The sequence below is a fragment of the Silicimonas lutimaris genome (genome assembly GCF_047314965.1).
Lineage (GTDB): Bacteria > Pseudomonadota > Alphaproteobacteria > Rhodobacterales > Rhodobacteraceae > JAVJUV01.
In genome coordinates this window covers 1-55,019 of the sequence record NZ_JBLBVK010000049.1, presented here as the reverse complement: position 1 = coordinate 55,019, position 55,019 = coordinate 1, and the positions used below count along the sequence as shown (strand labels likewise).

General features: G+C 59.6%; 59 protein-coding genes, 1 other RNA gene and 1 pseudogene (1 of these 61 running past the window's edge). 32 read left to right on the top strand and 29 right to left on the bottom strand.

Annotation, left to right across the window (positions count from 1 at the left end):
* Positions 1 to 12 carry the start of a DUF2267 domain-containing protein gene (locus tag ACKLNI_RS11285; RefSeq protein WP_413719171.1) on the bottom strand. 411 nt of this gene lie to the left of the window's left edge, so 12 of the gene's 423 nt are visible here — the first part of the coding sequence; the start codon lies at positions 10 to 12; the stop codon falls past the left edge of the window.
* Positions 13 to 185: 173 nt separating this feature from the next.
* Entirely contained in the window at positions 186 to 1,385 is a 1,200-nt protein-coding gene (locus tag ACKLNI_RS11280) for a DegT/DnrJ/EryC1/StrS family aminotransferase (protein WP_413719170.1), read from the bottom strand.
* 33 nt (positions 1,386 to 1,418) lie between these two features.
* Here ACKLNI_RS11280 and ACKLNI_RS11275 point away from each other — a divergent pair.
* Positions 1,419 to 1,874, top strand: a pseudogene (locus ACKLNI_RS11275) (ABC transporter permease); the annotation flags it as partial.
* Positions 1,875 to 1,940: 66 nt separating this feature from the next.
* Here the strand turns inward: ACKLNI_RS11275 and ACKLNI_RS11270 are convergent.
* On the bottom strand, positions 1,941 to 2,261 hold the full coding sequence (locus ACKLNI_RS11270; RefSeq protein WP_413719169.1) for a hypothetical protein: 321 nt from the start codon (positions 2,259 to 2,261) through the stop codon (positions 1,941 to 1,943).
* Positions 2,262 to 2,389: 128 nt separating this feature from the next.
* Between ACKLNI_RS11270 and ACKLNI_RS11265 the strand changes: the two genes are divergently transcribed.
* On the top strand, positions 2,390 to 3,301 hold the full coding sequence (locus ACKLNI_RS11265; RefSeq protein ID WP_413719168.1) for a LysR family transcriptional regulator: 912 nt from the start codon (positions 2,390 to 2,392) through the stop codon (positions 3,299 to 3,301).
* A gap of 152 nt (positions 3,302 to 3,453) precedes the next feature.
* Here ACKLNI_RS11265 and ACKLNI_RS11260 read toward each other — a convergent pair whose 3' ends face one another.
* Positions 3,454 to 4,428 carry a quinone oxidoreductase family protein gene (locus ACKLNI_RS11260; RefSeq protein ID WP_413719167.1) on the bottom strand — a complete coding sequence of 325 codons (975 nt, stop codon included), beginning with the start codon at positions 4,426 to 4,428 and terminating at the stop codon, positions 3,454 to 3,456.
* Positions 4,429 to 4,480: 52 nt separating this feature from the next.
* Complete coding sequence (locus ACKLNI_RS11255; protein ID WP_413719166.1) at positions 4,481 to 5,296, bottom strand: class I SAM-dependent methyltransferase; 816 nt, start codon at positions 5,294 to 5,296, stop codon at positions 4,481 to 4,483.
* Positions 5,297 to 5,416: 120 nt separating this feature from the next.
* Here ACKLNI_RS11255 and lysA point away from each other — a divergent pair, with 120 nt between their 5' ends.
* A complete protein-coding gene (gene lysA / locus ACKLNI_RS11250) occupies positions 5,417 to 6,694 on the top strand; it encodes a diaminopimelate decarboxylase (RefSeq protein ID WP_413719165.1) in 1,278 nt (425 codons plus the stop codon).
* Between the two features lie 27 nt (positions 6,695 to 6,721).
* A complete protein-coding gene (locus tag ACKLNI_RS11245; RefSeq protein ID WP_413719164.1) occupies positions 6,722 to 9,307 on the top strand; it encodes a TIGR02302 family protein in 2,586 nt (861 codons plus the stop codon).
* An 8-nt stretch (positions 9,308 to 9,315) separates the two neighbouring features.
* Here the strand turns inward: ACKLNI_RS11245 and ACKLNI_RS11240 are convergent, their stop codons facing one another.
* Both ACKLNI_RS11240 and ACKLNI_RS11235 read right to left on the bottom strand, forming a co-directional pair.
* The gene (locus ACKLNI_RS11240) at positions 9,316 to 9,564 is read right to left on the bottom strand and encodes a Rossmann-fold NAD(P)-binding domain-containing protein (RefSeq protein ID WP_413719163.1); all 249 of its coding nucleotides are present in this window, start codon (positions 9,562 to 9,564) and stop codon (positions 9,316 to 9,318) included.
* Between the two features lie 97 nt (positions 9,565 to 9,661).
* Entirely contained in the window at positions 9,662 to 10,678 is a 1,017-nt protein-coding gene (locus ACKLNI_RS11235; protein ID WP_413719162.1) for a zinc-ribbon domain-containing protein, read from the bottom strand.
* A gap of 162 nt (positions 10,679 to 10,840) precedes the next feature.
* Between ACKLNI_RS11235 and ACKLNI_RS11230 the strand changes: the two genes are divergently transcribed.
* The 4 genes from ACKLNI_RS11230 to ACKLNI_RS11215 are packed head-to-tail and all read left to right on the top strand — an operon-like array spanning position 10,841 to position 13,722.
* A complete protein-coding gene (locus ACKLNI_RS11230) occupies positions 10,841 to 11,518 on the top strand; it encodes a cell division ATP-binding protein FtsE (protein WP_413719161.1) in 678 nt (225 codons plus the stop codon).
* Positions 11,518 to 12,402: a cell division protein FtsX gene (locus ACKLNI_RS11225; RefSeq protein ID WP_413719160.1), complete on the top strand. Its 885-nt coding sequence runs from the start codon at positions 11,518 to 11,520 to the stop codon at positions 12,400 to 12,402. The genes ACKLNI_RS11230 and ACKLNI_RS11225 overlap by 1 nt, the downstream gene beginning before the upstream one ends.
* Positions 12,402 to 13,130 (top strand): lysophospholipid acyltransferase family protein, encoded by a 729-nt coding sequence (locus tag ACKLNI_RS11220; RefSeq protein ID WP_413719159.1) that lies wholly within the window; start codon positions 12,402 to 12,404, stop codon positions 13,128 to 13,130. The genes ACKLNI_RS11225 and ACKLNI_RS11220 overlap by 1 nt, the downstream gene beginning before the upstream one ends.
* Complete coding sequence (locus tag ACKLNI_RS11215) at positions 13,117 to 13,722, top strand: MSMEG_1061 family FMN-dependent PPOX-type flavoprotein (protein ID WP_413719158.1); 606 nt, start codon at positions 13,117 to 13,119, stop codon at positions 13,720 to 13,722. The genes ACKLNI_RS11220 and ACKLNI_RS11215 overlap by 14 nt, the downstream gene beginning before the upstream one ends.
* A 1-nt stretch (position 13,723) precedes the next feature.
* Here the strand turns inward: ACKLNI_RS11215 and ACKLNI_RS11210 are convergent, their stop codons facing one another.
* Positions 13,724 to 14,323 carry a DedA family protein gene (locus ACKLNI_RS11210; RefSeq protein ID WP_413719157.1) on the bottom strand — a complete coding sequence of 200 codons (600 nt, stop codon included), beginning with the start codon at positions 14,321 to 14,323 and terminating at the stop codon, positions 13,724 to 13,726.
* A complete protein-coding gene (locus ACKLNI_RS11205; RefSeq protein WP_413719156.1) occupies positions 14,320 to 14,661 on the bottom strand; it encodes a hypothetical protein in 342 nt (113 codons plus the stop codon). Before ACKLNI_RS11205 ends, ACKLNI_RS11210 begins: the two co-directional genes overlap by 4 nt.
* A 68-nt stretch (positions 14,662 to 14,729) precedes the next feature.
* Between ACKLNI_RS11205 and ACKLNI_RS11200 the strand changes: the two genes are divergently transcribed.
* The 3 genes from ACKLNI_RS11200 to ACKLNI_RS11190 are packed head-to-tail and all read left to right on the top strand — an operon-like array spanning position 14,730 to position 18,507.
* The gene (locus tag ACKLNI_RS11200; RefSeq protein WP_413719155.1) at positions 14,730 to 16,616 is read left to right on the top strand and encodes an alpha-amylase family protein; all 1,887 of its coding nucleotides are present in this window, start codon (positions 14,730 to 14,732) and stop codon (positions 16,614 to 16,616) included.
* Positions 16,617 to 16,638: 22 nt separating this feature from the next.
* Positions 16,639 to 17,487 carry a class I SAM-dependent methyltransferase gene (locus ACKLNI_RS11195; protein WP_413719154.1) on the top strand — a complete coding sequence of 283 codons (849 nt, stop codon included), beginning with the start codon at positions 16,639 to 16,641 and terminating at the stop codon, positions 17,485 to 17,487.
* Between the two features lie 57 nt (positions 17,488 to 17,544).
* A complete protein-coding gene (locus ACKLNI_RS11190; RefSeq protein WP_413719153.1) occupies positions 17,545 to 18,507 on the top strand; it encodes an acetyl-CoA carboxylase carboxyltransferase subunit alpha in 963 nt (320 codons plus the stop codon).
* Here ACKLNI_RS11190 and ACKLNI_RS11185 read toward each other — a convergent pair whose 3' ends face one another.
* From ACKLNI_RS11185 to ACKLNI_RS11170, 4 genes are all read right to left on the bottom strand, one after another.
* Positions 18,508 to 20,400, bottom strand: a complete 1,893-nt coding sequence (locus ACKLNI_RS11185) for a cation:proton antiporter domain-containing protein (protein ID WP_413719152.1) — start codon at positions 20,398 to 20,400, stop codon at positions 18,508 to 18,510.
* A gap of 210 nt (positions 20,401 to 20,610) precedes the next feature.
* A complete protein-coding gene (locus ACKLNI_RS11180) occupies positions 20,611 to 20,940 on the bottom strand; it encodes a hypothetical protein (protein WP_413719151.1) in 330 nt (109 codons plus the stop codon).
* Positions 20,941 to 21,161: 221 nt separating this feature from the next.
* Complete coding sequence (locus ACKLNI_RS11175) at positions 21,162 to 22,070, bottom strand: L-malyl-CoA/beta-methylmalyl-CoA lyase (RefSeq protein ID WP_413719150.1); 909 nt, start codon at positions 22,068 to 22,070, stop codon at positions 21,162 to 21,164.
* Positions 21,991 to 22,359: a hypothetical protein gene (locus ACKLNI_RS11170; RefSeq protein WP_413719238.1), complete on the bottom strand. Its 369-nt coding sequence runs from the start codon at positions 22,357 to 22,359 to the stop codon at positions 21,991 to 21,993. Before ACKLNI_RS11170 ends, ACKLNI_RS11175 begins: the two co-directional genes overlap by 80 nt.
* Here ACKLNI_RS11170 and dgcN point away from each other — a divergent pair.
* From dgcN to ACKLNI_RS11150, 4 genes are all read left to right on the top strand, one after another.
* Positions 22,358 to 23,359 carry an N-acetyltransferase DgcN gene (dgcN, locus tag ACKLNI_RS11165; RefSeq protein WP_413719149.1) on the top strand — a complete coding sequence of 334 codons (1,002 nt, stop codon included), beginning with the start codon at positions 22,358 to 22,360 and terminating at the stop codon, positions 23,357 to 23,359. The genes ACKLNI_RS11170 and dgcN overlap by 2 nt on opposite strands.
* A gap of 92 nt (positions 23,360 to 23,451) precedes the next feature.
* The gene (dgcA, locus tag ACKLNI_RS11160) at positions 23,452 to 24,417 is read left to right on the top strand and encodes an N-acetyl-D-Glu racemase DgcA (protein WP_413719148.1); all 966 of its coding nucleotides are present in this window, start codon (positions 23,452 to 23,454) and stop codon (positions 24,415 to 24,417) included.
* Positions 24,418 to 24,420: 3 nt separating this feature from the next.
* Complete coding sequence (locus ACKLNI_RS11155; RefSeq protein WP_413719147.1) at positions 24,421 to 25,275, top strand: D-amino-acid transaminase; 855 nt, start codon at positions 24,421 to 24,423, stop codon at positions 25,273 to 25,275.
* Between the two features lie 82 nt (positions 25,276 to 25,357).
* Positions 25,358 to 27,505: an EAL domain-containing protein gene (locus ACKLNI_RS11150; RefSeq protein WP_413719146.1), complete on the top strand. Its 2,148-nt coding sequence runs from the start codon at positions 25,358 to 25,360 to the stop codon at positions 27,503 to 27,505.
* A gap of 21 nt (positions 27,506 to 27,526) precedes the next feature.
* Here ACKLNI_RS11150 and ACKLNI_RS11145 read toward each other — a convergent pair whose 3' ends face one another.
* The gene (locus ACKLNI_RS11145) at positions 27,527 to 27,826 is read right to left on the bottom strand and encodes a DUF1244 domain-containing protein (RefSeq protein ID WP_413719145.1); all 300 of its coding nucleotides are present in this window, start codon (positions 27,824 to 27,826) and stop codon (positions 27,527 to 27,529) included.
* A 4-nt stretch (positions 27,827 to 27,830) separates the two neighbouring features.
* Positions 27,831 to 28,598, bottom strand: a complete 768-nt coding sequence (locus ACKLNI_RS11140; RefSeq protein WP_413719144.1) for an N-formylglutamate amidohydrolase — start codon at positions 28,596 to 28,598, stop codon at positions 27,831 to 27,833.
* Between the two features lie 103 nt (positions 28,599 to 28,701).
* Here ACKLNI_RS11140 and pyk point away from each other — a divergent pair, with 103 nt between their 5' ends.
* The 10 genes from pyk to ACKLNI_RS11090 all read left to right on the top strand — a co-directional run bounded on the left by pyk (position 28,702) and on the right by ACKLNI_RS11090 (position 37,142).
* Complete coding sequence (gene pyk / locus ACKLNI_RS11135) at positions 28,702 to 30,147, top strand: pyruvate kinase (protein ID WP_413719143.1); 1,446 nt, start codon at positions 28,702 to 28,704, stop codon at positions 30,145 to 30,147.
* Positions 30,148 to 30,188: 41 nt separating this feature from the next.
* Positions 30,189 to 30,413 (top strand): hypothetical protein, encoded by a 225-nt coding sequence (locus ACKLNI_RS11130; protein ID WP_413719142.1) that lies wholly within the window; start codon positions 30,189 to 30,191, stop codon positions 30,411 to 30,413.
* A 118-nt stretch (positions 30,414 to 30,531) separates the two neighbouring features.
* A complete protein-coding gene (gene rpmI / locus ACKLNI_RS11125; RefSeq protein ID WP_413719141.1) occupies positions 30,532 to 30,732 on the top strand; it encodes a 50S ribosomal protein L35 in 201 nt (66 codons plus the stop codon).
* Positions 30,733 to 30,744: 12 nt separating this feature from the next.
* Positions 30,745 to 31,107 (top strand): 50S ribosomal protein L20, encoded by a 363-nt coding sequence (rplT, locus tag ACKLNI_RS11120; protein WP_413719140.1) that lies wholly within the window; start codon positions 30,745 to 30,747, stop codon positions 31,105 to 31,107.
* Between the two features lie 115 nt (positions 31,108 to 31,222).
* A complete protein-coding gene (gene pheS, locus ACKLNI_RS11115) occupies positions 31,223 to 32,293 on the top strand; it encodes a phenylalanine--tRNA ligase subunit alpha (protein ID WP_413719139.1) in 1,071 nt (356 codons plus the stop codon).
* Positions 32,290 to 34,686 (top strand): phenylalanine--tRNA ligase subunit beta, encoded by a 2,397-nt coding sequence (gene pheT / locus ACKLNI_RS11110; protein ID WP_413719138.1) that lies wholly within the window; start codon positions 32,290 to 32,292, stop codon positions 34,684 to 34,686. Before pheS ends, pheT begins: the two co-directional genes overlap by 4 nt.
* Before the next feature lie 50 nt (positions 34,687 to 34,736).
* Positions 34,737 to 35,393, top strand: coding sequence for a phosphoribosyltransferase (locus ACKLNI_RS11105; RefSeq protein ID WP_413719137.1), 657 nt, complete (start codon positions 34,737 to 34,739; stop codon positions 35,391 to 35,393).
* A 2-nt stretch (positions 35,394 to 35,395) separates the two neighbouring features.
* Positions 35,396 to 35,842, top strand: a complete 447-nt coding sequence (locus ACKLNI_RS11100; protein ID WP_413719136.1) for a YtoQ family protein — start codon at positions 35,396 to 35,398, stop codon at positions 35,840 to 35,842.
* Positions 35,843 to 36,108: 266 nt separating this feature from the next.
* On the top strand, positions 36,109 to 36,495 hold the full coding sequence (gene mscL, locus ACKLNI_RS11095) for a large-conductance mechanosensitive channel protein MscL (RefSeq protein WP_413719135.1): 387 nt from the start codon (positions 36,109 to 36,111) through the stop codon (positions 36,493 to 36,495).
* A 92-nt stretch (positions 36,496 to 36,587) separates the two neighbouring features.
* Positions 36,588 to 37,142, top strand: coding sequence for a thioredoxin family protein (locus tag ACKLNI_RS11090; RefSeq protein WP_413719134.1), 555 nt, complete (start codon positions 36,588 to 36,590; stop codon positions 37,140 to 37,142).
* Here the strand turns inward: ACKLNI_RS11090 and ald are convergent.
* Positions 37,139 to 38,260 carry an alanine dehydrogenase gene (gene ald / locus ACKLNI_RS11085; RefSeq protein ID WP_413719133.1) on the bottom strand — a complete coding sequence of 374 codons (1,122 nt, stop codon included), beginning with the start codon at positions 38,258 to 38,260 and terminating at the stop codon, positions 37,139 to 37,141. The genes ACKLNI_RS11090 and ald overlap by 4 nt on opposite strands.
* A gap of 132 nt (positions 38,261 to 38,392) precedes the next feature.
* Between ald and ACKLNI_RS11080 the strand changes: the two genes are divergently transcribed.
* The gene (locus tag ACKLNI_RS11080) at positions 38,393 to 38,854 is read left to right on the top strand and encodes an Lrp/AsnC family transcriptional regulator (protein WP_413719132.1); all 462 of its coding nucleotides are present in this window, start codon (positions 38,393 to 38,395) and stop codon (positions 38,852 to 38,854) included.
* Here ACKLNI_RS11080 and ACKLNI_RS11075 read toward each other — a convergent pair.
* From ACKLNI_RS11075 to rpsU, 3 genes are all read right to left on the bottom strand, one after another.
* Positions 38,851 to 39,267 carry an OsmC family protein gene (locus ACKLNI_RS11075; protein WP_413719131.1) on the bottom strand — a complete coding sequence of 139 codons (417 nt, stop codon included), beginning with the start codon at positions 39,265 to 39,267 and terminating at the stop codon, positions 38,851 to 38,853. The two genes, ACKLNI_RS11080 and ACKLNI_RS11075, sit on opposite strands and share 4 nt — an antisense overlap.
* A gap of 96 nt (positions 39,268 to 39,363) precedes the next feature.
* Positions 39,364 to 41,535, bottom strand: a complete 2,172-nt coding sequence (locus ACKLNI_RS11070) for a lectin-like protein (RefSeq protein ID WP_413719130.1) — start codon at positions 41,533 to 41,535, stop codon at positions 39,364 to 39,366.
* A 421-nt stretch (positions 41,536 to 41,956) separates the two neighbouring features.
* A complete protein-coding gene (rpsU, locus tag ACKLNI_RS11065; RefSeq protein WP_036556662.1) occupies positions 41,957 to 42,163 on the bottom strand; it encodes a 30S ribosomal protein S21 in 207 nt (68 codons plus the stop codon).
* Between the two features lie 29 nt (positions 42,164 to 42,192).
* Between rpsU and ACKLNI_RS11060 the strand changes: the two genes are divergently transcribed.
* A complete protein-coding gene (locus tag ACKLNI_RS11060; protein ID WP_413719129.1) occupies positions 42,193 to 42,969 on the top strand; it encodes a COQ9 family protein in 777 nt (258 codons plus the stop codon).
* 69 nt (positions 42,970 to 43,038) lie between these two features.
* Complete coding sequence (locus tag ACKLNI_RS11055) at positions 43,039 to 44,028, top strand: NAD(P)H-quinone oxidoreductase (RefSeq protein ID WP_413719128.1); 990 nt, start codon at positions 43,039 to 43,041, stop codon at positions 44,026 to 44,028.
* A gap of 46 nt (positions 44,029 to 44,074) precedes the next feature.
* Here ACKLNI_RS11055 and ACKLNI_RS11050 read toward each other — a convergent pair whose 3' ends face one another.
* Positions 44,075 to 44,704, bottom strand: coding sequence for a ribonuclease T2 family protein (locus tag ACKLNI_RS11050; protein WP_413719127.1), 630 nt, complete (start codon positions 44,702 to 44,704; stop codon positions 44,075 to 44,077).
* 121 nt (positions 44,705 to 44,825) lie between these two features.
* Between ACKLNI_RS11050 and ACKLNI_RS11045 the strand changes: the two genes are divergently transcribed.
* Entirely contained in the window at positions 44,826 to 45,572 is a 747-nt protein-coding gene (locus tag ACKLNI_RS11045) for a DUF1013 domain-containing protein (protein WP_413719126.1), read from the top strand.
* Positions 45,573 to 45,620: 48 nt separating this feature from the next.
* Here ACKLNI_RS11045 and recR read toward each other — a convergent pair whose 3' ends face one another.
* The 5 genes from recR to ACKLNI_RS11020 all read right to left on the bottom strand — a co-directional run bounded on the left by recR (position 45,621) and on the right by ACKLNI_RS11020 (position 49,846).
* Positions 45,621 to 46,214: a recombination mediator RecR gene (recR, locus tag ACKLNI_RS11040; protein ID WP_413719125.1), complete on the bottom strand. Its 594-nt coding sequence runs from the start codon at positions 46,212 to 46,214 to the stop codon at positions 45,621 to 45,623.
* Positions 46,211 to 47,263: a TraB/GumN family protein gene (locus ACKLNI_RS11035; protein ID WP_413719124.1), complete on the bottom strand. Its 1,053-nt coding sequence runs from the start codon at positions 47,261 to 47,263 to the stop codon at positions 46,211 to 46,213. Before ACKLNI_RS11035 ends, recR begins: the two co-directional genes overlap by 4 nt.
* A gap of 5 nt (positions 47,264 to 47,268) precedes the next feature.
* Positions 47,269 to 47,613: a YbaB/EbfC family nucleoid-associated protein gene (locus ACKLNI_RS11030; protein WP_413719123.1), complete on the bottom strand. Its 345-nt coding sequence runs from the start codon at positions 47,611 to 47,613 to the stop codon at positions 47,269 to 47,271.
* 157 nt (positions 47,614 to 47,770) lie between these two features.
* Positions 47,771 to 49,537: a DNA polymerase III subunit gamma/tau gene (locus ACKLNI_RS11025; RefSeq protein WP_413719122.1), complete on the bottom strand. Its 1,767-nt coding sequence runs from the start codon at positions 49,535 to 49,537 to the stop codon at positions 47,771 to 47,773.
* Positions 49,538 to 49,609: 72 nt separating this feature from the next.
* Positions 49,610 to 49,846: an HP1242/YdcH family protein gene (locus tag ACKLNI_RS11020; RefSeq protein ID WP_413719121.1), complete on the bottom strand. Its 237-nt coding sequence runs from the start codon at positions 49,844 to 49,846 to the stop codon at positions 49,610 to 49,612.
* Positions 49,847 to 50,022: 176 nt separating this feature from the next.
* On the opposite strand from ACKLNI_RS11020, the gene ACKLNI_RS11015 reads away from it, so the two are divergent.
* The gene (locus tag ACKLNI_RS11015; protein WP_413719120.1) at positions 50,023 to 50,526 is read left to right on the top strand and encodes a phosphatase domain-containing putative toxin; all 504 of its coding nucleotides are present in this window, start codon (positions 50,023 to 50,025) and stop codon (positions 50,524 to 50,526) included.
* Entirely contained in the window at positions 50,517 to 50,831 is a 315-nt protein-coding gene (locus ACKLNI_RS11010; protein WP_413719119.1) for a hypothetical protein, read from the top strand. Before ACKLNI_RS11015 ends, ACKLNI_RS11010 begins: the two co-directional genes overlap by 10 nt.
* Here ACKLNI_RS11010 and rsgA read toward each other — a convergent pair.
* A complete protein-coding gene (gene rsgA, locus ACKLNI_RS11005) occupies positions 50,828 to 51,850 on the bottom strand; it encodes a ribosome small subunit-dependent GTPase A (RefSeq protein WP_413719118.1) in 1,023 nt (340 codons plus the stop codon). The genes ACKLNI_RS11010 and rsgA overlap by 4 nt on opposite strands.
* A gap of 211 nt (positions 51,851 to 52,061) precedes the next feature.
* Positions 52,062 to 52,158: signal recognition particle sRNA small type (ffs, locus tag ACKLNI_RS11000), an RNA gene on the bottom strand.
* 202 nt (positions 52,159 to 52,360) lie between these two features.
* Here ffs and ACKLNI_RS10995 point away from each other — a divergent pair.
* Entirely contained in the window at positions 52,361 to 53,341 is a 981-nt protein-coding gene (locus tag ACKLNI_RS10995) for a helix-turn-helix domain-containing protein (RefSeq protein WP_413719117.1), read from the top strand.
* On the opposite strand, the gene ACKLNI_RS10990 is transcribed toward ACKLNI_RS10995, so the two are convergent.
* Together ACKLNI_RS10990 and ACKLNI_RS10985 are read right to left on the bottom strand one after the other, a co-directional pair.
* Positions 53,342 to 54,100, bottom strand: coding sequence for an ABC transporter permease (locus tag ACKLNI_RS10990; protein ID WP_413719116.1), 759 nt, complete (start codon positions 54,098 to 54,100; stop codon positions 53,342 to 53,344).
* Entirely contained in the window at positions 54,100 to 54,900 is an 801-nt protein-coding gene (locus ACKLNI_RS10985) for an ABC transporter ATP-binding protein (protein ID WP_413719115.1), read from the bottom strand. The genes ACKLNI_RS10990 and ACKLNI_RS10985 overlap by 1 nt, the downstream gene beginning before the upstream one ends.
* Positions 54,901 to 55,019: the final 119 nt, after the last annotated feature.

Below are 55,019 nucleotides of genomic sequence, written 5' to 3'. Positions count from 1 at the left end.
TAGCGCGCTCATGCTTCACCTCTGCTTTGCAGACATTCAGCGCCAGGATGGATGCCATTGCCTTGATCCATCTCATATTGGCTTGTCCGGTCGCCGTCCTGTTGTGGCCGGGCCCAAAACAAAGCGGCAAGGCACGCGCTGCGTCAGCGGCGTTCGTGGTTCGCGAATTCCTCCGCGTGGTCCTATCAGGGGAGAGGATCGCCCGCGACGTCCCGGATGATCCGTCCGATCAGGTGACAGTCCTCCAGCGAGAAGGTCAGAGGCAGCCGCATGTCGAACAGGGTTGCGAGGACCCGGTCGGTATTGGGCAGGCTCTGCCGCTCGGCATAGTGCCAATGCGCATGCGACGAGGTGAACCCGGTTGGCTCCGCCGCGCCGAACCATTTGAGTTCTACGCCGCGCGCGGCAGCACGTCCCACGAAGTCGCGGCACGAGGCGGCGTCCCGGTCCGGCAGGCGGAACTGTATGGAGGATCCGACCATGAATTCCCCGTCCAGACGGCGTGGCAGAACGATCTCGTTCGATCCCTCAAGCTCCTGCGCCACCGCGTCGTAACGCGCGTTCCAGCGCTTCGCATTCTCTTCCAGCGTGGCAAGTTGTGGCCGCAGAATCGCCGCCCGCAGCTCGTCCATGCGGGCCGACATGTTCGCCATTTCGTACCGCGGCACATCGTAGTGTGCAGGCGCGGGTCCTGCTCCGTGGCGCTCGTAAAGCATGTAGCTGCCCGACAGGATCGTCGCCCGCGCTATGAAGTCCGGATCATCCGAGGTAAGGAACCCGCCTTCGCCCGAGTTGATATGCTTGTAGGTCTGTGTCGAAAAACATCCCGCAAGGCCGAAGTTTCCCGACCTCTTGCCGTTCCAGCGCGCCGCCATCGTATGCGCGCAATCTTCGATGACGACCAGACCATGCGCGTCTGCGATGTCCATGAGCCGGTCCATGTCGCAGAGGTGACCGCGCATATGCGACAGCAGCAGAAACTTCGCGCCCGAGCGTTCGGCCTTCGTGGCAAGATCGGTCATGTCGATAAGCAGGTTCTCGTCGATCTCCACCAGTACCGGACGGGCCCCGACCGCATGAATGGCCCCCGGAACGGGCGCCAGGGTGAACGAGTTCGTCAGAACCGGATCATTCGGCGCGACGCCAGCGGCTCTGAGGGCGATCTGCATGGCCTGGCCGCCGGATGCCACAGCCAGGCAGTACGTCGCGCCCTGCCAGCGGGCATAGTCCCGCTCCAGCATGGCGGTTTCGCCCAATTTGCCCGGTTCAACATTGTAGCGATGCAGCCTGCCGCTGCGCAGCACCGCGACCGCGGCGGCGATCGCCTCGTCCGGGATCGGCTCCTGCTGGGTGAAGCTCCCTTTGAAAGTCTCGTTCGAAACCATGGGCGTGAGGTCCTTTCTGGTACGGGATCAGGCCCGGGGTCGCCGCTCGCCCTGATCCCGCTCGTCATCATCTGGTTTGGAATTGGCGAGACGGGCAAGATCATTCTTCTCTTCCTGGCCTCGCTCTGGATCATGGCCATCGCTGCGCGAGCGGGCGTGTCAGGCGTGAACATCTCCAAGGTCCATGCTGCGTACTCGCTGGGCGCCAGCAAGTTCCAGATCATGCGACACGTCATCGTTCCCAACTCGCTGCCCGAGATTTTCACGGGCGCGCGCGTCGCGATGGGGGTCTGTTGGGGCAAGGTCGTCGCCGCCGAACTCGTCGCCGCATCCGAAGGCGCCGGCATGATGATCATGGTCGCCTCCAAGTTCCAGCTGACTGACATCGTGCTGATGGGCATTATCCTGATCGGCGTGATCGGCTCTGGGATTGATATCCTGATGCGCCGTGCCGAGAACTATCTCGTGCCTTGGAAAGGTCGCTGCTGACACTGATCGCACGGTCCGTTTCCGCGCAATCGCCGTGCCGCTTTCCCTGTTTCCCATGTGGCATGCTTAAAGATGCCTGTTCATCTCGGAAATGAGCAGGGAGCGGATGTACCAGGGGACAAAGACCTGTTCTCCCGAGCTTTCCTCGAAATACCCCTTTTCGATGACGCTCCTGATGTGATCCGCAACCTCCGGTCCATAAGAGCTGTCGGTTCTGGCGTCGGTTTGATCCGCGGCTCTTGCTGGTCGACCGGTCCCGTCCCGCCCATCCTCTCCGATCGCCGTGACGAACCGCACTGCTCCTCTGCAAATGGACGACGCAATGGTTCTCGAGGCAGACCTGCCGTTTGCAGCGATCTGTTCGGTTTCATGGGTAATATGTGCCATCGGCTTTCTCCTGATCACCATGAAGGTCTGGGAGAACGATAGGCGTGAACATAGTATTGGTCGATTAGATGGAATAGATATATAAAATCGAAAAATTCGATGGTGTGATCGCGACAGGGCCAACATTCATGAACGCTCAACTCAGCAATATCGACTTTGCCGCTCTCCGCACCCTGCGGCTGGTCTTCAGACGCGGCTCCTTTACCGAGGCGGCAGCCGAGTTGAACGTGAACCAATCGACAGTCAGCTACACGATCGACCGTCTGCGCCGCGCCTTCGATGATCCGCTTTTTGTTCGCCAGGGTGCAACGATCGCGGCAACCGACCGATGCCGCGACATTGTCTCCTCGGTCGAAGTCGTGCTGGGCGAGATCGAGCGCGCGGCAAGCCCGGCAGAGTTCGACCCCGCGGTCGCATCGGCGGATATCTCCATATCGGCCACCTACCTGTCGCGCAGCGTGCTGATGCCGCCGGTTCTGCGTGCCCTGCGCCGGGCGTCTCCCGGCATTCATCTCGAGATGATCACCGGGTTCACCAATGCAAAGGATCACCTTCTCTCCGGACGGGCGGACATTGCCCTTACACCCGTTTCAATCGAGGAGAGTGGAATCTACGGCAAGCGCCTGCTGACCAGCCCCTATGTCTGCGTCATGGACAAGGCGAACCCATTGACGAAGGGGCCGGTCAGCGTCGCGGAATTCGCAAGCGCCCGACACCTTGTCATCCACTACGGCGCGACATGGCGGCCCATCTACCTGCAGAACCTCGATCAGGCGGCCGAAACGATCGATGTCGTCGCCAGCACGCCCGATCCGGCCGATTTGCCGCATCTTATCCCGGGAACAGACCTGGTTTGCGCGTTGCCCGAACTGATTGCGCGCCAGTTCGCGTCCCGGCTCCACATCTCGCCATGCCCGGTTCCGGCTGCGACGGACGTACAGATGTATTGGCCGGCGCGTCTGAACCGCTCGCCCCTGAACGAGTGGCTGCGCGGTTTGATCGAAGACGCGGCGGCATCTGTTGAGCCGACGATGGCCTGATATGACGGGCGGCCGAAGCGCGGGCAGGGGCGCGGGCTCTCGCGGTGATCCGCGCTCATCGGATCGGGCTTCCGCTGCCTTGTGCCATACGAATGCCATACGTTTTGCCGACGTTTCGCATACGCTTTGCCGCAGGAGTTCTTCAGCGCCTTCTAAAGCGTGAAAATGGTCGATCCCGTCGTCTCGCGCGCTTCCAGCGCCCGGTGCGCCTCGGCCACGTCGTCCAGCTTATAGCGTTGTCCGATATTGGTTTTTACCGCCCCGGACTCCAGCTTCGCAAACAGATTCCGCGCCATCTCCTGGCAAACCGCATGGTCCGCGATATGGGCGAAAAGCGTCGGACGCGTGATCTTCAAAGACCCCTTCTGTGCCAACACCCCCAGACTGAACGGCGGCACCGGACCGGAGGCGTTTCCGAAGCTGATCATCATGCCCAGAGGTGAGAGGCAATCCAGCGATCCGTCGAACGTGTCCTTGCCAACCGAGTCCATCACCACGGGAACACCTTTCCCTCCGGTCAACTCCTTGACGCGGCTGACGAAATCTTCGGTTCGGTAGTTGATGCAGACATCCGCGCCGTGGGCTTCCGCCAGCCGACATTTCTCGTCAGAACCCGCGGTCGCTATCAGCCGTATGCCTTCCGATTTCGCCCATTGGCAGGCGATCAATCCGACCCCGCCCGCCGCAGCATGAAACAGTACGGTATCCCCCTTGGCGATGGGTGTCGTCCTGTGGAACAGGGACTGAACCGTCAGTCCCTGAAGCATGATGGATGCGGCATCCTCGAACGAGACGCCATCGGGAAGAGGGCAGACCTGTGCCGCAGGCATCACCCGTGCTTCGCAATATGCGCCTGGTGGATTCGAGGCGTATGCGGCGCGATCGCCGGACTTCAGGTGGCTCACCCCTTCGCCAACCGCCTCAACCACACCCGCGGCTTCCATCCCAAGCGCGACAGGCAGCTTCATCGGGTAAAGCCCCGAGCGGTGATAACAATCGATGAAGTTCAGCCCGATCGCCTCATGCCGGATCCGGATTTCTCCCGGTCCCAGTTCCCCGATCTCGCGATCGACGATTTTCAGAACCTCCGGACCGCCGGTTTCCTCGATGATGACTGTCTTGACCATGATATGTTCTCCCTTTGGGCCAAGAGTGGCGTTCGGTTCGAGAAAGGCAAGATCAGATCGGGGACGCAAGGATATGCGCGACAGGGGCTGGAACACGGTACCCCTTTTCCGTGCGGAAATCGTTCTCGACGGCCTTCCTGACCGCCTCGGCAGCCTTCGACCTGCCGTCCGCATCCAGTGACATCAGCGTAATGCGTGCGCCCACGGTGCCGTTCAGGAAGATATCAAACAGTTCTTCCGCGCTTTCGAGATCCCACGCCAACTGCAGGATTTCATGTCGCAGGACGGCAAGACCTCCTGTGCGCAGCAAACCGGCACTGTCCGCGGGCCGGCCATAGACGAACAGATCCGGCTGTGACGGTGGAGAAATTCCCTCGGGCATATTGGCGCGGGCATTCGCAAAAATCAGCCGGAATGCATCCGACGCTTCCGGGCCGACCCAGGAAGTCATCGAAAACATGCCGCCGGGCTTGAGAACCCGCGCGGCTTCGCCAAGCGCTTTCGGTTGGTCCGGGATGTGCATCATTCCGAAGTTGCAGACGACCGCGTCGAAGGAATTGTCGTCATAGGGCAGGTTCTGCGCATCGCCCCGAGTGAACACAACGCCAGGCGCCGCCGATCGTGCCCGGTTCAACATATCCGGCGAGAAATCCAAGCCCTCGGCATAATGGCCCCGAGCGGCCAGACGTCCCGTCAGCGTTCCCTGCCCGCAGCAAAGATCAAGAACCTTGGTTCTGTCGTGCAACGCCGAAATATGCGCGTCGCAGGCGCTGTCGACCACGGGCCCGAAGCCGCGGATATATCCCTCCACAATATCGGAATCGGCCCATCCTGCCTTTTCCCGTTCTGCAAAGACTTCGTATTCCATCGCGTTACCTCCCCCCAAGCAAATGCTCATGGTCGGGAACGGTTGTGTCAATGGCTGCATCCGTTGCACCTTTCGAACGCGCGGGATATGAGCGCCGGGTCAGAATTGACGGGAAGACCCATGGACCATTTTCTCTATCGAGACGGCATCCTGCACGCCGAAGACGTCGCCATCCCCGAGATTGCGGCAGCTGTCGGCACGCCGTTTTATGTCTATTCGACAGCTACGCTGACCCGGCATTTCCGACTCTTCGACGAGGCGCTTGCCGGTCTGGATCATCTCGTCTGTTACGCAATGAAGGCCAACTCGAACCAGGCCGTTCTGCGGCTGATGGCGTCGCTGGGCGCAGGAGTAGATGTCGTCTCGGGAGGCGAGTACCGCCGGGCCAAGGCCGCCGGTTTTACAGGGGATCGCATAGTATTCTCCGGCGTCGGAAAGACCGCTGAAGAAATGGAATTGTCGCTGACAGGCGGAATTCGCCAGTTCAATGTCGAGAGCGAACCAGAGATGGAACTCCTCTCCGAAGTCGCAAGCCGTCTGGGTGTGGTCGCGCCGATCACCATTAGGGTGAACCCGGACGTGGATGCGAAGACACATGAGAAGATCGCGACGGGAAAGTCCGAGAACAAGTTCGGTATTCCAATCAGCCGGGCCCGCGAGGTCTATGCGCATGCCGCGTCTCTTCCGGGGTTGGAGGTCATCGGTATCGATGTCCATATCGGTAGCCAGCTCACGGACCTCGAACCTTTCGAGCTTGCCTACACCAAAGTCGCCGAATTGACCCGGGAACTGCGCGTGGACGGGCACGATATCCGGCGACTGGATTTGGGTGGCGGGCTTGGCATTCCCTATGAGCGTTCGAACAAGGCTCCGCCACTTCCGATGGAATACGGCGAGGTCATAAAGCGCACCGTCGGGGACCTCGGGTGCGAAATCGAGATCGAGCCGGGCCGTCTCATCGCGGGCAATTCGGGTATTCTGGTGTCGAGCGTGATCTACGTGAAATCCGGCGAAGGCCGCGATTTCCTGATCCTGGATGCCGCGATGAACGACCTGATCCGTCCAGCGATGTACGGGGCTTGGCATGACATCGTACCGGTCAAGGAAGCGCCCGCTGGGACCGAGCTACACCCGATAGACGTCGTCGGCCCGGTCTGTGAAACCGGGGACACGTTCACGCGGCAGCGTCCCCTGCCGCCGATGGTTTCAGGCGATCTCGTGGCCTTCCGTTCGGCCGGTGCATATGGCGCCGTCATGGCCTCCGAATACAACACGCGACCGCTTATCCCCGAAGTTCTGGTGCATGGGCATCAATTCGCTGTCATTAGGTCACGTCCGACCTTTGACGAGATCATAAATCGAGATACCATCCCACAATGGCTCGAGGGATCGGCATAACCCGATTCCGGCCCTATATATGGGCGTATGGCAGAGACGCGCGATCTTTCAGCTGACGCGGCAAGGCGGCTGGCATGGCCCCTGCGGCTGACCCATGCGGGTCTGCTGGCCGAGCGCGTGTTCCGTTCCTTCTGGCCGCTCTGGACCGTACTGCTCCTGACTCTATCCGCATTGATGCTGGGGCTTCACGAGACGCTTCCACTTGAAGCGGTCTGGTCGCTCGGCGTTCTTGCCATTCTGGCCATGGGCGGATCGCTGGTCCACGGCTTCAGCAAGTTCCGCCTGCCGACTCGATACGAGGCGCTCGACCGTCTTGACCGGACGCTGCCGGGCCGCCCCATCGCGGCGCTTTCGGATACTCAAGCCATCGGTGCCGGCGATGAAGCGTCGGAGGCCGTCTGGAAGGCTCACGTGGCCCGCATGAGCGAGCGCATCAGGTCCGCGCGCGCGCCGGAGCCTGATCTCCGGCTCTCGCGGCGCGACCCGTATGCCCTGCGATATGTTGCACTTCTGGCCTTTGTCGTGGCGCTTTTGTTCGGATCTTTCCTGCGCGTCGCGACGGTGACCGAGGTTACAAGCCGGGGCAATGACGTACTTGCGACCGGACCGGCATGGGAGGGCTGGATCGAGCCACCGCTCTACACGGGCCAGCCCAGCCTTTACCTGAATGACATCCAACGCGACGGTTTTTCCGTGCCTCAGGGCAGCCGGGTGACCATTCGTTTCTATGGCGAGGTCGGGGCGCTGACCCTGCACGAGACCGTTTCTGCCAGAACGGAAGACCTGCCGCCAGCAACCGATCCCGGCCAGTCCTTCGAGGTCGTGCAGTCCGGCGTCCTGAGAATCGACGGACCCGCCGGCCGGGAATGGCAGATTACAGCGACAGAGGATTCGCTTCCCGAAATCGAGTTCGACGGGCCGATTGCGCAGGGTCAGGGCGGACGTATGGAAGCGCCCTTTACCGCAAAGGACGACTATGGCGTCGTTGGCGGCCGCATGGAAATCGTGCTCGACCTGCCCGAAGTCGATCGGCGCTTCGGTCTCGCAACCGACCCCGAGCCGCGCGACATGATCGTCCTCGATCTTCCGATGACGATATCGGGGGATCGGCGCGACTTCTCGGAAACTGCGATGGATGATTTTTCGAAGCATCCCTGGGCGAACCTGCCAGTCGCGGTCGAGCTTTTCGCATTGGATGCGGCAGGGCAGGAAGGCCTGTCGGCTCCGCAATTCGCCACGCTTCCCGGTCGCCGTTTCTTCGATCCGCTTGCCAAGGCGATCATTGAACAGAGGCGTGACCTGTTGTGGAACCGCACGAATGCACCCCGCGTCGCGCAGGTGTTGCGGGCTGTGTCGTACAAGCCCGACGATATCTTTCGCTCCGAAACGGTGTATCTGAAGCTGCGCTATGCAGTTAGGCGTCTTGAAACCCGGGTCTCGCTTGAGCTTCTGGATGACGAGATCGTTGACGAGCTGGCCGAAGTGCTGTGGACCCTCGCTTTGGAGATCGAGGAGGGCGACCTTGGCGATGCGCTCGAGCGCTTGCGCCGCGCGCAAGATCGGCTTTCCGAAGCCATCGAGAACGGTGCGACTGACGAGGAAATTGCCGAGCTGATGCAGGAATTGCGCGAAGCAATGCAGGAATACATGCGTCAGCTGGCTGAACAGCAGGGCGATCAGCAGGATCAACAGCTCTCCGAGAACCAGGAGATGCAGGAGATGTCCAGCCAGGACCTGCAGGACATGTTGGACCGGCTTCAGGAACTCATGGAGCAGGGCCGTATGGCCGAAGCGCAGCAGCTTCTAGATCAGCTGCGCCAGATGATGGAGAACATGCAGATCACGCGCGGTCAGCAAGGTCAGCAATCGCCGGGGGAACAGGCGATGGAAGGGCTGGCCGAAACCCTCCGGCAACAGCAGGGGCTGTCCGACGAGGCGTTCCGCGATCTGCAGGAGCAGTTCAACCCGGATGCGCAGGCAGGCCAGTCCCAGCAGAATGAAGGCCGTTCGGGCGATGGCGAAGGGCGCGGTCAGCAGCACAGCGAAGGCCAGGGTCAGGGCCAGCAGGGCCAACAGGGGGGAGGTCGGCAGCCTCAGGACGGCGAGAGCGGGGAACAGAGCCTCGCTGATCGCCAGCAGGCGCTGCGGAACGAGTTGAACCGTCAGATGCAGAACCTCCCCGGAGCGGGAACTCCCGAAGGAGACGCCGCAAGAGAGAGCCTGGGTCGTGCCGGTGAAGCCATGGACGAAGCCGAGGAAGCTCTGCGCGAAGAGGATTTTGCCGGCGCTCTCGACAACCAGGCCGATGCCATGGAGGCTCTGCGTGAAGGGATGCGAGAACTGGCCGAGCAAATGGCCCAGCAGCAACAGAACCAGCAGGGCGGCCAGCAGGGCGATGCGCTGGGGCGCAACAACCCGGACGGCACGCGGGATCCGCTAGGCCGGGATGTCGGGGACAACGGTCGCGTCGGCACCGACGAACAGCTGTTGCAAGGCGAAGACGTTTACCGTCGCGCCCGCGAACTTCTGGACGAGATCCGCCGTCGATCAGGCGAACAAGAGCGCCCGACAGAGGAGTTGGAGTATCTCAAACGGTTGCTGGAGCGCTTCTAGTCGGGGCGTTACCCAAAGTGATTCCCGCCGTCCGTGATCAGAACCTGTCCCGTCACCATGGATGTGACGAGAATTTCCTGCACGTGCTCCAAGACATCGTCCACTGACGTCGTCCGGCCCGAAACTTCCCGGTCATTCAAGTGGCCGACATAAGCGTCCGAAGCACCCGAAGACATCTTCGTTACTTCCGTCAGCCCCGGAGCCGCGCAGTTCACCGTGAGATCAGGAACAAGCGCGGAGGCAAGGAACCGGGACAAGGCTCCCTACTGCTCATTTGGTAGGAGCAAGGACGTAGCCCGACACTCAGGGGTCAGGGTCCGGTTCTCGGCCAAATTTCGCTCTGGCCGGGGCAGCCTAGCCGCCGAACAGCCCGTCGATCCAGTCCCTGGCGCCATTTGCAAGGTCGACATAGACCAGAAGCGCGCCTTCCAGTGACGGCACCGCACCCGCGATGGCCGGTGCCCAGGCATAGGCAATCATCATCAGCACGGCGATGGTGACCATCAGCAGGAAACCGGCCCGGAATCCCCGGCGCTGCTCTTCGTCGGCGGGCGCGGCTTCGACGCGGCCCTTGCGCGCCTTCAGGCTCGAGTTGATCTCGTCGATATCGGGAAGCAGGTCGCGGCGCGGGGCCTCGTACCCGTCGTCCAATGACCGCACACGCCGATCCTGTGCCTTGGGCTTGCCTTTCTTGCCCGCCTCCTCGGTGGCCTCTCTCGCCATCCTTGCGCGCAGGGCGCGAGATGTCGTGTCTCGCTTGCGCACTTCGTCAAACTGCATGTCGGTCTGGGTTTCCAGCCCGGCCGTCGGCGTTGCGCGGCGTTGAGACATCTCAAGTTCGGCCTCTTCGCGCAGGATATCCAAAGCCGCCTGATCGGCAGGGCGCCGGCGCTGCAAATTCGCTCCTGCCGCTGCGGCGGCTGCGAAAGGATCGACTTCGGACGTTTCCTTCTCCACGTCTTCCGATGCAGCCGCGATGGCACGTGCGGCGGTACTCGGGTGTTCCTCATCAGTATCGTCGCCGGTGGCGGGAACTGTGTCCTGCGGTTCCGGTTCTTCGTCACGCTCCTGCTCCGGTTCGGCAGAGGCGACAGCTTCGGGTTCCGGCTCTGGCTCGTAAGTTTCCGCAGCTTCCGGCTCCGGCGCTTCGATATCCGCGGAGCCCGTCTCGGTCTCCGCCACCGCAGGTTCGGCGATAGATTCCTCGGGCGTCTCCTCAGGAGCGGGCGCGTCTGCGAACGCCGGAGGTGCAGGCGGAAGTTCGAACCATGTGTGGCCGCAATTCGAGCACTGCACGTCGCGTCCCTCGTCGGGGATCAGCGACGCGTCAATCTCGTACTGTGCACTGCAATTCGGACAGATCAGCCGCATCTTTAATGTCCTTGCCCCAAATAATAGTCCCCCGCCTTTACGGCTTGAGGTGCACACTGCCTCTGAAGCTATTAACACTTTGGATCCCAACACGGAAGCCGCGAGCGTTGATCCCGGGCAAAGACTGAGGCAAAAGCGTCGCGCGGGAGGCAGGGGGCACGAGTGATCGAATTCGACGATGTTGCCATGGAATATAGCGGGCGTTGGCTTTTCAACGGCGTCTCTCTGTCGCTTGCGCCTGGCAGTTTTCATTTTCTGACAGGACCGTCCGGCGCCGGGAAAACCACCCTGATCCGCCTGTGCTCTCTGGAGATGCAGCCCAGTCAGGGACATGTGCGTCTCTTGGGAGAGGATGTTTCCCGGCTGGACCGGAACGCTGTTGCGCGCATGCGGCAGCGGATTGGCGTGGTCCATCAGGACAGCCGTTTCATCGACCACCTGTCGGTCGCCGAAAATATCCTGCTGCCGGCCACGGTTTCCGAGGGGAGAAATTCCGAGATCGACCGGCATCTGGACGAACTTCTGGGTTGGGTCGGGCTGAAGCCTCTGGCGGAAAGCCGCCCTCCTGAATTGTCGGGCGGCGAACGTCAGCGGGCCGCGCTGGCGCGGGCCGTCATCCTGTCACCGGATATAGTCCTGGCCGACGAGCCGACGGGAAATGTCGATTGGGAAATGTCGCTGAAAATCCTGCGGCTGCTGATCGAGTTGAACAAGCTGGGCAAGACAGTGCTGTTCGCGACTCATGACATGAACCTGATTCGCCAGGCCAAGTCGCATGTGCCGGCCCGCGTGCTGCGGATTCGCGGCGGTGAAGTGGCACTCGCGGGAGCGGAACTCTGATGCTGCGGGAGTTGATAAGACCGGAAGGCATAGCTGAACGCGTGGTGCCGGCATCCGGCTTCACAGCCATGCTGACGATTCTGTCCTCAGCGGCCATGGCCTTTCTCGCAGTGCTGGCAATGGCTCTGGCGCTGGCTGCCGGTGAAATCGCAGCGCGCTGGCAGGCGGAACTGGCCGGAACCGCTACAATCCGTATTTCGGCCCCCGCTGATCAGCGAGAGGCTCAGACAGACGCGGTGCTGACGGCGCTTGCGCAGACGCCTGGGATAGCCACGACGCGGGTGATCGAAGACGCAGAGCAGAGAGAGCTTCTGGCTCCATGGTTCGGCAACGACCTGCCGCTGGGCGCGCTCAGACTTCCGGTGCTGATCGAGGTGACCGAGGAGGGCGACGGGCCTGATGCCGAGGGTCTGCGCCAGCGGCTGGCAGCCGAAGCGCCCGGTGCCGTCTACGACAACCACGGACGGTGGCGGGAACCTCTTGTAGAGGCGGCCAAGCGCCTCAGAGTTATTGGTTTTGCGGCACTCTTCCTGATCGCTGGTGTGACGGCGACCATGATCGCGCTTGCGGCCTCATCTGCGCTGGCCGCAAACAGCCAGATCATCGATGTACTGAGGCTGGTCGGGGCACGGGACGCATGGATCATTCGCGCATTCGTCCGCCGCTTCACCGCGCGCGCGCTGGTCGGCGCAGCGGCGGGAGCACTGGCCGGGCTGATCGCAGTGTTCCTGTTGCCGTCTGGCTCGGAAACCGGCTTCCTTGGCGACATTGGTTTTCGGGGTCTTCAGTGGCTTTTGCCGTTTCTGGTACCACTTGGGGCCGCACTCCTGGCCTATGCGGCCACCCACGTCGCAGCGGCGCGTCGCCTGAAAGAGGTGTCTTGATGCAACTTGTCCGGTCACTCGTCTTCAACGCCTCCATCTACGTGATGATGCTGGTCTACGCGATCGCGTTCTTCATTCCCGCACTCCTCAGTCGGGACTGGGCGCACAAGGCCTGCGACGCATGGTGCGCCTACGTGATCTGGGCGGCGCGCTGGATGGTCGGGCTTCGGGCGGAGGTGCGCGGAACGCCGCCAAGTGGCGAGGTCATGATCGCGGCCAAACACCAGTCGTTCTTTGACATCATCCTGATCTATCACGCGGTCCCGCGCGCAAAGTTCATCATGAAGCGCGAGCTGATGTATGCCCCGATCCTCGGCCAGTACGCTTTGCGGATCGGCTGCGTGCCCGTTGATCGTGGCAAGCGCGGCGCCGCGATCGCAAAAATGAAGCAAGCTGTCGAACGCGGAAGCGCTGACCCTGGCCAGTTGGTCATCTATCCGCAGGGAACGCGCGTCGCGCCCGGCGACAAGAAGCCCTACAAGGTCGGAACCGCCGCGCTTTACCAGCAACTCGGACAGCCCTGTGTGCCGGTTGCCGCCAATGTTGGCTGCTTTTGGCCAAAGCGCGGTTTCCTGCGGAAACCGGGTGTTTGTGTCGTCGAATTTCTCGAGCCAATCGAAACGGGACTTGAGATCAAGGCATTCATGGCTCGCCTGGAGGACGCCGTGGAAACCGCGTCCGACAAGCTTATCGCCGAGGCGAGGGAGCAGATGAATGAAGCTCATTGAGACGGTCGAGGAACTCGAGACGCTCTACAGGCCGGCGGTTCCCGCCTCGCTTTCCAAGGTCGTGACCCGCCTCGAAGGCGAGCACGCCCGCTGGATCCAGGCGTCGCGCTTCGTCATCCTGTCGACGGTGGGTCCCGAGGGCACCGACGGCTCGCCGCGAGGCGACATCGGACCTGTTGCCCGGATCGTAGATCCGGTTACCCTCGCAATTCCGGATTGGCGGGGGAACAACCGTCTGGACACCCTGCGGAACATCGTGCGCGACGGGCGCATATCGCTGATGTTCATGGTGCCCGGCGCGACATCGGTGGTACGTGTGAACGGGCGCGCCAAACTGACGACCGATCCCGATATGATCACCTCGTTCGAGAACAAGGGAATGCATCCCGCCACCGCGATCCTCGTGACCGTCTCGGAGATCTATGTCCAGTGCTCCAAGGCCATCCTGCGCTCTGATCTCTGGCGCGAAGGAGACCGGTCCGCCGAGGTTCCCACATCGGGCGACCTGATCGCCGAAGGGTCCGGCGGGCGCCATGGCGGCGCCGCATACGACGATCGATACGAGGAGCGGGCTCAGGACCGCTTGTGGTAGCTCAGGGTTCCTTGCGGTGCTGGCGGGCGGAGCGGCGCAGCCATAACCCAGCACCAAGCGCCACAGCCAGCGCTGCCAGAAGTCCGGAAAGGCTGCCAAGGATGTCTGCGAGGAGCGTGATATTCCCCGCGAACAGGATGCCCAGACCCACGTAGATCAGAACCCAGACGGCTTCCCCCGCGATATCCGCAAGCAGGAACCGGGGCCAGTGAAGTCCCATCGCGCCGGCCGCAAAGTTCACATAAGGCCCAAGTGGACTGACCAGCCACCGGCTGTAGAACACCAGATGCGCGCCCTTGGCATTCAGTTCCTGTGATGCCGTCCGCAGGGCGGCGCCTCGCCCGGGCCGTTGCGCCATACGGTTCACCAGACCAGACCCGAACCTGCCCGCGCCGTACCCGACCTGATCGCCCAGTACGGCGCCGCCGAAGGCCGCCGCGGCAACCAGCGGCCCCGACAAATCACCGGCCGCGACAAAGCCTCCAGCCGCCAGCATCGCAAGCGACGCCGGCACGGGCAGGGCCAGGCAGCTCAGGAACGTGGTCAGCATCAGCGCCACGGTCCCATAGTCGGCCACCAGTGCAAGCAGCGTCTCGGTCAAGGCTCTTTGTCCCTGAAGTCTGCGATCGCGGCTTCCAGAACTTCTATGAGTTCCGCCGTCGGCACGCCTCGCTCGCGGGCTAGATCGTCCAGGCTCACCCGCGCGCGCTCCCCCTCTTCAAGACCAAGGGCGTCGGCGATGACAGGGCGCGGCACCTTCCAGGACATCGCCACATATCCCGGCGTCTGCCAGCCTTCGATCACGGCGTCGCGTCGCTCCGGGTCGGACCAGTAGATCGTGAAAAGCAGCAATCGGACCGCGAAGAACAGCGCGACAACGCAAGCGCCCGTGAAGATCAGAACGGACAGCTTGTTCTTATGCCAAAGGGTTCGCAACATGCTCGGACAATGGACAGTTGCAGAACGATCCGATACCTGACCGGTCGTCGCATCCCGAGGATTACCGAATGGCAATGAACGCCTTCGACTCCAAGCTTTTTGAACTTCGGTTCGAACGGAGCCGAAGAGATCTTTTCGACATGCTCGAGCGCCTTTACGGACGTCATCCGGACTATGTGGAGTTCCGGAACCGTCTCGAAGACACCATGCGCGCCGCCTGGTCACGCCGGCCGCGAGACCTCAAGTGGCTCGACCTGAAGCGCGACCTCGAACCCGACTGGTTTCAACGCCCCGACATGGTGGGCTACGTCTTCTACATCGACCGGTTTGCCGGCGATCTCTCCGGCGTGCTTTCGAAGCTCGACTATCTGGAAGAGATCGGCGCGAACTACGTCCACTTCATGCCTTGCCTGAAACCGCGGCCGGGAGACTCGGATGGCGGGTATTCGGTGATGGATTACCGGGCCATCAACCCGGCCTATGGCACCATGCGGGACTTCGAGAAGGTTGCGAAGGCTCTGCGCAATCGCGGTATCTCGCTCTGCGTGGATATGGTGCTGAACCACACGGCGCGTGAGCATGACTGGGCCAAGGCCGCGAGAGGTGGCGATACGGTCAAGCAGGACTATTACCTGATCTATGGCGACCGGACTCTTCCGGACGCCTACGAGAAGACACTGGTAGAGATTTTTCCCGACACCTCACCAGGCAGTTTCACCTTTGACGAGACACTGCAGAAATGGGTTTGGACCACGTTCAATACCCACCAGTGGGACCTCAACTGGGCCAACCCCCAGGTCTTCCTCGAAATCGTCGACATCATGTTCTACCTGGCCAACAAGGGCGTCGATGTCCTTCGGCTCGATGCAGTCGCATTCATGTGGAAGCGCATGGGCACGCGCTGTCAGTCCGAGCCGGAGGTCCACATGATCCTGCAGGCCCTCCGGGCCGCGTGCCATATCGTCTGTCCGGCGGTCATCCACCTGGAGGAGGCCATCGTAAGCCCGCAAGAGATGCTGCCCTATCTCGGACGCGGCGCGCATGACGGCAAGGAAGGCAACCTCGCCTATCATAACTCGCTGATGGTCCAGTTCTGGTCTGCGCTGGCGGCTCGCGACACGGCCCTCATGTCTCATGTCTTGCGGACGCATTTTCCTTCCGTTCTACGGAATGCGACCTATGCGACCTATATCCGCTGCCACGACGATATCGGCTGGGCGATAACGGAGCAGGACGCCGAGGCGGTTGGTGTGACCGGACCGGGGCACAGGAGCTTCCTGAGCGATTTTTACGAAGGTGTGTTCCCCGGCAGCTTTTCGCGCGGGGCCCTCTTTGGCGTGAATCCCGAGACCGGCGACAAGCGGATATCTGGCAGTTTTGCATCGCTCGCGGGCCTGGAAATAGCGCTCGCCGATGGGGATGCAGCGGCAACCGACAATGCCGTGGAACGGATAGTTATGGGGCACGTCCTGATCGCGGCCTACGGAGGGGTGCCGCTGATCTACATGGGCGATGAGATCGCCATGCTGAACGACTACGGCTATGTCGAAGATCCGGACCACGCCCATGACAGCCGTTGGCTTCACCGGCCACGCATGGACTGGGACACTGTCGAGCGCGTTCGACAAGGCAATGACGGCTCGCCCGAGGCGCGCGTCTGGCATGGTGTACGTCATGCAATGGCCCGGCGAAAGGCAACGCCCGAGTTGCACGCCGGTTATGTGATCCGTGTGCCCGAGTCGCCGGCCAAGGGCGTTTTCGCGCTCGTACACGAGGCGCCCACGGGGTCTCTTCTCTGTCTGTTCAATTTCACCGAAACGACTGTCGAGGTTCCCGGCGAATGGGCGCTCGCCGAGGGAATAAGCTCGTTCCATGATGCACTTTCCGACCACCCCGCCAAGCTGAAGGACGGAAATGTCGTGCTTGCTGCCTATGGGCGGGTATGGTTGCGGTAGGTCGAGGAAAGCGAGACGGGTGATGGACAAGGTTCTGAACTCCGACGAGGAACAATTCTGGTCGGGCCCCTCTGGACAAAGCTGGGTTACCTTTGAGGCCGAGCAGGATGCACTGTTGTCCGAGGTCCTTGACGCGGTCTTGCAGCGTGCCGGTCTGAAGTCCGGTGACGCGGTGATGGATATCGGATGTGGCACCGGCGCCTTGTCCGTGGCTGCGGCCGGGATCATTGGAGAAGGAGGACGAGGGTTGGCTGCCGATATCTCCGGTCCGATGCTGGCGCGCGCAGCCGAGCGGTTGCGGCATGCGCCCTGGTTTTCCACCCAGCTTGCCGATGCAGAGGCTGCTGATTGGAGTGGCGCCGGTTTTGATGCAGCCATTTCACGGTTTGGGGTCATGTTCTTCGGAAACCCTCCGCGGGCTTTCGCCAACATCGCCAAGGCTCTGCGGCCAGGGGGGCGGATGACCTTCGCGACATGGGCCCCCGTCGCGCGCAACCCGTATTGGCGCGATCCGGCGCGGATCGCGTCCGCCCGCCTTGGTGAAGTGCCGAAAGGAGAGCCGAACTCGCCGGGCCCCATGGGCATGGCCGATGTCGACTGGTCCATCCGGCAGTTGCGTGCGGCGGGACTGGCCGACGTGGCCTGCGAGGAAGTCACCGTCCACCTGCCGATCGAAGCCTCGCCGCAAAAGGCTGCCGAACTTGTCCTCGTCATTGGCCCCGCGGCCCGGGTGGTCCGGCTATATCAGGCATCGCCCGAGGACGCGGCGGCGATCCGCGACGATATCGCCCGCGACCTCGAACAATACCAAGACGGGAACGCAGTGCGCATTCCCGCGCTTCTTAACCTTTACACTGCCCGCGTGGTCTGATTCTTGCAGCCGTGGCCCGGGCAGGCCATATAGACGGCACGATCCGAAGGGACAGAGATGCAGAATTACCTCGAGTTCGAAAAGCCGCTGGCGGAAATCGAAGGCAAGGCCGAAGAACTTCGCGCCATGGCGCGGGCCAATTCCGAGATGGACGTCGAGAAAGAGGCCAAGGCGCTGGACAAGAAAGCCCAGCAGATTCTGAAGGACCTCTACAAGGACCTGACGCCCTGGCGGAAATGCCAGGTCGCCCGCCATCCCGACCGTCCGCACTGTCGCGATTATATCGAGGCGCTATTCACCGAATACACGCCCTTGGCCGGTGACAGGAACTTTGCTGACGACCACGCTGTTATGGGTGGCCTCGCGCGGCTGAACGATCGCGCCGTCATGGTCATCGGACACGAGAAGGGACAGGACACGCAGTCCCGTATCGAGCGGAACTTCGGAATGGCCCGGCCCGAAGGCTATCGAAAGGCCATCCGCCTGATGGATCTGGCTGACCGCTTCAATGTGCCGATCATCACCCTGATCGACACGCCCGGAGCCTACCCCGGCAAAGGCGCCGAAGAGCGCGGCCAGTCCGAGGCCATCGCCCGATCGACCGAGAAATGCCTCAAGGTCGGTGTGCCGCTCGTCAGCGTCGTGATCGGCGAGGGCGGATCGGGTGGGGCCGTGGCTTTCGCGACTGCAAACCGCGTCGCGATGCTGGAGCATTCGATCTACTCCGTGATCTCCCCGGAAGGCTGCGCGTCGATCCTGTGGAAGGACGCCGAGAAGATGCGCGAGGCGGCCGAAGCTCTGCGCCTGACGGCTCAGGATCTTCACAAACTGGGCGTGATCGACCGGATCATCGCGGAACCCGAGGGTGGGGCGCAACGCGACAGGAATGCGACCATCAAGGCGGTCGGTGTCGCGATAGACGACATGGTGTCCAAGCTCGCGGGCCTGTCTCGCGCCGACTTGATCCGGGAACGTCGCAAGAAGTTCCTGAACATGGGCTCCAAGGGACTGGCCGCCTGATCAGCTTTCGTCGGACGCAGGTTCGAAGCGATCGCGAATTGATTGCATCTCGCGGCCCAGTTCTTCCTGCCAGGGGCCTCGGATTTCCTTGACGGCGGCGATATAGGCCTCGTTTTCCAAAGGTGGAATGTTCAGGTCGAAAACGTCAGCGACCTCGATCATCGCTTTCCGGTCCATCCTGTTGAATGCCTCGGTCATCTCGTCCGCGGCATCGCGCGGGATGCCCAGCGTCTCGAAGACCGACCGTCCCATGCGCAGCGAGGAATCATAGGTTTCTCGAATGATGTCCCGGCACCCCACGGCCCACAGGTGATACACGTGGTGCCGTGTCCTTGCCCGCGCGACTACGTGCAGATGCGGGTAGGTCCGAATGGCGTATTCCGCCAGTTCCGTGATCTTGTGCTCATCGTCGATGGCGATCACGAGGACATTGGCCGACTCGATCCCTGCCGCATGCAGCAGGTCGGGCCGGGTCGCGTCGCCGTAGTAGACCCTGGCGTCGAACTTTCGCAAAGCATCGATCTGGGCCGACGAGTAATCGATGACCGTCGTCTTGTATCCGGCCGCCAGGAGCATCCTGTCGATGACCGTGCCGACCCGGCCATATCCTGCGATGATGACATGACCTTTTTCGTCGATCTCGTCGGCCTCGCGGGACTCGCCCTTTGCGAATTTCGGGGCAACCACGCGGTCGTACAGGATGAACAGGAGGGGCGTCAGCAACATGGACAGCGCAATAACGAGCAAGAGTTGATCCGCCACCGAAGATGGCATCACGGAATTCGCGACAGTGAACGACAACAGCACGAATCCGAATTCGCCGGCCTGAGCCAGTCCGAGTGTCAAAAGCCAGCGGTCGGTACCTCTCAGTCCAAAGACCGTTCCCAGCAGGAAAAGAACAGCGCCCTTCAGAGCAATCAGGCCCAGCGTCAGGGCAAGCGTCACGAACAGGCTGGACCAAAGCAGGGCAAAATCTATGCCGGCGCCGACCGTCATGAAGAACAGGCCCAGGAGCAGTCCGCGGAACGGATCTATGTCGGATTCCAGTTCGTGCCTGTACTCGCTGTTGGCCAGCACGACACCGGCAAGAAATGTGCCCAACGCGGGCGACAGGCCGACAAGCGACATCAGCAACGCGATGCCGACGACCATCATGAGAGCGGTCGCGGTAAACAACTCGCGCAATCCCGCAACCGAGATGAACCGAAAGATGGGCCGTGTCAGGAAGCTTCCGCCCAGAACCACCGCGGCAATGGCCGCGAGGGTGATAAGAGCCGTTTGCCAGCCATTGAGACCGTCGACGAGGCTGAGAGAGGCACCATGACCATCGCCGGCGCCATGCGCGGCCTCGGCACCATGGCCCGCCGCCTCGATCAATTCCGGCATGGCCAGCAATGGCACAAGCGCAAGGATGGGGATGACCGCGATGTCTTGCGTCAGAAGAATCGAAAAGCTCGATTGCCCGCCATCGCTCTTCATCAGTCCCTTCTCGTTCAGCGTCTGCAGCACGATCGCGGTTGACGACAGGGCAAGCACAAGACCTATGGCAAGTGAAATGCTCCAGCTCTGTCCGAGGACCATCGCGGCTCCCATGACCGCAAGTGTCGTCAGGGCGACCTGACCACCGCCCATCCCCAGAAGCTGACCGCGCATGGACCACAGGTGCTTCGGCTCCAGTTCCAGTCCGACAAGGAACAGCATCATCACGACGCCGAATTCGGCAAAATGCTGGATCGAGACGACATCGACGTGAAGCAGAGCAAGGATCGGACTTATGACGATACCCGCTATCAGGTAGCCAAGCACCGACCCCAGCCCCAGTCGCGTGGCAATCGGCACCGAGACGACCCCGGCAATCAGGAAAATGAAGGCAAGTAGCAGGAAATCTGTCATGTCGCGGCACCCCCATGCGTTTCGTCATGCTTGGAAGCTGCGACCAAAAGGTCAAGGGCAGGTGTCAGGTGTCGATCTGAGGCATTCTAGCAGAAACCTGAAGTTCAGATGAAATCAGGAATCGCGGAGTTTTCCGGTCGCGCTCTTTGGTGCGGCGCCCGACGCCCGGAACCGAATCTCAGGCGCCGGCAAAAACATGGAATCGTCGGTTCAGCCGTGACGGGCCGACAGGACGCGTGCGATCGATTGCTCGGTGGCGTCTTCCCCGTCATCCGTCTCGGCAGAGTGCCAGTCGTCTACCGGGAGCACGCTCCGAAGTTCGGAAGTGTTGCGAACGGGCGCTGACGCAGAAATCGGAGCTTCCGGGGCTTCGTCGTCCTCTTCGTCAAGACTGCCGTTGATCAGTGCTTCGCCGAAGTCGAGAAACGAATCCAGTTCGCCGATCTTTTCGTGAAGCGCTTCGATCTCGTTCTCAAGCTGTGCGATCGCATCGACATGATCCTGGCGGCGCTGCCGTGCGATATTCATCGCGTCTTTCATTCCCAATCTCCCGAGTTGCACGCGCACCGGCTGCGCGCCTCATCACCGGGATCGAAGTGACGCAGAACTGGGAAGATCCCACGGCAGCAATGCGGCAATGCTGTGGCGCGAGACGCCGCCCGCAGTGACGGCCATGCGGGCGCGCCGCACCACGTGCCATACAGCTTGCCATACACTTTGCAGACGGAATGCCGACCGATAGCCGACCGACCGGATCGGGGTTAGGAACCGGCGATCACTTCCGCCTGACGTACGATGACCTCGGCCTGCCGGACACTTGCGATATCGACCAAGCGGCCCTTGTAAACCGCAGCCCCCGCACCGGATTTCTGTGCTTCGTCCATGGCGGCAAGAATCTCGCGCGCCTCGGCCACGGCTTCGTCCGAAGGTGTGAAAACCTCATTCGCCAGAGCAACTTGCTTGGGATGAATGGCCCATTTTCCGACCATTCCCAGGGTCGCCGACCTAAGCGCCTGCGCCCGGAATCCGTCATCGTCCGAGAAGTCTCCGAACGGGCCATCGACGGGCAGAACGCCATGCGTGCGGCAGGCAGCCACGATTGCAGTTTGTGCCCAGTGCCACGGATCGGACCAGTACTTATGGCCCTCCCGGATCATGTAATAATTCTCCTGCGTCCCCCCGATCCCGGTCGTCTGCATTCCCATTGATGCGGCAAAATCAGCCGCGCCCAAGGACATAGCCTGCAGTCGGGGGCTTGCGGCGGCGATCTCTTCGACATGTGCAAGGCCGGCAGCGGTCTCGATGATGACCTCGAACGCAATAGGCTTCTTCCGGTTCTTCGCGGCCTCGACCGAGGTGACGAGCGCATCCACCGCATACAAATCGGACGCATTCCCGACTTTCGGGATCATGATCTGGTCCAACCGGTCCGATGCATTTTCCAGAAGGTCCACGACATCGCGATACCAGTAGGGTGTGTCCAGCCCGTTGATGCGAACCGAGAGATGCTTGTTACCCCAGTCGATGTCGCCAATTGCGTCAATGATGTTCTTGCGAGCATCCGGCTTGTCCGCGGGCGCAACTGAATCTTCAAGATCCAGGTTTATGACGTCCGCTGCGCTTGCCGCCATCTTCTCGAAAATTGCCGGTCGGGACCCCGGCCCAAACAATTGGCAGCGATTTGGTCGGGCGGGCGCAGGAGGTTGAAGGCGAAACGACATGCCGAGGTAACTTTCTTTCGCTATGGTTGCGTCTGTCGGTATATTGTTGCGCTGCGGCATTCAAGCCCTTTGTCTTCGCAGGCGCAGAGAGACTGGTCTCTGACTCGCTTTGGAAGAAAATTCGAAGAACTTTGGCTTTTTCAGGTGAATTCTTCAACTTTGATCTAATTTTAGGTGAACTTGCGAAGTCATGACCAACAGAAGCGTGAATCATTGCCAAAACTTTGGGAGTTCTCATGATTCGCACACCGTATCTTCTCTTCCTTGGCGACGCGCCCGACCAGTTGGCCGCCAAAGTCGCGCAAGGCATCAATGACTGGCGTCCCGAAAATGTCGTGGGCCAATTCCGTATGGAGGGCTGCAAGGCAGACGTCGGTGCCGTGAACATGTCGCTCGAAGAAGCCTGGGATAAAGGCGCCCGGACGCTTGTAATCGGTGTGGCCAACAGGGGCGGTGTGATCTCTAAATCCTGGCAGGCAGTACTGACACAGGCGCTGGAGATCGGCTACGATCTGGCAAGCGGGTTGCACAATCTCCTGCGCAACGAACCCGAGATCAATGCCATTGCCGCGCGTGAAGGTCGTGTACTTCACGACGTCCGGGTACCAACGATTGCCTATCCGATCGCCAATGGAAAGAAGCGAACGGGTAAGCGTTGTCTTGCCGTTGGCACCGATTGCTCGGTCGGCAAGATGTACACCGGCCTCGCGATGGATGCCGAGATGCAGAACCGCGGCCTGAAATCGACATTTCGCCCGACAGGGCAAACCGGGATCCTGATCACCGGACAGGGGATCCCCCTGGACGCGGTTGTTGCCGACTTCATGGCGGGCTCGGTTGAGTGGTTGACCCCCGATAATGACCCTGATCATTGGGACCACATCGAGGGACAGGGCAGTCTCTTCCACGTTTCGTTCTCCGGTGTCACGATGGCTCTGATCCATGGTGGTCAACCCGACGCGTTGATCCTCGCACATGAGCCGACACGAACTCACATGCGTGGTCTGCCCGACTACGCACTGCCTTCACTTGAGGCGTTGCGGGACATGGCTCTGCCGCTGGCTCGCATCGCCAATCCAGCTTGCGTTGTCGCGGGCATCTCCATCAATACCAAGGCATTGGGCGATGATGAGGCCGCGAGGCTTTGTGAAGAGGTTGAGGGTCGAATGGGGCTTCCGACGGTCGATCCGTTCCGACATGGTGCCGGACGTTTGGTTGACGCACTGCAGGCAGTATAGCTTCAGCATTCCAAATCGGACGATTCTTGGAGAAGCTTCGATTCTGTGATGCCAATTGCTTGCCATGCCTGCGGAATAGGTGATCTGCCCATATGGAATTCGACATTAAGCCTGAAAGGTTTCGACTTGCCGAAACCTTTACGATCTCCCGCGGTTCGCGCGATGCTGCCGAGGTTCTGACCCTTACGGCCATGGACGGCCCGTGTCGGGGGTTGGGCGAGTGCGTGCCGTACAAACGCTATGGCGAGACGATGGAGAGCGTATCGGCGCAGATTTCCGACTTGCCTCCGGTGATTTCTCGACTGCCATTGCAAGAACTGCTCGCGCCGGGTGCCGCGCGGAACGCGGTGGATTGTGCGCTTTGGGACCTGGAGGCGAAAAAATCCGGACGGCGTGTCTGGGAGCTTGCAGGGCTTGCCGAACCGGGGCCTGTAGTCACGGCTTTTACCCTATCGCTCGATACGCCCGAGCGCATGCGGCAGGCGGCTGCGCGTCATGCATTTCGACCGCTCTTGAAAATCAAGCTTGGCGGCGAGGGCGACATGGCGCGTCTGGAAGCCGTAAGGCAGGGCGCGCCGGACACCCGCATTGTCGTTGATGCCAACGAGGGTTGGACAGCAGAGGTCTATTCGGATCTCGCGCCGCACCTTGTCCGGTTGGGCGTCGCTCTCGTCGAACAACCTTTGCCCGCAGCGGCCGACGACCTGTTGGCCGAGATCGAAAGGCCACTCCCGGTTTGCGCCGACGAAAGCTGCCACGACCGGGCGACCCTTGCCTCGCTGAAGGGCAAGTATGACATGGTCAATATAAAGCTCGACAAGACTGGAGGCCTCACCGAAGCATTGGCGCTGCGCGAAGCGGCCCGCGATGCTGGGTTCGGAATCATGGTCGGTTGTATGGTCGGCACGTCGCTTGCGATGGCGCCTGCAATCCTCGTCGCGCAGGGCGCGGCCATCGTGGACCTTGACGGTCCGCTTCTTCTGGCCGAAGACCGCGACACGCCGCTTGAATACGACGCCGAGGGCCTACACCCGCCGCGTCCCGAACTTTGGGGATAGACCATGAGCCGCATCGTTTACGTGAACGGAGAATTCCTGCCCGAGGAAAAAGCGAAAGTTTCGGTATTCGATCGCGGCTTTCTATTTGCCGATGGCGTTTACGAGGTGACCAGCGTTCTCGGTGGCAAGCTCATTGACTTTGGCGGACATGCGAAGCGACTCGCGCGTTCTCTTGGTGAACTGGAGATGAATAGCCCGGTGACGGAGGACGAACTCCTTGAGATCCACAGAGAACTCGTAAAGCGAAACAACCTCGAAGACGGTCTGATCTATCTTCAGGTGACCCGCGGTGCCGCAGACCGCGACTTTGCCTATCCAGAAGGCGTCAAACCTACTCTGGTTCTCTTCACGCAGTCCAAGCCCGGTCTTGCCAACAGCCCGGTAGCTGAAGTTGGGTTGAAAGTGATTTCCATTCCCGACATTCGTTGGGGCCGCCGAGACATCAAGACAGTTCAGTTGCTCTATCCGTCGATGGGCAAGATGATGGCGAAAGCGGAAGGCAAGGACGATGCTTGGATGGTCGAAGATGGCGTCGTTACGGAAGGCACATCGAATAACGCCTACATCGTCAAGGATGGAAAGATCATCACACGCCACCTAGGCAACGAAATCCTCCACGGGATCACACGCGCCGCAGTTCTGCGCTTCGCAAGTGAAGCGCAGATGCACGTCGAGGAGCGCTCATTTTCGATCGAGGAGGCCAAAGCTGCCGACGAGGCCTTCATTACGTCGGCTTCGGCCTTCGTGATGCCGGTCGTTGAAATTGATAACGTGCCACTTGGTGATGGAAAGCCGGGAAGTGTTTCCCGCAGGCTTCGTGAGATTTACCTTGAAGAGAGTCGCAAGGTCGCGCTCTAGGGGCAGTTCGCGCTAAGACTCGGGTTTTGCGGCCCGTTAAGACTTGGTCGCTAGCGTCAGGTGGAATCCATGTTGGCGCGTCATGACCTTAGAAGAACTGCTTTTCTCATTCGCAAGGCTTGCTTGCGACCCGGTCGTGGTCTGGTACAGCGGGCCTCGGCATGGCGTTACGTGTCACGTTTGGTCAAACCCTGCCTTTGAGGCCGTGTTCGGGTACACTTTGGAGCAACGGAAGGGGAGGCCGGTTGATGCCCTGTTCGCGTTGGAAAGTGCGACGGGCTTTGCTCCACGGCCATTTCATTGCCGCAACCTTGGCGTAGATCATCTGACCAAGGAAACTCTTTGCCGCAGGAAGGACGGCTCGACGTTTCCGGCTTCCATCTCGATTACTCTCGTACCCGACGGTGACGATGGTGGATTTTTCTTTCTTGCGACATTCCGCGAAATGAACCGTTCAAAGATTGAAAGCGAAGACGGTGGTCAAAGGAGTTCGCAAATCATTTCGGAAGCAGAAGCTGTCCGCGCTCGTCTCTTGTTGGCGATCGACGCAATTCCAACGCCGATTGCAGTCTGGGACAGGGACTGGACGCTGGTTGTTTGCAACATCGCCTTTTCATCTCGTCTTCTCGCGTGTGAAGACAGAATAGAGATGGGTATCACGCTCGACGACTTTCTTGTGCGGGCGGCGCATTCGGGCCGGCTTGTAGATGCGATTGGGCGCGAAGATGAATGGGCGGCGGAAGCGTCTGCGGCGATAAGGTCGGGACCCATAGATGACATTACGCGATATACCGATGGCATCATACTTCGCGCCGTAAGCGCCAAAGCGCCTAACGGCGACACAATCGTATACAACGCCGATATTACTGAGTTTACCGCCCAGAAAAGAACTCTGGAAATCAGAAACGTCCAACTGGAACTTGCTCGGGCGGAAGCAGATATGCGAGCGCTTCATGACGATCTCACGTCACTTGGGAATAGGCGTTTCATCAGTGAAGGGCTGCATGAACTTCTGAGCGAGCAGAGACAATTGGGCGGTGAAATTGCGACCCTTGCAATTGATCTCGACCGGTTCAAGCAGATCAACGACACTCTGGGCCATGCTGCAGGTGACTTCGTTCTGGCGGCGGTGGCCGGGAGGTTGAGAAACACCATCGGATCCGGTGACCTTATCGCCCGCGTGGGAGGCGATGAATTCGTCATTTTGCGCAGGGTGACCGATTCCAGTCACGCGCCGGAGATCCTCGGTCAAGCCATCGTCGAGACGATGTCGCAACCGTTCCGTTTCGAAGATGCCGAATTGAGGCTGGGTGCGAGTGTCGGGATTGCATCGACGCCAATTTCTCCGGCCGAAGATCTGCTTACGAACGCCGATATCGCCCTCTACAAAGCCAAGTCGTCAGGGCGCAGCGCCGTTGTCACTTTTGACGAGCGTGATCTGGCGGACATGATGAACGCCAAGACGCTTTCAGATGAGTTACTTGGGGCGATAGAAAGAAAATCATTCGTTCCGTACTTCCAGCCTCAGATCGATGCCCTCACCGGAGAAATCGTCGGTGTCGAAGCGCTTGCTCGGTGGGATCATGCGTCCAGGGGCATCCTTTCGCCGGGAGAATTCTTGAAAGTCGCAACCGATCTGGCAGTGTTGGAAGACATAGACGAGATTATCTTTGAACGAGCCCTGGAACTATGCGGAAACGGTTTTCCAGTAGAGTGTTCCCCGAATCTGTCCTTCAACGTCAGTGAACAGAGGTTCCAATCGGCTTCGATCATCGAAGCGATCCGGCAAGCCAATGGATATCCGGGAACTATTTCAGTCGAATTGCTGGAAACGATCTTCTTTGAAGACCAGGGGGAAGCATTTCAGCTTCAGCTTGATGCTCTTCGCGACGCGGGCGTCGGTATAGAAATCGACGATTTCGGCAGCGGACGGGCGTCCATCATCGCGCTTGAGCAAATCTCGCCGGACCGTTTGAAGATCGACCGTCGACTGGTTCTCGCGGTGGCGGAATCCGAAAGGTCTCAGAAACTGATTAGGTCGATCGTTGATATCGGTCACGCGTTGGGGATCGGAGTTACCGCGGAAGGCGTCGAGTCGTTCGAGCAGGCGGCACGGCTTACCGAGCTGGGGTGCGATCGGCTACAAGGTTTCCTTTATGGTCGGCCGATGCCGTTTGATGAGTTCCGGTTTGTCTTTGAGCGGGCGTTTTCCAAACGGCGCGCAGTCTAGACAATCTGTCACCTCTTGCCGTTAGACATCCTTGTGGACTCTTTCAAAAGCATCGCGCTGTTCCTGAGTTGCCTCTGTTTGGTGGCGGGACTTCCATTCAGAATAGGGCATGCCGTAGTAGATTTCTCGCGCCTCATCCTTTGTTATTTCGATGCCACGCTCATTCGCGGCTTCCTGATACCAACGGCTCAGGCAGTTTCGGCAAAACCCTGTAAGGTTCATCATGTCGATGTTCTGAACATCCGAACGCTCTTCCATCAAATGCTTCCGCAATCTGCGAAATGCAGCTGCTTCGAGTTCGATCCGAGTCTGATCATCCATTCGCCTATCCTTTGCTTTCGGCCCTCTCGAGTGCCAACGGCAGCAGGCGTGCCAGCCTGTCGGCCCATTCAGTTTGCTGATCGTCTTCTTGTATCAGGTCGTTGCGAATTTCTATCAAGGTGTTGTGACGGCCCTCTGCAATGGCGTGCTTGTCAATGGTGTCCCCCTTGAGGTGACCTGAATACGGTTGGTTTGCACCAACGACCAACCCTGGTTCTTCACGCAAAAGATCGATCAGGGGATGCGAAAGCCGGGCATCATCGGCAAACAGAAGGCCGATGTGCCACGGCCTTGGCGGACGATGTCTGAATTGCGGTGTGAAGCTATGTACCGAGACAATAACCGTGTCCTCGCGTCGTCGTGCCATACTGGCCAGGGTCTCGTGATAGGGGCGATAACACAGGTTCAAACGGCGTGTTGTTTCGCTTGAGTCCACATGGCGATTGGCCGGTATGATGGTGCCATCGTAGAGGCGCATGACCAGCGTCGGGTCGTCCTCTCCGCGATTCGGATCAATGACGAGACGGGAAAAGTTTGAAAGCACCACAGGGGCCTCCAATTTTTCGGCCAGTCGGATCGATACACCGGCGGCACCAGGGTCGTAGGCAATGTGGCGCGCCATGTCCTCGTCCGCTATTCCAAGCGATCCGCCTCCTACACTTTCGGGCACTCGATTCGTTGCGTGATCGCATATCACGAGCCACCTCGAGTCGCGGGTCGCGCCCAAAACATGGACGGGTGACCAGCTAACGTGACGGCTTTCCCACTGCATGACTGCTCTCTATCTAGGTTGTGACGCAAGCGCCAGTTGTCACGCGCTAACATTTGCGGCAATAGAGGTCCCGAACCGTGTTCTGCTGGGAAGGAAGCTCACCATGCGACGTCAGCGCAATGTAAAGATTGTTGCAACGCTGGGGCCTGCGTCCAGTGACAAGGAAACGATTCGTGCCTTGTTCGAAGCAGGCGCTGATGTCTTTCGGTTGAACATGAGCCATGGCAGCCATTCAGAGATCGGTGAGCGCCACAGGATCATTCGCGAACTCGAGGGCGAGGTCGGTCGTTCAATCGGCATTCTCGCTGACCTGCAGGGTCCAAAGTTGCGGGTTGGTGTGTTCGGTGAGGGCGAAGCCGAGCTTGAAGTAGGGCAGGCCTTCCGGCTGGATCTCGACGATGCGCCTGGCGATGGATCGCGTGTGCAACTTCCCCATAAGGAGATTTTTGAAGCCCTTGAGCCGGGCGCACATCTTTTGGTGAACGATGGCAAGATTCGGTTGGTGGTCGATGGTTGCGGTGAAGACTTCGCAAATTGTACCGTCGAAGTGGGTGGAACCATTTCCAACCGGAAGGGCGTCAACGTGCCGGATGTTGTTCTTCCCTTGGCGGCCTTGTCTGAGAAGGACCGCAAGGATCTGGAATTCGTGTGCCGTCTTGGCGTCGATTGGCTCGCCTTGTCGTTCGTGCAGCGGGCTGCCGACGTCGCTGAGGCGCGAGAACTGGCCCAAGGCCGTGCCGCGATCCTATCCAAGATCGAAAAGCCGGCTGCGGTGAAGGCGTTCGACGAGATCCTCGCTGTGTCTGACGGCATCATGGTGGCACGTGGCGACTTGGGCGTCGAACTGCCTGTGCAGAATGTTCCTCCGATCCAGAAACGACTGGTGCGCAAGTGCCGGGCGGCGGCAAAGCCGGTAATCGTCGCTACGCAGATGCTCGAGTCGATGATCGAAAGCCCGATCCCAACACGGGCGGAAGTGTCCGATGTTGCGGCTGCAATTTACGAAGGTGCCGACGCAGTGATGCTGTCGGCTGAAAGCGCGGCAGGCAGCTATCCTGTCGAAGCGGTCGCGACGATGAACAACGTCGCTATTGAGGTCGAAAGCGATCCGACCTACCGCGAAGTGATCGAAGCCAGCAGGGGCGGGCTGAAGCAGTCGGTCGCTGATGGTATCGTTTCGGCGGCACGCGAAATTGCCGAGACCGCCGATATCAAAGTCATTTGTTGTTATTCGCAGTCCGGGCGTACAGCTAGTCTGGTCGCGCGAGAACGTCCCCGTGTCCCAATCATCGCGATGACGTCGCTGGTTGGAACGGCGCGGCGTCTTTCGCTGACTTGGGGACTGCATTGTGTGAACACGAGCGAACTCGATCGATTCAAGACCGCGGTGGTTAATGCTGCTCGTGCGGCGAGAAAGGACGGTTTCGCCCAAGCAACTGACCAACTCGTGGTGACTGCCGGTGTGCCTTTCGGACAATCTGGGACTACGAACATTCTTCGTGTTGCGCCCTGTGATGAACGCCTGATTCTCCCTTCAGATCCGGAATGAAGGCCATAGATTCGCCGGAATCTTAATGTAAGCGTGCCGGCATGGCAGAGTATGTAGATTTGATAATGGTGTTGGGGGTAACAGTTCTCGGGCTGTCATTTCCTGCTATGGTTGGCGCTTTTTCGCGAGGAGCACCGCCGCGCGCGGCGATGTTGGCTCTTTTCGCCGGCGGCATCATGATTTTGTATGCGAATTCATCGCGGCCTGGTGGATATTCCGTCGCGGAAATGCCTCAGCTTTTCGTCAAGGTGATGACCGGCGTCTGACGCCATTTTCCTCTTGCCAGGCGGCACCTTCCCCTGTATCCGACGCGCTCCGACGGACCCTCCGGCCAATGTGGCATGCCGCGTGGGTTTATGAACCGCTCGAAAGAAGGAGATGGAAATGCCCAAGATGAAGACCAAGTCGAGCGCAAAAAAGCGCTTTAAGGTCACCGCGACCGGCAAGGTCGTCGGAGGCCAAGCCGGCAAGCGGCACGGCATGATCAAACGCACGAATAAATTCATCCGCGATGCGCGTGGTACTCAGGTTCTGTCCGAGCCGGATCAGAAACTCGCCAAGCGCTACATGCCCTACGACCGCTAAGGAGAACCTGACATGTCACGTGTTAAAGGGGGTACGACCACCCACGCCCGTCACAAGAAGGTCATCAAGGCCGCAAAAGGTTATTATGGATCGCGCAGCCGCAACTTCCGTACGGCCACACAAGCGGTCGACAAGGCCAACCAGTACGCGACCCGCGATAGAAAACAGCGCAAGCGCAATTTCCGCGCGCTGTGGATTCAGCGGATCAATGCCGCCGTACGCAGCCACGACGAAGCGTTGACCTACAGCCGTTTCATCAACGGGCTGTCGCTTGCCGGGATCGAGGTGGACCGTAAGGTTCTGGCTGATCTCGCTGTGCACGAGCCGGAGGCGTTTGGAGCCATCGTCGATAAGGCGAAGGCCGCGCTCGCGTAACACCTCGTCAAGAGGAACCGTTTTAGGGAAGCCGCGGACCTTTCGGGTCTCGCGGCTTCTTGTCTTTCAGGCCCTTGCTGGATAGCAGGGCAGGGACGAAGGATAGGGGTCCAAGATGGACGACTTGAGGGAAAAATATCTGAACGCGATCGCGGGTGCCGGCGATGAGGCCTCACTTGAAGAGTTGCGTGTCGCCGCTGTTGGCAAGAAGGGCGAAGTGGCACTTCAGATGCGTGAACTGGGCAAGATGAGCCCAGAAGAGCGGCAGGTTATGGGGCCGAAGCTGAATGCGCTCAAGGATGAGATCAACGCGGCATTGGCCGCAAAGAAATCGGCGCTTGAAGATGCCGCGCTTGATGAGCGTCTGAAGGCGGAGTGGCTGGATGTAACCCTTCCTCCGCGCCCGAGCCAGCAAGGCACGATCCACCCGGTCAGCCAGGTAACCGAGGAAGTCACGGCGATCCTCGCCGACATGGGATTTTCGGTCGCGGAAGGACCGCAGATCGAAACCGACTGGTACAATTTCGACGCCCTGAACATTCCGGGGCACCATCCGGCTCGCACTGAGATGGACACGTTCTATATGCACCGTCTGGAAGGCGACAATCGCCCGCCGCATGTGCTCAGGACCCACACCTCGCCGGTTCAAATCCGATCGATGCAAAAGCAGGGCGCACCGATCCGCGTGATCGCGCCAGGGCGTGTTTACCGTGCGGACTATGACCAGACCCACACGCCGATGTTCCATCAGGTTGAGGGTCTCGCGATCGATAAGGATATTTCGATGGCGAACCTCAAATGGGTGCTCGAGGAGTTCTTCTCGGCCTTCTTCGGCACAAAGGTAAAGACCCGCTTCCGCGCCTCGCACTTCCCATTCACCGAGCCGTCGGCCGAGGTGGATATCCAATGCTCATGGGAAGGCGGCACGGTGAAAGTGGGCGAAGGTGACGGTTGGCTCGAAGTTCTCGGCTCCGGCATGGTGCACCCCAAGGTGCTGGAGGCCGGAGGCATTGATCCTGATGAATGGCAAGGTTTTGCCTTCGGGATGGGTATCGACCGGATGGCGATGCTGAAATACGGCATCCCCGATTTGCGTGCATTTTTTGACAGTGATTTGCGGTGGCTCAGGCACTATGGGTTCGCCGCGTTGGATGTGCCAACCTTGCACGGAGGGCTGAACCGATGAAATTCACTCTCTCCTGGCTCAAGGAACACTTGGAGACCACGGCGTCGGTCACAGAGATAGCAGAGACACTCACTGATCTCGGACTCGAGGTTGAGGAAGTCGTGAATCCGGGCGATAAGCTCAAGCCCTTCACCCTTGGCAAAGTGCTCAAGGCCGAACAACACCCCGACGCCGACCGGTTGCGGGTCTGTACGGTCGCGACGGACGAGGGGGAGAAGCAGATCATCTGCGGCGCGCCGAACGCTCGCGAAGGTATCACAGTGGTCGTCTGCAAACCCGGCGACTACGTGCCCGGCATCGACGTAACCCTCAGCGTTGGCAAGATCCGTGGCGTCGAGAGCCATGGCATGATGGCTTCCGAGCGTGAACTCGAACTCTCCGACGAGCACGATGGCATCATCGAACTCCCGTCTGGTGAGGTGGGTGAGAATTTTGCTGACTGGCTGGCCAAGAACGATCCCCCCAAGATCGATCCAATGATCGAAATAGCGATCACCCCCAACCGTCAGGACGCGCTTGGCGTCGAGGGCATCGCGCGTGATTTGGCGGCCCGGGGTTTGGGTAAGCTTATCTCGAAAGCTCCCGAACCCGTTCCGGGTTCTTTCCCGTCTCCGATCAGTGTGACGATCGATGCTGATACGCTGGACGGTGCGCCCTATTTCACTGGCCGCGTCATCAGGGGGGTCCATAACGGTCCAAGCCCGTCGTGGCTGCAGGCCCGGCTGAAGGCCATTGGTTTGCGTCCGATCTCGGCACTTGTCGATATCACCAACTTCTTCACCTTCGATCGCAACCGTCCACTGCACGTGTTCGATGCGGACAAGGTACAGGGCAATCTGCGCGTACACCGGGCTAAGGGAGGCGAGCAACTGCTGGCACTGGACGAGAAAACCTACACCTTCGAAGAAGGCATGATGGTGATCTCGGACGATCGCACACCGGAATCGATCGCAGGGGTAATGGGCGGCGAAGAGTCGGGGGTGACCGGCGAAACGGTGAATGTCTTTCTTGAGTCGGCTTATTGGGACCCGATCACCATCGCGATTACCGGACGAAAGTTGAAGATCAACTCGGATGCCAAGTACAGGTTTGAGCGTGGGGTCGATCCGGAGTTCACGCTGCCTGGCTTGGAGGCGGCAACGAGGATGATACTAGAAATCTGCGGCGGTGAAGCTTCCGAGGTCGTGACCGCTGGTACGGTGCCGAATATGACGCGCGCCTATCGCTTGGACACAGACCGGTGCTCGTCACTAGTCGGAATGGACATCCCGCCCGAAATCCAGCGAGCGACCCTCAAGGCTCTCGGTTTCAAGCTTGACGGCGACATGGCCACACCCCCGTCTTGGCGACCTGACGTCGATGGTGAAGCCGACCTCGTGGAAGAGGTGGCTCGTATCGCATCTCTCACGAACCTGGAACCGAAGCCGATGCCAAGGATGCGCCCCGGGGTGCCAAAGCCAATCCTGACGCCGATGCAAAGGCGCGAGCAGATTGCGCGACGGACTTCGGCGGCGCTTGGCTACAACGAATGCGTCACATACAGTTTTGTCGACCAGGCGTCAGCGGCCCTCTTCGGCGGCGGCGACGAGGCACGCCGCGTCGCAAATCCGATTTCGTCCGAGATGACGCACATGCGTCCATCGCTTCTGCCGGGGCTGCTTCAGGCGGCCGCTCGGAATCAGGCACGTGGATTTTCGGAGCTTGCGCTCTTCGAAGTGGGTGCCGTTTTCCATGGTGGTGAACCAGAGGAACAAGAACTGCTTCTGACCGGCATTCGCATCGGCAACACCGGACCACGGGACCCCCATGGCGCGCGCCGGCCGGTTGACGTCTTTGACGCTCGTGCAGACGCGGAAGCCGTTCTGGCTGCCCTTGGTGCGCCTGCCCGGGTCCAATTCCCGCGCGGTGCAAAAGGCTGGTGGCACCCAGGGCGCTCTTCGCGAATTACACTTGGCCCGAAGATCGTGCTGGCAGCATTTGGAGAGCTTCACCCTAAGGTGCTTCGAGCGATGGATGTAAAAGGGCCAGCCGTGGGGTACAGCGTGCATCTTCAGGCGATACCTGAGCCTAAGAACACGAGTGCAACACGACCTGCACTTCAAATCAGTGACTTGCAGGCAGTCGAACGTGATTTTGCATTCATTCTCGACGCAGATGTCGAAGCGATCAACGTTCTGAACGCCGCGCAAGGGGCCGACAAAGCGCTGATCGAAGACGTGCGAGTGTTCGATGAATTCATTGGTGGGAGCCTTGGCGCCGGCAAGAAGTCGCTGGCGATCACGGTGCGCATTCAGCCGACTGACAAGACACTGACAGACGAAGAAATCGAACGCGTTGGTCGGGCGGTTGTCGAGAAAGTCGCCAAGGCGACAGGTGGCGTGCTTCGCGGCTAGGTTTGAGCAGGATCAACGCCGCACTATGGCGTGACGCTAACCTCTCATTCATGGCAGCGCGATTTGAGGATAGGGAAGCGGCAGGGGCGCAGCTTGCCGAGAGCGTGATGCGACTGGGTCTTCGCAATCCGGTCGTGTTCGCCCTGCCTAGGGGCGGTGTGCCAGTTGCATTGCCGGTAGCCATGGCCCTGGACGCGCCTCTTGATCTGTTGCTGGTCCGGAAAATTGGAACGCCAGGACATGAAGAACTTGCGATGGGGGCGGTCGTCGATGGAGAAATGCCGGACGTCGTGTGGAACCCCGAAATCGTCAAGGCAATAGGAGTTGGCTCTGCTGAACAGGCACGGGTAGTCGAGGAGAAGTTGGCCGAGATCGCAATCCGACGCCGCCGATATCTCGGAGATCGTCCGCCGGCGGCAGTTGAAGGACGCGACGCTATCGTCGTTGACGATGGGATTGCGACTGGAGCGACGCTTCGCGCGGCATTGCTCGCGCTTCGACGTCGAAGGCCTGCCAGCATCACCCTGGCTGTTCCCGTAGCACCGACCGATGTTCTGGAAGAAATAAAGCAGGATGTCGACAACGTCGTCTGCCTTGTGACACCTTACCCCTTTATTGCTGTCGGAGCGCACTATGTTGATTTTCGACAGACAACCGATGACGAAGTCGCGGAGGCACTTGCCTCGCGAGACCAAGGAAAGGAATAGCCATGCCCCTGAAAGTCTATCTCTCCGGCGAAATTCACACCGACTGGCGAGAGCAGATCATGGAGGGAGCGAAGACACTGGACGTGATCTTTACCTCCCCGGTGACAGACCATGATGCCTCCGATGATTGTGGGGTTGCAATTCTTGGAGCTGAGCCGAACAAGTTCTGGCACGACAACAAGGGTGCGCGAGTTAATGCGATCAGAACCCGCCATGGTATCCAGACAGCCGATATCGTGGTGGTTCGCTTCGGCGACAAGTACAAGCAATGGAACGCTGCCTTCGACGCGGGAATGGCTGCCGGGCTTGGCAAATCACTGATCGTTCTGAGTCCGCCCGAACATCAACATGCGCTCAAGGAAATTCATGCCGCAGCGCTGGCTGTTGCCGAAAAACCGGGACAGGTTGTCGAAATACTTCGCTACGTTCTGACAGGAGAGTTACCTTGAAAGGATGCTCTGGCCGCTGAGTAATTGGCCCAGTCCTTTCATGTCCTGCAAGGCCTTCTCCAAGCTGTTTCATCAGCGTTGAGTCGCTCGCGGGTATTTGCGCGCGACGTTGATATTTTGCGTGAACTAGACGAAGTGATGCCTGTTCACCGGAATTCCCCGCACAAAGTCCGTGACTTTGGCAAATTTCATGGTATCGCGATGTCACTAACAACGAAGGGGGTAGCCTTCGGAAAGGGGACCAAGCAGAGGAGTGGGGACCAAAAATGATTCAAGAGTTTAAAGATTTCATCGCGCGCGGCAATGTCATGGATATGGCAGTCGGTATCATTATGGGCGCAGCATTCACGGCTATCGTCACATCGCTGGTTGATGATCTTGTCAATCCGCTGATCGGCCTGGTGATCGGTGGCATCGATTTCTCGAACCTGAGCATCGGCCTCGGCGACGCTCAGTTCATGTATGGCAACTTCATTAATGCCGTGATCAAGTTCCTGATCGTCGCCTGGGTTGTGTTCCTTCTCGTTAAGGGCGTGAACCGGATGCGCGAGATGGCTGAGGGCGAAAAGGAAGTAGCCCCGGAAGAGCCCAAGGGACCGACACAGGAAGAACTTCTGACCGAAATTCGCGACGCGCTGAAATCGCGCGCCTGATTTCGGAAAATATCGGTAGGGCCCGCCGACAGGTGGGCCCTTTTTTGTGCCGCCATACATGTTAGCCTGACGCCAAATGACAGGAGATCAACATGGCAGCAGTCCCCGAAGTTTGTGAATTCGGCAAAACGGCACCTGATTTCCGGCTTCCGGCGACGGATGGAAAAACCTACTCGTTGTCGGATGTCGCTGGTCCGAAGGGCGTCGTTATCGCGTTCATCTGCAATCATTGCCCTTATGTTCTCGCGGTGCTGGATCGGATCATTCGAGACGCGAGGGAGCTTTCGGATCACGGGGTGGGCTTCGCCGCTATCTGTTCCAATGACTCCTCGACCCATCCCGCCGACAGCTTCGTGAACATGGTCGCAATGGCATCGCAAAGGGAATTTCCATTCCCTTACCTTCATGACGAGGATCAGTCGGTCGCGCGAAGTTACGATGCAGTTTGCACGCCGGATTTCTTCGGTTTCAATGCGGACAAGAAACTGCAATATCGCGGGCGCCTCGACGCTTCTCGATCAAGCGCGGGTCCCGAAGAACTTCGTCGGGATCTTTATGAAGCCATGATCGCGATCGCGGCGACCGGTGAAGGTCCCCGCGATCAGATTTCGTCCATGGGTTGTTCCATCAAATGGAAATCGGACTAAGCGGCCTTTAGGATGACCTGCGGAGGCGTGACGTCGATACCGAGGGCTTTCCCAACCGCCAAATAGGTCAGCTTGCCGGCGTGAACATTTAGGCCGTCGAGAAGATGCGGGTCATCGGCGCAGGCCTGCTTCCAGCCTTTGTCCGCCAAGTCCAGGAGATAGGGCATCGTTGCATTGGTCAGCGCTATGGTTGAGGTTCTTGCCACCGCGCCTGGCATGTTCGCCACGCAGTAATGCATGATGCCGTCGACCTCGTAGATGGGATCCTGATGTGTCGTGGCCTTGGAGGTTTCGAAGCAGCCGCCCTGGTCGATTGCCACGTCGACCAGAACCGCGCCTGGCTTCATCGTCGACAATTGCTCTCGTGAGACAAGCTTTGGTGCTGCGGCCCCTGGAATCAGAACCGCGCCAATAACCATGTCTGCGTCAGCGATAAGCTCTGCCGTCGCCGCCGCACTGGAGTAGCGGTTCCGGAAATCCCGACCGAAGACGTCATCCAGATAGCGGAGGCGTGGCAAGGAGCGGTCAAGTACGGTGACATCGGCGCCCATCCCGGCGGCAACGCGAGCGGCATGCGTTCCGACAACGCCTCCACCGATCACGATGACCTTTGCCGGTCCGACACCCGGCACGCCGCCCAGAAGTACTCCACGACCGCCGTTTGCTTTCTGAAGCGTCCAGGCTCCTACTTGCGGTGCCAATCGGCCTGCCACTTCGGACATAGGAGCCAGTAGAGGCAATCCGCCACGTTCGTCGGTGACTGTTTCGTAGGCTATGCAAGTCGCCCCACTGGCAATCAGGTCGCGGGTTTGCTCCGGATCCGGCGCGAGGTGAAGATACGTGAAAAGCATTTGTCCTTCGCGCAGCATCTTGCGTTCGATCGCCTGCGGTTCCTTCACTTTTACAATCATATCGGAAGACGCAAAGATTTCGGCGGCGGTATCGGCAACGCGCGCACCGGCCTTGATGTAGTCTTCGTCGGTAAAGCCAGCGCCCAGTCCCGCACCTGCCTGAATGATCACATCATGACCGTGCCTCACTGCTTCTCCCGCAGTCGTCGGCGTGACGCCGACCCGAAATTCTTGCGGCTTGATTTCCTTCGGACATCCAATTTTCATGCCCAGTCCTCCTCTTTCGAGGGGCACTGTGCGTCGAAGTGGCAGAAATTCCCTACCTTTCCTGCTGGATGTTCGCGCTAAACTCGGTAAGATATTCGATGAGTTGAAAAATAATTGAAAGAAACTTCCGAAATGAGCGAAATTGACGCGACAGATGCCCGAATACTGACGGTTCTGCAAAAGCGGGGCAGAATCTCGAATGCTGATCTTGCCGAGGAGGTGAACTTGTCACCTTCAGCCTGTCACAGGCGCGTTCACAGGCTCGAAGAAACTGGGATCATTCGTGACTACGTCGCGCTTTTGGACCCACGCAAACTTGGACGGCCCACAGTGGTCTTCGTTGAGATCACATTATCCGCCCAAGCAGACGAAGTTTTAGACGCGTTCGAACGCGAGGTTGCTCGCATTCCCGACGTACTGGAGTGCCACCTGATGGCCGGAACGGCGGACTATCTGCTCAAAGTCATTGCGCGTGACACCGAAGACTTCGCCCGTATTCACCGCAGATACCTGGCGCGTCTGCCGGGAGTCGCGCAGATGCATTCGTCTTTCGCTCTCAGAATCGTGCGTCAAACTACGGCGCTGCCAGTTTAGGCCGTATCCACGACCTCGAAGTCATGGGTAATGGTCGCGGTCTTTTCCAGCATGGTTGTTGCTGAGCAATATTTTTCAACTGACAAGTCTATCGCACGAGCAACACGTTTCTGGTCTAGGCCACGGCCCTTCACGATGAAATGAAGATGGATCTGAGTGAAGACTTTCGGTGCCTCATCGGCGCGGTCTGCATCAAGTTCTACAATGACGTCTTCTATCGCCTGACGGCCCTTGCGCAGGATCTCGACAACGTCCCAAGCGGAACAGCTGCCGGCGCCCATCAAAATTAGCTCCATAGCCGACGGGCCAGGCTTGGGTGCGGTTCCATCAGCAGTCCCGATCACGATGGAATGTCCTGACTCGGTCTGGCCAGTAAAGGTCTTGTCGGCAACCCAGGTAATCCGGGATTTCATGTGAGATCTCCGTTCTCGAACGCCGTGGTCATTACTTCAGGTCCGCTTACCGGGCAAGCGGACCTGCGGTCCCAAGTCTCCTTTTTGTTATTTCAATCAGGCCAGCAAATCATATTCCACGATCACCATCGCGGTGCCGTCGCTTTCCCAACCAGAGTCTCCCCTATGTGCAACGCTCCCATCCCATCCGTCGTCCCAGCGACCCTGGTCGTCGGCGATCCGGGCGTAATCCTGGATGCCGCCGAAGTTGTTCGGTTCTCCTGGGCGCCAGTTGCTGTATGCGAGCAGTTCGCCGTCGCTGTTCACGAAATTTCCTTCATTGGCAGCGTCCGATGCATCAAGGAAGATCGCCTGATCTTCCCAGAATGCCGCCATGATGAAATTGTTTTCTGCCTGACTTTCGATCTCAAGCAATCGTCCACCAGCTTCGGCTGCCATTTCTTGCGCCGTGGTCCAGCGGTTGGTGCTGCCTATTACTTCATAGGCTGATCCCTCAAAAGTGATCAGGGCCGGTCGGTCAGGAATTTCAACGATCACCATCGCGGTGCCGTCGCTTTCCCAACCAGAGTCTCCCCTATGTGCAACGCTTCCATCCCATCCGTCGTCCCAGCGACCCTGGTCGTCGGCGATCCGCGCGTAATCCTGGATTCCGCCGTAGTTGTTTGGCTCTCCCGGTCGCCAATTGTCATAGGTCAACGGTCGCCCATCGGAATAGGTGAACAAGCCCTCTGTAGCCGCATCCGAAGCGTCTAGGAAAATCGCTTGGTCGTTCCAGAACGATTGCATGATAAAATCATTCTCGGCCTGACTTTCGATCCGCAATAGATGCCCGCCCACTGAAGCCGCGATCGCTTGTGCTTCGCTCCAACGATTGGACGAACCAACGAACATGTATGTGCTGCCATTGAAAGTGGCGATGTTCATTTCCGGCTGCTCGATCATGATCGAGTAGTGCGGATTGGCAACTTGATCGTTGGCGCCGAACACGAAAAGAAAATAGTCCTGACCGGCAACCGCTTCGAACTGAAGATGTTCATGGTCTGGGTCGATCGCCGTGGAGTCGCGAAGGGACTCGGTCAGTATCCCGCCGTCGGCATCGAGGATCCTGGCGTTGATGTCGCCATCCTCATGGTGAAAGTCCAAGTGTACCTTCATTAGCCCTGAATTTTCGGCTTCGAACCAAAAATAATCTTGGTCTCCGGAGTGTACCGACATGTCCACGAACATGGAGACCGGCTCCGACGCATCAAGAAATGCTGCGGTGGCCAGCGTGTCGTTGGGTTCGAAGTCGTCGCGGCGGTCGGGCTGATCGACCAATAGAGAATAATTGCCTGTGGCACCGTTATAACCGTAGATCTGCACAGTGAACTGATCGCCTTCTGACGCCTGCACACTAATCGTTTCTGAGTTCGTAACGCCTATGCTGTTGGCCAAAAAATTTCCCGCAGCATCGAAGACCCGCATATCCAGATCGCCGAGAGAGTGCTGAAAGTCGATGCGGAACGACAATATTCCTGTAGCAGAGGCTGTGAACCGAAAAAAATCAGCATCATTGGAGTCGTGGATCGATAAGTTTTCGTAGAGATGATCCTCGGGTGGCGCCAAGATGCTCGCCGTGGCCAGAGAGTCGTTTTGTTCGAATGCGTCTGAACCAACCGGTGGCTCAGTCTCGCGATCGAGGGTTATCAGAATTCGAGTTACATTGTTTGTTTCGTCCGCCTCAACCAGTCGGTTCAAAGGATCGACCTCGACTTCCAGCCAATATTGGCCATCGGGAACACCGGCGATATCGATCGATTGACCCGGAAGGCCACTGGAATAGACGTCCGCCCAACCCGAGGAGATGCCCTGGATCTGGCCGCAACTTCCATAGGTTCTCGCTCCGGCCAAGGGATCGAGCTGATCCACGTCAATCAGGCAAAAACTGACCTTGTCGCCTTGCGCAATTACCTCGCCTACACCGCCGTCGGAAGTAACTGAACGTAGCCGGAAGTGGGCAAAATCCTCAAAGTGGATATGACCGTGCGTATCATGGTACTCGAACGTTCCGGCCAGTCGATCAGTGAAGGTGCCATCGTCGTTGTAGATGCGCTGGTACACTTCTTGAGAGCCGTCGGCCAGAATAGCTCCGCCTCGTACTTCAAGGTTTCCAAATCCGATATTGGCCATGGCGGTTGTAAGGCGAAGTTGGTCCCCCTGAATTCTCCAGCCATAGATGTAGTTGTCAGCTTCGCTGGCCCAGGGGGTCAGATCGGGTAAAAGTTGCACGGTATGTCCTCGAAAATTGCTTGGTAACAAGGGCCGACAGGTATCGGGCCCGCGACCAAAAAAGGACAACGGCACACGGAAGATCTAGCTGCATGAATATCTTCACCATCGCGGAACGTCGCCAACACCATTGCCCCCACCAGTCGCGGACACTATTGCCGCGCCATTCAAGGATGATCGGTGATTGCACCGCACCCTCTCATCTTATGAGATTACCGCGGTGTGAGTTCAAATAAAATGAAAATAAGCGTTTGATATCGTTGATATTCTCTCGAATCTAGTTCTGTTTGTTCTTGCTTGTTTTTGACGCTACCAAGGGTAAGAATTTCACCGATTAAAACAAATCAAAAACGACAAACCCCCGGGCGATGCCTCGGGGGTCGTCTCTCGAACGGCGGACCGCTCCAGTGTTTTCAGAAGCTCAGAGCATTCCCTCGCGCTGTGCCTTTTTACGGGCAAGCTTGCGGGCTCGGCGGATGGCCTCGGCCTTCTCGCGCGCTTTCTTCTCGGAGGGCTTCTCGAAATGCTGCCGAAGCTTCATTTCGCGGAAGACGCCCTCACGCTGCAGCTTCTTTTTCAGAGCACGAAGCGCCTGATCGACGTTGTTGTCGCGAACACTGACCTGCATGTGGTTGTCACCACCTTTCTAGTTTAGAGTTGCGCAAAATCTGCAGGAGGTGGCCCTATAGCAAAGGCGGCATAGGTTGTCTACTGGCTAGCAGAAACGGAGTAAAAGGTATGACCAAAACCGCAAAGCCGACAATTGAGACGTTGCTTAATGCCGCTCTCAGCCATGTTGCCTTCGATGGATGGTCTGCGGCGACGTTCACAGCCGCGGCCAATGACATCGGAATTTCGGATGCCGAAGCAAAGGAACTGGCGCCGCGTGGGGCGCTGGACCTGGCAGTCGCCTACCATCGGCGTGGCGACCAGATGATGATCGATCGGTTGAAACATGCGGATCTTTCGGAATTGCGGTTTCGTGACAAGGTGGCCACCGCGCTTTGGTTCCGTGTAGAGGCAATGGATGACCGTGAAGCGGTGCGCCGCGCGACAGCCTTTTTTTCCCTCCCGACCCATGCTGCCGAGGGTGCAAAGCTCCTTTGGGAAACGGCCGACCACATCTGGACAGCGCTGGGGGACACTTCGGACGATTTGAACTGGTATTCCAAGCGCGCAACGCTTTCGGCTGTTTGGGCTTCGACGGTCCTATTTTGGTTGGGTGACGACAGCAGTGGTCAGGCGGATACTGCCGCGTTCATTGATCGGCGGATCGAAGACGTGATGCGAATCGAGAAAGTGAAGGGGCAGTTGCGGGAAAACCCGCTAACCAAACCGTTTATGGAACTTCAGGCGAGTCTCTTCAAAAGGGTTCGGATGCCAGACATGTCGCACCTCAACGATTTACCCGGACGCTGGCGGGGACCAAAATAGGGAGTTTCTGTCCGTTTCACGACGTGGTTTCTGAAGCCACCTTAGGAGGGAATTAGGAGGGAAGAGGTCATGGCCCGGATCATGCGCGCAATTGAGATCACGACACCGGGCGGTCCTGATGTTCTGAAACTGCGGGAGCGTCCCAAGCCAAAGCCTGGATACGGCGAGGTTCTGATCCGCGTCGCATATGCCGGAGTGAATCGACCGGATGCCTTGCAGCGCGCAGGCAGCTATGCGCCGCCGCCCGACGCTTCCGACCTCCCGGGACTGGAAGCCTCGGGCATCATCGAAGAGGTGGGGCAGGGCGTTTTGGGGTGGTCGCCGAGCGACCCTGTCTGCGCACTGCTTCCAGGGGGCGGATACGCAGAGTACGTTACTGCACCGGCGAGCCATTGCCTTCCGGTTCCGTCTGGAATGCCGCTGGGCGAGGCGGCTTGTCTTCCGGAGACATATTTTACCGTTTGGACCAACGTTTTCATGCGTGGAGGCCTCAGGGCGGGAGAGACGTTTCTGGTTCATGGCGGTACAAGCGGTATCGGCACAACGGCAATTCAGCTCGCTCATGCATTCGGAGCGCGTGTTTTCGCGACTGCGGGGTCAGATGAAAAGGCGCGTTTTTGCGAAAGATTGGGCGCCGAAAAGGGCCTCAACTATCGCAGCGAGGATTTCGTCACGTTCCTGCGCGATGCCGGAGGGGCAGATCTGATCCTCGATATGGTCGGCGGAGACTATATCCGACGCAATCTTCGGGCGCTAAAGGATGATGGCCGTCTGGTCTTCATCGCCTTTCTGGGCGGTCCAAAGGCCGAGATCAATTTTGCGGAGATCATGGTGCGCAGATTGACCGTTACGGGTTCCACGCTGCGCCCGCAGTCGGTTGCGGCCAAGGCTGCAATTGCAGAGGCCCTGAGGAAGAACGTCTGGCCTCTGCTTGAGATCGGGAGGATTGGACCTGTAATGGATCAGGTCTTTGATCTGGCAGATGCCGCTGATGCGCACCGCGCGCTTGAGGCGGAGCACATCGGCAAGATCGTCTTACGTGTCGGCGGCGACGGCTAAATCAAGGACCCGGATCAAGGCTAAATAAGGCAAGCGGCTACGGCAGCTACCTTACCGGCTCGAACAAGGCGTCCTGCATACGGCAATCGCGAATGACGTCGCTCCCGCAGTCTCTCGGTTCCAGCGAGCGCGTAAGGCATACCCGGGCTTCCTGGATTCGGCCTGACTTGCAGGTGATGGTTATCTGATCGTTTGCGAGAGTTGGGTTCACTTCGAGAAACGCCTCTTCGACGACCGAAGCGGGCAGCTGTACAGGGCTCCGCAGTTTCATGAAAACATCCGGTCTGACGATCCGGTCGTATGCTTTCCGGGCCAGAGCGTAGTACTCTTCGGATGACAGACCCGAGCATCGGCCATGCTTGTTCCATTGGTGCCATGCATTTCCGGATGTGCCCATGATATCTGCCATTTCGGCGGTATCCGAGCGGGACGGGTTGCGTTCAGATGTGAGACAGAAACTAGGCCAGCCATCTTCGTACTGGGGCCAGAGACCATGCAAGACCCAGCCGAAATCCCGGTCGTCCTCACATTGCGGCGAGCCGCGCCGATCTCCCTCCAGTGCACACCACGTGGGCGACCACGAGAGTGAAAGCACATAGTAGTCGAATTCGCCTGCTCTTTCGCCATCAGCCCGCGCGAACCCCGCGCTCAGCAAAAGCACTATCAGATACCGCATTCACTCTTCCCTATCGCTGCTCATGCGACTATATACCCGGCAATTCCCCGAAATTCGAGGATGGGTCCACCGGGACCAGCCGATTTCCGGCACCGCTCAAGATTTGTCAGGAGACAAGCAGATGAACAAACCGATCATGGCAAAAGCGACCGCCGTCTGGCTGGTTGATAACACCACGATCAGCTTCAAGCAGATCGCGGATTTCTGCGGCCTGCACGAGCTTGAGGTGCAAGGCATCGCTGACGGCGACGTGGCCGCCGGTGTCAAAGGGTTCGATCCGATCTCGAACAACCAGTTGACGCAGGAAGAGATCGACAAGGCCGAAAAGGATCCTGTGCACAAGCTGAAACTGAAGTTCAACGCTGCAGCGGTGGGCGAGGAAAAGCGTCGCGGTCCGCGCTATACGCCGCTCTCCAAGCGGCAGGACCGTCCTGCGGCGATCCTTTGGTTGGTCAAGTTCCATCCAGAGTTGTCGGACGGTCAGATTTCGAAGCTTGTGGGAACGACCAAACCGACGATTCAATCCATCCGCGAACGGACTCACTGGAACATCTCGAATATCCAGCCTGTCGATCCGGTTGCACTCGGATTGACCAAGCAAAGCGAGCTTGATGCTGCCGTTCAGAAAGCCGCGGCCAAGAAAGCACGCGATGGCGAGGTGATGTCGGACGACGAGCGTCGCAAGCTTGTCTCGACCGAACAGTCGCTGGGTATGGAAGACGAACCCAGGATCCCAACCGCCATTTCCGGACTTGAGACGTTTACGCTGACGGAAAGCGAAGACGACGACCGTGAAGACGACACGCCCGATGCGGAGAGTTTCTTCAACCTTCCCAACGACGTCGATGACGACGACGAAGAAGACTGATCTCGAGTTCCCTCGGCTGCCAGAACCCCGGCCAACGGCCGGGGTTTTTTATATGGATTTTCGCGCGCGAAGTGCCGCGCTGATCGTGCCGTCGTCAAGGTAATCGAGTTCGCCGCCGATAGGTACACCCTGTGCCAGCGAAGTAACGGAAACACGGCCCTCCAATTGATCCGCGATGTAGTGGGCAGTCGTCTGACCATCTACCGTTGCATTCAAGGCAAGGATGACCTCGGAGATTTCTTCCGTCGCAACGCGGTCAAGAAGCTTCGGAATACGCAGTTCGTCGGGGCCGATCGCGTCCAAAGCCGACAGTGTACCACCCAGCACGTGATAGCGCCCCTTGAAGACACCGGCGCGTTCCATCGCCCAAAGATCCGCAACATCTTCAACCACACAAAGTTCGCCGTTCGCGCGTTTCTCGGTTTCACAGATCTCGCAAAGGTCGGACGTACCGATATTTCCACAGTTCAGGCACTCGCGCGCGGTCTCGGCGACCCGCGACATTGCCTTGGCAAGCGGAACAAGCAGCAGACCTCGCTTCTTTATCATATGCAGCACAGCTCGGCGCGCCGATCTTGGCCCCAACCCTGGAAGGCGGGCCATCATATCGATCAGGTCTTCAAGCTCGCTTGCGGGTTTCACGGGGCTTCTCCTGGCAGGGATACTCGTGTCAGTGTGTAGCCCGCCTCGGCAAGGAGCGCGACCAATCCGATTTCTCCCGGGAGGTGCGCGGAGCCAATCGCTATGAACACACCTCCGTCGGCAAGGGGCCCCGACAGGCGATCAGCGAAGCGGTTGTTGCGATGTTCAAGGAGATAGCTATCGGTCAATTCCAAGCTGTCCAGACCATCGGAGCCATAGATTTCCTGCTGATAAGCTCGATCCCAAACCTCCATCAGCCCGAGACGTCCTTCTAGGTAGAGGGCGAAAGATGTGGCCCGTTCTGTATTGCTTTCGGCGGGTCTAAGATAAGCAGCATAGGTCTGGATGATGGCACGGGCGGTTTCGTCGCTTTCGGACAAATCACCGATCATCTCGTCAGGAGTTTCAAGGCTAAGGATTTCAGCGCCGGCCAATCTACCCAAAAGCTGAATGAAATCGTCCTGAATCGGCAGAATGCCTTGGGTGAAGTCTTCGCAAGGATCGGACAGCAGCATTTCCGCCATACCTGCCAAGGACATGATCAGGTCGAAATCCTCTGTCCATCCCAGTTCGACCGCACGGTCCCGAACCCAGCCGGAGACCTCCGGCGACAGACCCGCAACGGTTCCGTCGCCAGGAGAAAACTCAAAAGGATCGGATGCCTCGGAAAACCGACCTTCCATCATCTGCGCGTCCCGATACGACTGCCGGTCGGGGTGGGTGAAGTCGATCTCCACCGCAACTGTCCGGGAGTTGGCGATTGCATCTCTGACCGTTTCTGGCAGAGCGAGGATCAGTGGATCGGCGCTGTGGAACGTGCCCCAGAGGTGGGAGGTGGCGCCGGTGGGGGAGGTGATTTGCCAAAACTTTCCCGTAGAATTGGGAATCGAGCTTGCCAGCTGTTCCAGTTCGTCAAGGCTGGCCGGTGCGAAGACTTCCTCGTGAACGCGTGGCTTATCGACGGTGCAGACCTCGCGCGTCGCCCAGTCCTGCGCCGAGGCGGCAGCGGCGAAAACAGATGCAAAGGCAAGCCCGAGCGCGAAACGCATCGGTCTCAGAACGGCAGTTTCATGTCCGCCGGAAGCCCCATGCCTTCGGTCAGTTTGCGCATCTCTTCCTGGGCCTTGTCCGACGCCTTGGACTGTGCGTCCTTGATGGCGGCAAGTATCAGATCTTCAACGACTTCTTTTTCATCCGGATTGAAAATCGAGGGATCAATGTCCAAGGCAATCAGCTCGCCTTTTGCGGTCGAAGTGGCCTTGACCAGACCGGCACCTGACTCGCCGGTGACGGTCATCGTATGAAGCTCCTCCTGCAGGGCCTGCATCTTGGTCTGCATTTCCTGCGCGGCCTTCATCATCTTTCCCATGTCGGCCAGTCCGCCCAGTCCTTTGAACATTTGTCTTCTCCCGGTGAATGCGTTGGATGAGAGATACGTCTCCCCCGGGCAGGGGGCAAGGCGGTTGAGCGGCATTGTTGCGGAGCAGGGAATTCCACGTCGGCAAGGCGTCGGCGAAACGTATGGCAAGCGTATGGCATGCCGACAGAACGGCCGCCTAATCTTCCTCGAACGGATCCCATTCCTCGTCGACCTCGGCAAGCGACTCCGTCGCTGCGGTGGCCGCGATATCCTCAGCTGTCTTCAACTCGCCGATCCGTGCGTCTGGAAAGGACGAGAGAATGGCGGCCACGATCGGGGTTTCCGCTGCTGCGGCCCTGAGGCGTTCTTTCTCGGCATCCCGTGTTTCGGCGATCGTCGGCTGTCCGCCGGTTCCGGACACAGACACCGCCCAGCGGACACCCGTCCAGGATTGCAGCCGGGAGCCGAGGCGCTGGGCCAGGTCCGGCGCCGCATTGTGCGATGGTTCGAATTCGATCCGGCCCGGCCTGTAGGAGACGAGCCGAACTCCGCCTTCGACCTCGACAAGCAACTTCACGTCGCGGTTTGCTCGGATCAGGTCTACGACATGCTGAAAGGTCGGGAACCGCGCAAGCGCGCTGGCAGGGGCCTGTGCCAGCGCGGTCTGGCTGCCAGACGCGCTGACGCCGCCAGACGAGGTTATGGACGCGGTTCGGCTGGCTACGGCCTGAGCTCCACGACTGCCCGAAGGACTGCCGCCTCCGCTACCGCCACCTCCGCTCGGTGGCGCCGGTGGCTCCGCGTCCTTGAGTTTCGTCACCAGTTCGCCCGGCGTCGGCATGTCAGCGACATGGGTCATACGGATGATGGCCATCTCGGCCGCCATCATGGCATTCGGAGCGTTTGCGACTTCTTCCAGCGCCTTCAGCGCCATCTGCCACATCCGGGTCAGAACCGGCATTGTCAGCCTGTCCGCCATCTCGCGGCCACGTGCCCTCTCGTCTGGCGATACCGTTGGGTCGTCGGCGGCTTCGGGCGTGATGCGAATAACGCTGATCCAGTGAGTGATCTCGGCAATGTCGCGCATAACCGCCATGGGATCGGCGCCGTCGGCGTATTGCGCGGAAAGCTCTGTCAATGCGCCCGCAGCATCACCCGACATGATCATGTCGAAGAGATCGAGCACACGGCCACGATCGGCGAGGCCCAGCATGGCGCGGACCTGATCCGCGGTCGTCTCTCCTGCGCCGTGGCTGATTGCCTGATCGAGGAGAGAAGTCGCGTCGCGTGCGGAGCCTTCGGCAGCGCGGGTAATCAGCGCCAGGGCCTCGTCGGAGATCTCGGCCCCTTCCAAAGTCGCGATGCGGCGAAGCATGTCGATCATGATTTCGGGTTCGATCCGGCGCAGGTCGAAACGCTGGCAGCGCGAAAGAACGGTAACGGGGACCTTTCGGATCTCGGTCGTCGCAAAGATGAACTTCACATGCTCCGGTGGCTCTTCAAGCGTTTTGAGAAGCGCGTTGAAGGCCGAGGTGCTGAGCATGTGCACCTCGTCGATGATGTATATCTTGTAGCGCGCTGATGCCGCCCTGTAGTGAACGCTGTCGATGATCTCGCGGATATCGCCCACGCCCGTTCGGCTGGCCGCGTCCATTTCCATGACGTCGACGTGCCTGCCTTCGGCAATGGCGACGCAATGTTCGCAATGGCCGCATGGTTCGGTTGTCGGGCCGCCTGATCCGTCGGGGCCGATACAGTTCATGCCTTTGGCGATGATCCGGGCTGTTGTGGTTTTGCCCGTTCCCCGGATCCCGGTCATGATGAACGCCTGCGCGATGCGGTCGGCCTGGAACGCATTTTTCAGCGTACGCACCATGGCGTCCTGCCCGACAAGGTCGGCAAACGTTTCCGGCCGGTATTTCCGGGCCAGAACCTGGTAGGTTTTCGCGCTAGTGTCGGTCATATGTCCCGTGCGGAATCGGCTCCGCACGAGACTAGACCGTGGGGCGTGGGGCGTCCACTGCCCCGGACCCGATCAAGCGGACAGAATCCGCCAGATCTCGTCTTTCAGGTGTGTCCGCTTCTTGCGAAGTTCAGTCTCTGCGAGGGCTTCCATCGGCTCGACATTCGTCTCGGCCCGATGCACCGCACGGTTGACGTCGTGATATTCGTCGAAGAGGCGCGCGAAATGCGCATCGGATTGTTTCAGATCATGCATCTTCTCGACATGGCCTGGAAATTCTTCGGCCAGTTCGTGCGGGACATGCGACATTATTGAACTCCTTGATCCTGTTTCCTAGACAACTCTACCGATGGTGCCGGGGGAGACTTTGATACGGGTCAAGCAGAGCGCAGCCGCTGCCGAAATTTCCCGAGCGGTCGTCCTGAGCAGGGCTTGCCGTTAGCTAACCCGTCACTTAGCTGGGCAAACAAGAGCGGAGGGCGAGAGTGTACCAGATCACTGAGATAGCGCTGCGCCGCGGGCGACTGGGGATTTCGCCCATGCCGGGACGCACGGGAAAATACCAGGCCGACCTGAATGCGATCCTGCACTGGGATGCCGGACTGGTTCTGACAATGACAACCGCCGACGAACTTTTGCGGTCGGGCGCCGAGGCGCTGGGCCAGGACCTTTTGGCGGCTGGCGTGGACTGGCACCATCTGCCCATTCCGGATTTCGGAGCGCCTCCGCCGGACACAGCGGCGCTTTGGCCCGATGTGTCGGCGAAAGCGCACGGGCTTCTGGATCGAGGAGGTCGAGTTTTGGCGCATTGCTATGGTGGGTGCGGCCGATCCGGTATGGCGTTGATGCGGCTTATGGTCGAGGCCGGGGAAGACGCGGACGAGGCCCTTGAACGCCTTCGCGACGCCCGCCCCTGTGCTGTCGAGCGAGAGGCGCAGCGCGCCTGGGCAGCGATCCCGATGTTCGAGCGCCGGGGCTGGTGCCCGTGACCGACGGGAGGCGGTTCCTGCTGATGGTGGTCTATGCCACTTGGGTCATGGTATTTGCCTATGCCTTCATCGCCTACTCCCGCGCACCCTACGAGGGTCCGGGGTTCCCCGACGGGTTGAACAAGCCTGCCGTCTATTTGGGGTGGCAGGGGATTGCGGGCATGCTGGCACTGGCGGTCTACGGGATCGGGCTTCGCTGGCCCAAGGGCAGTGCCGTCAGGGGGCTTTCGGCGCTGCCGTTGGTCATTGCCGTGGTGCATCTTCTGGCAATCGGTGCGGTGTTCTTCTGGGCCGGCGGGTTCTAATCACCGCGTTCCTTCTGCTTTTGTTTCATCACGCCCTTGATCATCTTGCCGAAGCTTTTGTCCCGCGCACGGGCCTGGGCGATCGTTTCGGAGTTCCGCATGTCCTCGGAACGAAGTTTGCGCCAACGCCGCAACCGGTCCGGGTCGAGCATGCCTCCGTCGATGGCGTTTCGTACCGCGCAGCCCGGTTCCGACCCGTGCGCGCAATCCGAGAAACGGCAGGCCAGGGCCAACTCTTCGATATCGGCGAAGACCGTCTCGATTCCTTCGGACACATCCGACAGGCGTAGGGCACGCATCCCCGGCGTGTCGATCAGCCAGCCTCCTGACGTCGTGCGGACCAGTGCGCGCGACGTTGTGGTATGCCGACCCTTGGCATCGCTCTCGCGGATGTCCTGTACTGCGGCGGCCTCTCCGGTCAGTGCGTTTCGTATCGTGGTTTTGCCGACTCCCGAGGACCCGACGAGCGCCAGCGTTTCGCCCGCCCGGCACCAGGGATGCAGGCGGCGCACTTCCATCGGGTCTGTTGCATCGATGGCGACAGCGGTCAGAAGGAGCGAAAGGCGTTCGGCCCGCCGGACGTATTCCATGGGTTCGTCCGTTTGATCCGCCTTGGTCAGGATCACTAGGGGCAGACAGCCTGCATCAGCTGCCAGAACCAGATAGCGCTCCAGCCTGCGCTCATTGAAGTCGGCGTTGCATGAACTGACGATGCCAAGGGTCGTGATATTCGCGGCGATCAACTGCTCGCGCGCGTCGGTTCCTGCACCTCTGCGTTTTATCAGGCTTTGGCGGTCGAGAATGCGGGTGATGGTCTCTCCGTTGGCCAAGACCCAGTCACCGACCGCTATTTTGCCTGTCCCGTCCGGGACCATGAGCTGGTGCGGTCCTGTCGGCGAGAGAGCCGTGACAGTGCTGCGGTGAACTTCGGAGACACGAAGGGGAGAGGTGGAGCCGGCATCGCACTGACGGGCGAAATGCGCGGTCCAGCCAAGATCGGCATAGGAAAAATCGGTCATTGTTGGATTGCCCTGAACGAGAAAATTACCCGCAGCGCCAAGCGTGCGGAATGTTCGTCTCGGGCCTGTGCTGCGTTTTAGCTGAGCGCGGCCCGGAGGGTGGATGCAATGACCATATGTCCTCCGTACTCGTGTCTGTCTTCAGGCATCGACCGTTCACAAAGGACGCAGCTTGCCAGTTTGCTCTGGCTCGGTGGCCGAAGCTGATTTGGGTGAGAGGCTGGACAACGACCCAAGCGGGGCTCGTTACGGCTGCTTCCTTCCGGACCTGACCGGGTTGGCGAGGCGCCTGCCCGCGCCAACCTCTCGAAGCGTTAGATAGTGCGCCCAGACCGGATTCGCAACCTCGACCGAGGGGTGCTGGATCTTGGCGTGGGTTGCGATAAGATTGGCGGGATTTGCAGGTCATTCGACTTGGGAGGTTAGAATCGACGCCAACTTCGGATATCCTACTGAAATTGCGGGTTGTCTCCTGCATTCTCGTCATTCCCGATCTTTCGTCGTTTCCCCTTGACGCGCAACTTCGTCATAAACCCCTCGTGGAGTGATCTGCTGGAAGAGTTTGGTGCGCGGCCTGCAGACATCCTGCGCGCAGCGGGATTGCCCGAAGACCTGTTTACGCGCGCGCGCCCGACACTGCCCCCGGAGAAATTCAATCGGCTGTTCGGGTCGATTGTGAGTGCTATGGATCGTGAGGCGACCGGTCTGATCCTTGGTCAGGCACCAGCGTCCGGGACTTTAAGCCCGGCACTGTTCGCGGCGAGTTGTTCAGCCGACCTGACGGCAGCGGCGCGTCGCCTTGCACAGTACATGGCCTTTGCCGGTCCTTTGAAACTCGAGGACCATTCCATGGCGGGAGGTCTTGAACTGACCTTCGAGGGCGATCCCGAAGTGACGCTGCCGGACGAGTTCATCGCCGCGGAGCTCGTCGCGCTGGTAAGTCTGGCCCGCAACGCAACGCGCCACGCCATACGGCCCTTTGCCGTGGAAATGGTCAATCCGCCAGCGGCGCCGGCCTATGCCGACTTCTTCGGCCATCCCGTTTATCCGGGCCCTTTCAATCGCGTGGTCTTCTCGCCCGCCGACGCGAGGCGGCCTTTCCTGCCGCCGAAGCCCGCCCTGTTCGACGGTTTCGATCCGGATCTTCGGACACGCATGGATGAGCTGGACCGCACCGCCACGGTTGCCGATCGCGTCCGCTCGGTCTTGATGGAAGCGATGCCTGCGGGAGTGCCGGAGGTGAACACTGTTGCCCGTCGTCTCGGCATCAGTGCGCGGACGCTACAACGCAAGCTTGGGGCCGAGGGCACCAGTTTCCAGCAAGAACTCCGGGATTTGCGGGAGCGGCTTGCCAGGCACTACCTCCAGACAAGGATGCACACGAGTGCCGAGATCTCGTTTCTGCTGGGCTACGACGATCCGAATTCCTTCACCCGGGCGTTCCATCACTGGACCGGCACCACTCCCGAAGCCTTCCGCTCCGGCACCTAGCTAGTGCGGCTGGCGTTCAGCCCAGCCTGCGAAGATCTTCTCCAGCGCCACCACGATATAGTAGAGAAGGATGCCAAGCGCAGCGAGCGCGATCAGGACCGCGAACATCAGCGGGTAGTCACTGTTTGTCTTGCCTGAATCGAACAGTGCGCCCAAGCCCCGCCCGTGCGGGCTGACGATCTCCATCAGGTTCGTACCGATAAATGCGAGGGTGACAGCGACCTTCAGTGCGCCGAAAAATTCGGGCAGCGTCTTGGGCAGGGCGATCTTCCAGAAGATCGTGGATTGCGAAGCGCCAAGCGACCGCAGGATGTCCCTGTATTCGGGCTCGAGTGTGGACAGGCCGATCGAGACCGAGACCGCGATCGGAAAGAACGAGATCATGAAGGCGATCAGAATCGTGTTGAAGTCATGGGCTCCGACGAACAGCAGTGCGACGATGGGCACTACGGTTGCCTTCGGAATGGCGTTGAACCCGACCAGCAGGGGGTAGAGCGCATCGCGCATCGTGCGCGAAAAGCCCATGATCATGCCCAGGAACACGCCGAAGGCGATGGCCAGCAGAAGGCCCACCACGGTGCGCCACAATGTCTGCCAGCCCATCACGAAGAAAAGGTTCCAGAATTTCGAATACGCCGCCGGCAGGTCCGAGGGCGACGCCATGATATAGTTCGGCCAGCCATTGACCCAGACAAGCGCTTCCCAGATCGCAAGAAACACGACCATGGCGATAAGCGGCACTCCGACCTTCTTCAGCATCACGCGGCCTCCTCGTCTGCGGGCGCGCGGCCCTGGGCGATTTCGATCTGGTGGCGCAGGATATTCAGCCGCTCGGCTGCCTCGGGCGTATAAAGATCATCCAGCGAGCGCGGTCCGGATGTCGGCAGATCCATCACGTATTGGGTTCGAGCCGGTCGACCGGACAGGACAACGACCTGGTCGGCCAGGAAGATCGACTCGCGAAGGTCGTGCGTGATCAGAACCCCGGTGAAGGGTTCCTCTGCCTTGACCCTCAGCATGGTCTGCCAAAGGTCTTCGCGCGTGAACGCGTCCAGTGCGCCGAAGGGTTCGTCGAGGATCAGCACCTCGGGCTTGTGCACGAGCGCCCGACACAGCGACGCGCGCTGGCGCATGCCGCCGGACAATTCCGAGGGCCGTTTGTCCTCGAACCCCTTCAGCCCGACCAGTTCCAGAAGGTTGCGGGCGCGCGCCTCTTGTTCGGACGCGGACATCGATGTCTTCACGATTTCCAGGGGCAGCATCACGTTCTTCAGGATCGACCGCCATTCCAGCAGTACCGGGTTCTGGAACGCCATGCCGACGGTCGAGCGAGGGCCCTTGACCCGTTCGCCATGGAGCCAGACTTCGCCCTCGTCAGGTTTCATCAGCCCGGCGACAAGGCGGGTGAGGGTCGACTTCCCGCAGCCCGATGGTCCGACCACCGCCACGAAGCCACCCTCGGGGACTGCGACATTCAAATCGTCCAGCACAGGAAGCGGCCCGCTGGCGGTCTGGTAGGCATGGCGTACCGATTTGATCTCAATGAGATTTCCGCTCATGGCTTTCTTCCTGGTACAAATACGGTTGGGGGGTCCGGGGGGCGAAGCCCCCCGGCGGGTCGGCGCGCTTGCGCGCCGATCATCAGTTCATCTTGAAACCGCCTTCGGGCAGATATGCA

Coding starts and splice junctions, on each gene's coding strand:
- ACKLNI_RS11280 (WP_413719170.1), bottom strand. CDS start 1,385: ATGGTTTCGAACGAGACTTTCAAAGGGAGCTTCACCCAGCAGGAGCCG.
- ACKLNI_RS11270 (WP_413719169.1), bottom strand. CDS start 2,261: ATGGCACATATTACCCATGAAACCGAACAGATCGCTGCAAACGGCAGG.
- ACKLNI_RS11265 (WP_413719168.1), top strand. CDS start 2,390: ATGAACGCTCAACTCAGCAATATCGACTTTGCCGCTCTCCGCACCCTG.
- ACKLNI_RS11260 (WP_413719167.1), bottom strand. CDS start 4,428: ATGGTCAAGACAGTCATCATCGAGGAAACCGGCGGTCCGGAGGTTCTG.
- ACKLNI_RS11255 (WP_413719166.1), bottom strand. CDS start 5,296: ATGGAATACGAAGTCTTTGCAGAACGGGAAAAGGCAGGATGGGCCGAT.
- lysA (WP_413719165.1), top strand. CDS start 5,417: ATGGACCATTTTCTCTATCGAGACGGCATCCTGCACGCCGAAGACGTC.
- ACKLNI_RS11245 (WP_413719164.1), top strand. CDS start 6,722: ATGGCAGAGACGCGCGATCTTTCAGCTGACGCGGCAAGGCGGCTGGCA.
- ACKLNI_RS11235 (WP_413719162.1), bottom strand. CDS start 10,678: ATGCGGCTGATCTGTCCGAATTGCAGTGCACAGTACGAGATTGACGCG.
- ACKLNI_RS11225 (WP_413719160.1), top strand. CDS start 11,518: ATGCTGCGGGAGTTGATAAGACCGGAAGGCATAGCTGAACGCGTGGTG.
- ACKLNI_RS11220 (WP_413719159.1), top strand. CDS start 12,402: ATGCAACTTGTCCGGTCACTCGTCTTCAACGCCTCCATCTACGTGATG.
- ACKLNI_RS11215 (WP_413719158.1), top strand. CDS start 13,117: ATGAAGCTCATTGAGACGGTCGAGGAACTCGAGACGCTCTACAGGCCG.
- ACKLNI_RS11205 (WP_413719156.1), bottom strand. CDS start 14,661: ATGTTGCGAACCCTTTGGCATAAGAACAAGCTGTCCGTTCTGATCTTC.
- ACKLNI_RS11200 (WP_413719155.1), top strand. CDS start 14,730: ATGGCAATGAACGCCTTCGACTCCAAGCTTTTTGAACTTCGGTTCGAA.
- ACKLNI_RS11195 (WP_413719154.1), top strand. CDS start 16,639: ATGGACAAGGTTCTGAACTCCGACGAGGAACAATTCTGGTCGGGCCCC.
- ACKLNI_RS11190 (WP_413719153.1), top strand. CDS start 17,545: ATGCAGAATTACCTCGAGTTCGAAAAGCCGCTGGCGGAAATCGAAGGC.
- ACKLNI_RS11185 (WP_413719152.1), bottom strand. CDS start 20,400: ATGACAGATTTCCTGCTACTTGCCTTCATTTTCCTGATTGCCGGGGTC.
- ACKLNI_RS11180 (WP_413719151.1), bottom strand. CDS start 20,940: ATGAAAGACGCGATGAATATCGCACGGCAGCGCCGCCAGGATCATGTC.
- dgcN (WP_413719149.1), top strand. CDS start 22,358: ATGATTCGCACACCGTATCTTCTCTTCCTTGGCGACGCGCCCGACCAG.
- ACKLNI_RS11170 (WP_413719238.1), bottom strand. CDS start 22,359: ATGAGAACTCCCAAAGTTTTGGCAATGATTCACGCTTCTGTTGGTCAT.
- dgcA (WP_413719148.1), top strand. CDS start 23,452: ATGGAATTCGACATTAAGCCTGAAAGGTTTCGACTTGCCGAAACCTTT.
- ACKLNI_RS11155 (WP_413719147.1), top strand. CDS start 24,421: ATGAGCCGCATCGTTTACGTGAACGGAGAATTCCTGCCCGAGGAAAAA.
- ACKLNI_RS11150 (WP_413719146.1), top strand. CDS start 25,358: ATGACCTTAGAAGAACTGCTTTTCTCATTCGCAAGGCTTGCTTGCGAC.
- ACKLNI_RS11145 (WP_413719145.1), bottom strand. CDS start 27,826: ATGGATGATCAGACTCGGATCGAACTCGAAGCAGCTGCATTTCGCAGA.
- ACKLNI_RS11140 (WP_413719144.1), bottom strand. CDS start 28,598: ATGCAGTGGGAAAGCCGTCACGTTAGCTGGTCACCCGTCCATGTTTTG.
- pyk (WP_413719143.1), top strand. CDS start 28,702: ATGCGACGTCAGCGCAATGTAAAGATTGTTGCAACGCTGGGGCCTGCG.
- ACKLNI_RS11130 (WP_413719142.1), top strand. CDS start 30,189: ATGGCAGAGTATGTAGATTTGATAATGGTGTTGGGGGTAACAGTTCTC.
- rpmI (WP_413719141.1), top strand. CDS start 30,532: ATGCCCAAGATGAAGACCAAGTCGAGCGCAAAAAAGCGCTTTAAGGTC.
- rplT (WP_413719140.1), top strand. CDS start 30,745: ATGTCACGTGTTAAAGGGGGTACGACCACCCACGCCCGTCACAAGAAG.
- pheS (WP_413719139.1), top strand. CDS start 31,223: ATGGACGACTTGAGGGAAAAATATCTGAACGCGATCGCGGGTGCCGGC.
- pheT (WP_413719138.1), top strand. CDS start 32,290: ATGAAATTCACTCTCTCCTGGCTCAAGGAACACTTGGAGACCACGGCG.
- ACKLNI_RS11105 (WP_413719137.1), top strand. CDS start 34,737: ATGGCAGCGCGATTTGAGGATAGGGAAGCGGCAGGGGCGCAGCTTGCC.
- ACKLNI_RS11100 (WP_413719136.1), top strand. CDS start 35,396: ATGCCCCTGAAAGTCTATCTCTCCGGCGAAATTCACACCGACTGGCGA.
- mscL (WP_413719135.1), top strand. CDS start 36,109: ATGATTCAAGAGTTTAAAGATTTCATCGCGCGCGGCAATGTCATGGAT.
- ACKLNI_RS11090 (WP_413719134.1), top strand. CDS start 36,588: ATGGCAGCAGTCCCCGAAGTTTGTGAATTCGGCAAAACGGCACCTGAT.
- ald (WP_413719133.1), bottom strand. CDS start 38,260: ATGAAAATTGGATGTCCGAAGGAAATCAAGCCGCAAGAATTTCGGGTC.
- ACKLNI_RS11080 (WP_413719132.1), top strand. CDS start 38,393: ATGAGCGAAATTGACGCGACAGATGCCCGAATACTGACGGTTCTGCAA.
- ACKLNI_RS11075 (WP_413719131.1), bottom strand. CDS start 39,267: ATGAAATCCCGGATTACCTGGGTTGCCGACAAGACCTTTACTGGCCAG.
- rpsU (WP_036556662.1), bottom strand. CDS start 42,163: ATGCAGGTCAGTGTTCGCGACAACAACGTCGATCAGGCGCTTCGTGCT.
- ACKLNI_RS11055 (WP_413719128.1), top strand. CDS start 43,039: ATGGCCCGGATCATGCGCGCAATTGAGATCACGACACCGGGCGGTCCT.
- ACKLNI_RS11050 (WP_413719127.1), bottom strand. CDS start 44,704: ATGCGGTATCTGATAGTGCTTTTGCTGAGCGCGGGGTTCGCGCGGGCT.
- ACKLNI_RS11045 (WP_413719126.1), top strand. CDS start 44,826: ATGAACAAACCGATCATGGCAAAAGCGACCGCCGTCTGGCTGGTTGAT.
- ACKLNI_RS11035 (WP_413719124.1), bottom strand. CDS start 47,263: ATGCGTTTCGCGCTCGGGCTTGCCTTTGCATCTGTTTTCGCCGCTGCC.
- ACKLNI_RS11030 (WP_413719123.1), bottom strand. CDS start 47,613: ATGTTCAAAGGACTGGGCGGACTGGCCGACATGGGAAAGATGATGAAG.
- ACKLNI_RS11025 (WP_413719122.1), bottom strand. CDS start 49,537: ATGACCGACACTAGCGCGAAAACCTACCAGGTTCTGGCCCGGAAATAC.
- ACKLNI_RS11020 (WP_413719121.1), bottom strand. CDS start 49,846: ATGTCGCATGTCCCGCACGAACTGGCCGAAGAATTTCCAGGCCATGTC.
- rsgA (WP_413719118.1), bottom strand. CDS start 51,850: ATGACCGATTTTTCCTATGCCGATCTTGGCTGGACCGCGCATTTCGCC.
- ACKLNI_RS10990 (WP_413719116.1), bottom strand. CDS start 54,100: ATGCTGAAGAAGGTCGGAGTGCCGCTTATCGCCATGGTCGTGTTTCTT.
- ACKLNI_RS10985 (WP_413719115.1), bottom strand. CDS start 54,900: ATGAGCGGAAATCTCATTGAGATCAAATCGGTACGCCATGCCTACCAG.